This window comes from Sphingobacterium sp. 40-24, assembly GCF_001899705.1.
Taxonomy (GTDB): domain Bacteria; phylum Bacteroidota; class Bacteroidia; order Sphingobacteriales; family Sphingobacteriaceae; genus Sphingobacterium; species Sphingobacterium multivorum.
In genome coordinates this window covers 115,343-173,013 of sequence record NZ_MKWH01000037.1, presented here as the reverse complement: position 1 = coordinate 173,013, position 57,671 = coordinate 115,343, and the positions used below count along the sequence as shown (strand labels likewise).

The window sequence follows — 57,671 nt, the reverse complement described above, 5'->3', positions numbered from 1 at the left end:
CTCGCTGTAAGTACTTCAGCATTAAAAAGAAGATGAACCATGCAAGTCCAGCTAAGATCCAAATTAGTGTTTCATAGTGGAAAATGATTTTATGTAAGTATCCCAAAATACCCAATAGACCTAATATCAGTAGATTAGTTATTGCTTTTGAATTGGATTGACTAGCCTTCGAAAACGGATAGCTTTTGACAATAAAAAGCATAATCAGAATACTTTCGATACCGCCAATAGCGGAAGATAATAGCAGATCATTAATAGAACTGAGACCAAATAGTGGTACACAGATAGAAAGAAACAGAATGTTGAACGGTAAAACATATTTGATAAGACATGCTTTAAGAACTCCAGTCATCAGTTGTCCTGGTTTTTGTATGGGAGTCACATGGTAGACCCAGGCCGCTTTATATTTATTACTTTGCGTAATAAGCTGGAAAACGGTTAGTATGGTTAATAACGAAAGATAAAACATAATTATATACAAGCCTGAATCACGAAGCTTCGCTATTTTGCCAGCTATTGGGAGATCGTCTCCTGTACGTAGAAATAAAAAAACGAAATAAATAGGTAGATAAGCCAACGAAGGATATAGCTGTTGCTTAAATTCTCTCGTTTTAGAACTTATCAGCCATACAATGCTAAATCCTGCCTCTTCAACGGGGGATGAGCAAACCTTCGAGGAAATTCTTTTATATAAAGGTAATTGGGATGGATTATTTCGAGTTAATTGTGAAGCTTCACCAGGAAGGCTATCGGCGGTTGCAAGTGCAGCTATTTTCGCATTAAATCCACGTGAAAATAGCTTAGTACAAGCGTAAATACCAGCAAGAGGAGTTAGTATTCCTAATGTTGATAAGACGACCATATGTACACTGTGGCTGCCAAAGAGTAATGGTTGAAATGATGCAATCCAGGTACTTGGGAATATCCAAAGAAATCTGAGTTGTTCCATCGTTAAATGAGATTCTACAATAGATTGAATCAAATTAGGGCCAACATAATAGGATAGGAAAAGAACCAGTGAGAGACCGATCTGTATATAAGTAATTACATCTTTAAACTTTTGTATGGGGAGATATTTGATGCTAATCAGATAAAATCCGTTGACAAATATCAGCGCGATCAATGTGCTTAGTATAAGCTGCAGACATAAAAGAAGGACGGAGACGATATCCCAATTGAAAGATACATAAATAAGCACAGGTAAGGTTAACGCAATTACTTGATTAAAAAGCTTGATTGAAATAAAAGTTATTCGGGAAATAGCTAAAGTCTTATCATTAACTGGTCTGGGCATAATGATATACTGATCCCGAGTATCTAATAGTATAGGCGAAAAATCGGACACCAGTGTAATACTTAACATGCTAATGAAACTGAGTAGCATGATCGAAATGGCTAAGTACCTATCTGGAATCGACAAAATAATGACCATGAATATCAGGCCAAAGATGAGATACAATAAGAATTGTAAAATCGATGACGACGAAGATGATTTTCCCGAGCTACGTTTGCGAAAGCTAATAGGCTTTCGATTATCTAGGATTATTTTGGTTTGTAAGATGATCTTAAACTGTTCATAATTGATGCCTAAGCCTTTCCAAACCCCACGAAAAAGAAGGATAAATTTTAAGATAAATTTTTCCATGTTATTGAATTGCTGTAATGATATTGGAAGCGTCCAATGCGCTGCTGCCCGTATTGGTTAATTTAGCAAATATATGCTCCAATGATTCGTTAGGATCTGTTTTTAGTTCCTCAATCGTACCATCCGCAATGATGCTCCCCTGGTTTATCAGTAAGATTCGATCAGATACTTTTTCAACAACGTCCATCATATGTGAACAATAGAAAATTGTTTTCCCTTCTTTTGCAAGTAATGAGATAAGTTCTTTAACAAAGATAACAGCATTAGCATCGAGTCCAGATAATGGTTCATCCAGCACGATAATTTGTGGGTTATGAATAATTCCTGAAATTAAAAGTACTTTTTGACGCATTCCTTTGGAGAAGGTATCCATCCTATTATTTACATTAGATTCAAGGCCAAACGCCGCTAACAGTTTTAAGGAACGTTCCTGAATGACTTTATCTTCCATTCCATAGAGTTTACCTACAAAATCCAGGTATTCCATGGGAGTCAGTACATCATATAATTCTGCGTTTTCGGGAACATATCCCAATAATGCTTTTACTGCAAGTGGATCTTTTTGAATATTGATGCCATTTATTTCTACAGTGCCTGTGAAGTCCTCGATAAGTCCTGTTAATATTTTAACAGTAGTGGATTTGCCGGCACCATTTGGGCCAATATATCCGATAACTTGACCTGGGAATATGTCGAGGTTGATTCCTTTCAATATTTCTTTTTCTCCGTATGATTTTTTTAGGTCAACAATCCGGATGAGAGGTAATATACTTTCCATATCATTATAATCTTCAAAGTAAACTTACATAAAAAATTGGAGTTATAGTTTCCAATTGAAAAGTATATGATTCCTAATTTTGAGAAGAAAGTCTTTATTTTAATCCATGGAAAAGGGACCTTCCGGTCCCTTCAAAAACTATGTTATTTTCGGAAAAACTATCTATCGTTTTTAGGATATCCCTCTTCATCGAGATCATCTCTCAAATCTTCTTCGTTCTCGGCTAATTTCTTGTCCAAAGGAGATAAACGTTCATGATCAAAAGTCTCGATTCGCATGTTAGCATTATCTAGATCTTCCTCTTTGAGTTCATCTTGTGTTGCATACTCATCTCCGACAAAAGGATTAGAGTCATCGTATGTTGAATCATCATCAATTGCACCTTCAGCTACTGTATCGTAGTCAGCCGGGTGATCGTAGTCTGGATCGTTGTCATCGACATCCATTTCATAACTGTCAAGTTCTTCATTAAAAGCAAGGTCCTGCTCTTTATCTGGATAGTCTTCTTCGACTTTCCCATTTTTACTTTCTTTTTTCGACATAATCCTGCTAATTTTTATTTATCTGTAAAACAGTTCCCGTAAAAAAAAGTTTTTGATTTATCTGTGAAAGCGAATGTTCCAGTGCCACTAGGAGGTCAGGAATGTGAAGATTCTTTTGGAAAGATAAAATCCAAAAAATGGTTAAAGCAGTAAAACAATATAATTATATGTTTGTTTTATTTTAAAATAGGAATTATGATCTTCAAGCGTTTAAATTATCAGACTTTACAGAGTTTACGCCTACAAGGCTACAATATTTTATTGACCATTGGTCGGGCTGAAGATGAGAACCCAATTTACTTCCCAATGAAATTGGAATCTTTTAATTCCAGTAGCTCAAATTTTGACAGTCATGATGCAGCGACCTTTCAAGGAAAGAAGATTCTTATTTTGGATGAAGCCATTCAACGCTCTTTAAATCACGATCTTAATGGTGTAATCCAACTCGACAATTAAGCACTATTTTTAGCTCTTTTATAAGAGCTGGGTGTAATATTTCTTTTCTTCTTATAGAAATTGGTTAGGTGACTTTCATCATTAAATCCGAGTTCTTCTACAATTTGTTTCATCGTGTATCTATTGGATGCTAGTCGCTCCTCAATTAGTTTAATACGAATATCGTCTATATACACTTTGTAGCTTTTTGAATATCTTTTTTTAAAAAAGGCCCCAAAATAATTTGCTGAAATTTGGAACTGATCTGCAATCGACTTGATTTGTAATTTATCCGGGAAATAGATATTTTGCTGTATGTATTGCTCGATCTCTTGAGACAATTCATAAGACTCGTTAATAGGTAGCTCCAGATCTGTCAATATATTTTCTACTAAAGCGAAAAGGGACATTGTCTGGTGGAATATAAAAATTGATGCCGCTTCATCTTCACTCTCATATTGTTGAATTAGCGAAATTACCCGCTCGATCAGTTTTTTATTTTCCTTTTTAAGGGATAGGCTCTTATTTAACAATGTCTTCGAGTTAAAGATATCAACCGGGTTGTGAGTAAGTCTAAAATTTTGTTGTATAAAGTGCAGATCTTTAAAGTAGGAGTTGGAGAAATAGAGTACAAATGCAGTTGTATCTTTTTTTGTCTCAAGTGTTTCGAAATCTTTATTCAAAAAAAGTAAATTCTCTTTGGAAAATTTTAAATTATTCCCTTTCGATACGAGTGTGCCTTCGGCTATATAAACTAACGCAAAATCAAAACCCGTTTTATTGAGTTCTAATTTTTCTTTATGCTTGATTTTTTGAGATTCGAAAGATAAATTCATCATATGTACAGAGTCTATTGGAATAATCGCTACAAACCTAAGAAAAATGGATTAAAGACCTTGCTATTTCCTCTTTTAAACCGGCATGTAATACAGTTGCGTATTCACCATAAAATAAATCATTCGTTATTTTAAACGATTATCAGGTGCTTTTTGCATTTCTGGTCATCTGTTCAATAGCATCCCATTGATCTTCAGGAATAATATCCAATCCATTGAACTCACCTGCTCCCTTAAGCCACTCGCCGCCATCTATCGTGATAACATCACCGTTGATATAACTGGCGTAATCGGATACCAGATAGGCCGCGAGGTTGGCCAATTCCTCCAGTTTGCCCAAGCGGCCCAAGGGGATACGTTTGGTAGGCGAGAGAAGTTCGCCTAATTCACCTGGAAGTAGCCGTTCCATGGCACCTGAAGTTTGGAATGGACCCGGAGCTATAGCATTGAGTCTTATCCCTTTTTTTCCCCATTCAACGGCTAACGATCGAGTTAATGCAAGAACTCCGGCTTTAGCTGTTGCAGAAGGAACAACGTAGCCAGAACCCGTCCAAGCATAGGTTGTGACGATACTTAGTATAGCTTTATTATGTTCGTTGGCCTCAATCCAACGCTTGCCCAGTGCTAGGGTATAGTTTATACTACCTTGGAGAACGATACCAATAACAGATTCGAAGGCGCGGTGGCTTAAACGTTCGGTAGGGGAGATAAAATTTCCGGCAGCATTGTTTATGAGGATATCTATCCCGCCAAAATGTTCATATCCAAAGGAAACGACGCGCTCGACATCCTCATAATTTCGGACATCTCCAGCTACTGCAAGACATTTCGCCTGATATTTTTCCGACAATTCGTTCGCTGTATGCTGTATAACATCATCTTTACGGCTCGTGATCAGGCAAGAGGCGCCAAGCTCGAGAAAGTAATCTGTCATGGCTTTTCCGAGGCCTGTACCACCACCCGTAATCAAAATTCGTTTTCCTTTTAACGCGTTTTCCTTTAACATACCCATATGCTGTCCAGTTTTTATGTATCCTTAAGTTACACAAATTTGGGATAAAATAAAAGCCAAGGCCAGCGGTGAAAAATAGTTCGGGAATAAATGAAAGAAGAGATATAAACAAAAACAGGAGCCATTCGAAGAATAGCTCCTGTTTTAAAAATTTCCAATTCTGGTAATAGAATGAATTATGCTTATGCGCCCAATTGTACGCGTTTGAAAGCAGTTACAGTTAATCCTTTGGAAACTGAATCTAAGAATTGAGCGATGTTTTTAGAAGAATCTTTTACGAATTCTTGGTTTAACAAAGTTGTGTCTTTGAAGAATTTATTCAATTTACCTTGAGCGATTTTCTCAGCCATTTCAGCAGGTTTACCTTCAGCAATGATTTGCTCTTTAGCAATAGCGATTTCACGCTCGATTGTGTTTTGATCAACACCATCTTTGTCAATTGCGATAGGGTTCATTGCGGCAATTTGCATTGCTACATCTTTACCTGCTTCTTCAGCACCAGCAGCATCAGCAGAAAGACCTACTAATACACCTAAACGGTAGTTACCGTGAATATAAGCGATAACCTTTTCAGCAGTGATAGTTTCGTATTTAGAAACGTCAATTTTCTCGCCAATTACACCAGTTTGCTCGATTAATAAATCAGCGATGTTTTTGCCATCAAGTTCCAAACCTTTTAATTCTTCCAAAGAAGCAGGTTTACTGTTTAATGCAACGTCTGCAATTTTTTCAGCGAAAGCAACGAAGTCTGCGTTTTTAGCTACGAAGTCAGTTTCACAATTAACTTCAACTACGATACCTGATTTACCATCAGCAGTAGCTTTAGCGATGATAACACCTTCGTTAGAGTCGCGATCTTGACGGCTAGCAGCTACTTTAGCGCCTTTTTTACGCAAGTAATCTACAGCAGCTTCAAAGTCACCATTAGACTCAACTAAAGCTTTTTTACAATCCATCATACCAGCGCCAGTTTGTTGACGCAATTTGTTCACATCTGATGCAGAAATTTGTACTGACATGTTTATTTCTTTTTATTATTATTTACGACTGAAATTTGTACAATATTAACTTAAAACATGTTAAGCTAATATGAAGTTTAACATTTCTTGATAAACGAGTATTGTTAAACCAAAAAACCGGACAGAGAGGCTAGTTCAAGAAAAGTAAACTTTTCCAGAAACTAACGCTACGCCATCCGGTTTGGAATAAAAATATTATTCTCCGTCTTTCGCTTTGCGAGGACGTTTAGCTTCTGAAGCATCACTATTATCAACTTTTGCTTTAGCAGCAGCAGCATCTTTTTCAGCTTCTTCTTCTTTGTCGCGTTTGCGCTCGTCCAAACCTTCTTGGATTGCTTGACCAATGATACCGGCGATTAAACTAATAGATTTACTAGCGTCATCATTTGCTGGGATTGGGAAATCAATGTTTGAAGGATCAGAGTTTGTATCTACCATTGCAAAAGTAGGGATGTTCAATTTCATTGCTTCAGAAACAGCGATGTGTTCTTTTTTCACATCGATGATGAATAAAGCAGCTGGTAAACGGTTCAAATCAGCGATACCTCCTAAAAGGTTTTCTAATTTGATACGCTCACGTTGAATCATCAACTTCTCTTTTTTAGACAATACATCATATGTACCATCTTTTTGCATTTTGTCAATGTTAGACATTTTTTTGATAGACTTACGAACTGTAGCGAAGTTTGTAAGCATACCACCTAACCAACGCTCAGTTACAAAAGGCATATTAACCTCTTTTGCTTGTTGTGCGATGATCTCTTTTGCTTGTTTTTTCGTAGCGACGAATAAAACTTTGCGACCTGATTTTACGATTTGTTTGATAGCTGAAGCAGCTTCTTCTAATTTCGTAAGAGTTTTGTTCAAGTCAATGATGTGGATACCGTTGCGTTCCATGAAAATGTACTTAGCCATTTTCGGATCCCATTTACGTGTAAGGTGACCAAAGTGCACACCTGCATCCAATAAATCTTGATAAGTAGTTCTTGCCATTTTTTGATCCTCCTTTGATTAACGTTTACTGAATTGGAATCTTCTACGAGCTTTACGACGTCCTGGTTTCTTACGTTCAACCATGCGGTCATCACGTGTTACTAAACCTTTAGCGCGTAATGCAGGTTTAACTTCTGGGTTAAGCTCAACCAAAGCTTTTGCGATCGCTAAGCGAACAGCTTCTGCTTGACCTTTAACACCACCTCCGTTAACGTTTACTTTTACATCAAAGTTTGCTAATTCACCAGCTACGTTCAATGACTGTGTAGCGATGTATTGCAAAGGTAATGTTGGGAAATACTCTTTGTAGTCTTTACCGTTTATGATAATGTTTCCGCTACCAGCAGTTAAGTAAATGCGGGCAACAGCAGTTTTTCTTCTTCCTGAAGTGTTAGTTGTTGACATGACGATTCTCCTTAAAATTTAACTGGTTTTGGATTTTGTGCTTCATGCTTGTGCTCAGTACCAGCATAAACGTAAAGGTTTTTAAACAATTGACGACCTAAACGGTTTTTAGGAAGCATACCACGAACAGCTTTTTCAATAATGCGTTCAGGAAATTTAGCCATTAACTCTTTAGGAGAAACGAAACGTTGACCACCTGGGTATCCAGTGTAGCGTACGTAAACTTTGTCGCCTAATTTGTTTCCTGTCAATTTAATTTTGTCTGCATTGATAACAATCACGTTATCTCCACAGTCTACGTGTGGGGTGAATGTAGGCTTATGCTTACCACGAATTACTTTCGCGATGTTGCTCGCCAAACGCCCCAAAATCTCTCCTTCAGCGTCAACAACGATCCACTCTTTGTTAACGGTGTTCTTGTTGGCAGAGACAGTTTTGTAACTTAACGTATTCACTTGCTTTTGTTTAAATAATTTATTAAAAAATTTTTCTTCCCCTTATCTCAAGGGTCTGCAAAGGTACATCTATTATTCTATATTTTAAAATCTATTTTGCTTATTTTGTTGAAAACGAGTTGAATTTCAAGCGAGCCCCACTAATCTCAATATTTTTACAACTTCCTCGAATGAATATTGTTACATTAGTTAGTATATTGCAGGAAGAATTTTTAAATTATTATAGCGGAAGTAGATGAGATTGAATTTTTTAGATAAACGATTTTTTTTAAGTTTTATTGGTTTACTCCTAGTAGCACTGGGCTCATTAAAGGCGCAATCTTCGGATAATAAGCCTAAACCTTACGATGCACGACTCAAAAACGTACAGGAAATATTGAAGCAAGGAAAAATTGGCCCCGGGATGGATTCTTTGGATGCTATAATCGCAGATTACCCACAAGCCGATGACATCTATTTTACAAAGGCAATTCTTCTTGCGCAGATGAGAAATCAAGATGGAGCGATCGAAGCTATAAAAGAAGCGCTGAATATTCAGTCGAAGCCGGAATATCTAAGTTTTGCTGTAGATGCATTTAAAAGTAAAAACGACGCGGATAGTGCTTTAATCTATCTCGATAAGTTGATAGATCGAGATGACAATAATACTGCCTCACTAAAACGGGAGCGTATCATGCTCCTTTTCAATGGTGGGTACAAGGATGTGGCTTTGGAGTATTTCTATAAAACCAAAGAGATCGCTGTCGCTTCTGATACATTGGACATGGTTGGCAGTGTGTTGTTAAATGATGCCGGTAATTATAAAGCTGTCATTGATCTTTTGAAGCCCTGGGCAGACAAAGGGACTTCGCTGGCTCAAGTGTATGGACAATTAGCGCAAGCCTATAATCTTTCCAAAAACTCGAAGCTTGCATTGGACTACATTAATAAAGGAATTCAGACGACAAAAGAGGATTTTCTTTATTTCGATTTGGCTGATCTCTATCGATTTGATAAAAAGCTGAAATTATCTTTTGATGCACTTAAGCAAGGATTTCAATCTAAGAAAGTTGATTTTGCAGATAAGAATCGGATTATAATGACCTTGTTGAATCCGAAAGGTCCCTATACAAAAGACCAACTTTTGGAATTGGTGAATATCTTGGTTGAAGTTCATCCACGTATTGCCGAAAGCCATATGGCAAAGGGACAAGTGTTATGGTTGAGAGACGATAAGTCCGCTGCTCAAAGTTCACTAGCGGTAGCCGTGAGTATGAACCCCTACCAGATTGATGCTTGGCGGATGCTGATGAGTTTGGATATGGACAAAGGTGAATTTGATCAAGCCATTGCACATGGTGGGGAAGCGTTACACTATGTGGCCAATAATGCGACCATACTCTATTTTACGAGTATGGCCTATTTGATGAAAAAAGACATGGAAAATAGCCGAAAGTTTATGGAGGCTGCACTTAATAATGCACAGGATGAATCGCCTTTTCTACAAGCAAATATTTATGGGGGATTAGGTGATATTTATAATTCACTTCAGATGTATAAAGCCTCTGACGCGGCTTACATCGAAGCTATTCGATTGGATAGTACAAATGTGACGGCGATGAACAATTTAGCATACTATTTGTCGTTAAGAAAAGAACGACTTGATGAAGCTACAAAGTATGCCGCAATGGCGACGAAATTGCAGCCCAATAATGGAACTTTTGAAGATACCTATGCTTGGGTACTTTTTGCAAATGGAAAATATGATGACGCACTAGTATGGATTCAAAAAGCGTTAAAAAATACAAATCCGCAAACGGCGGTATTACTGGAACACTATGGCGACATTTTGATTAAGTTAGGGAAAACAACGGATGCCGTTAAGCAGTGGAACCTCGCTTTAGAAAAGGGAGCTGATACGGAGGAGGGTAAGCTGAAATTGAAAAAGAAGATTGAGACTAAAAGCTATGTGGAATAAAATTGTTTGGGTTAGTGCTGTTGTGTTGCTGCTTTCTTCTTGTAGTTCTAAGAAGAAACTACTAAAAGGTGCTGACCTTAAAGCTGAAAACGAGTTGACCATAAAAGATAATACAAGGGAGGCGAAAAAGAATAGCTTACGTGATCTTTTTTTGACCAATTTGAATTATTCTACTTTTTCTGGAAAAGCGAAGATGCGTCTCGATCTTGGGAAGGACAATTATGATGTCACTTCTACTATTCGAATAGAGAAAGATAAAAGGATCTGGATTTCCATTTCTGCTACACTGGGTATAGAGGTTGCCCGGGTATTGATCACTCCAGACAGTGTACAAATCTTAAATAAGTTTCAGAGCGAATATATGGTTAAGCCATTTGACTACCTATATCGTTTTGCCAGTCCGGATTTAACTTTCGGAAATCTACAGGATTTGTTGCTAGCCAATCTTTCGGTGAATCTATTGTCCGATATTGATCAGGTTAATTTTAAACAGGACTCGATGTCTGTCCAGTTGGATGGCAAACTGAATGAACTAGATTTTTTATATAAGTTAAATAATAACAATAGGCCTTATCAGTTTAGATTAGCGCAACTTTCAAAAAAACAATTGCTGGAGGCCAATTACGGTGAATATGCCATGGCCTCTGGACAAGAATTTCCGATGCTTTTAAAAATGATCATTTCTGATGGTCGTCAAGAGATAAAAACAGAGATAAATTTTAACAAAGTGACTTTTAATGAACCAGTCGAAATGCCTTTTTCAGTATCGTCACGTTACAAAGTAATCCGATGAGAAGCTGTCTATTTCCTTTAGATTTATTACTTTCGCAATTAGTTTGCTAAAGTATGGGGTGAATTAATAGGATAGAAAGATGGCAAACACAAAAAAATAGTACTGTAAATGAACTTTAAAAAGACAATACTTGGTATAGCTGCTTTCCTATTCATGATTGGGATTTCATCGGCGCAGACTAGGGCTGAACTTGAAAAACAGCGTGAGAAACTCAATCGTGAAATTGCTGAATTACAGAATACGGTCAAAGAGATTGCAAAGGAAAAATCACTTACTCAACAACAAGTGACAGCATTGAGTAAGCAGATTAATTTGCGCGAGCAGAAGATAAATACCATTACTTCGGAAGTAGCTGTAATTAACAAACATATCAATGCCAATACCGCTGCCGTAAATAAGTTAAAGGCCGAATTGGAGAAGATGAAACGTGACTATGAGAAGATGGTGATGTTTGCGTTCAGAAACCGGAATGCCTATAATAAATTGATGTTTATTTTTGCATCCAAGGATTTTAATCAGGGGTTCCGACGGGTTAAGTACTTACAACAGTTTAACGATTCTAGAAAGCTGAAAGCTGCCGATATCGAAAATACAAAGAAACAGATTGAACAAAAAATTGCTCAATTGCAGGCGGACCGAAACAAACAGGTTGCCTTGATGAAAGAGCAGGAAAATGAGAAAAAAACCATATCTCAACAGCGATCTGTTTATTCTGGACAATTGAGTGAATTGATTGTTACAGAGCGCGGCGTGAAGAAAGATATTACCCAAAAGCAAAAAGAGGAGCGTCGTATTAATGCGGCCATCAAGGAGATCATTAGAAGAGAAATTGAGGCTGAACGTCGACGAGCTGAGGCGGCGCGTCGTGCTGCGGAAGCTGCTGCTGAACGGAATCGCAAAGCGAATGAGTCCACATCAACTACAAAGGGTAAGAACAATACAAAAACGAGTACTTCGAAGATGTCAGAATCTGAGGTGCTCCGTAGTACACCAGAAGCAGTTAAACTTTCAAATGACTTCAGATCTAACCGCGGTAGTTTACCTTGGCCTGTTTCCAATGCGAAGATCATGCAAGATTTTGGAGGGGAAAGTGTCGGAAGAAATGTCAATGTGGAACATATATCCGTGAAAATACAAACTTCTAGTGGTGCGGCTGTGAAAGCTGTTTTCGCAGGAGAGGTAAGTAGTGTTTTAACAATGTATGGTCAACGTATCATAATGATTAAACATGGTGAGTACTATACTGTCTACAATAATATGGGAAGTGTAAGTGTTTCTAAAGGGCAAAAAGTAAGCACGGGTCAAACTATAGGAACGGCGGATGTGGACTCCGATACAGGTGTGCCAATGGTTGACTTCTCAGTTTATCAAGGGTCAACACCACTGAATCCGATGTCATGGTTGGCGAGATAAGAAATAATTACTATATTTAATAATTATCATTACATTTGTAAATAGAGAGAGAAGTTTTAGTTTAAAAGAATTGAAAAACAAGAAATTATAGTTATGTCAACATCATTATTAATCATGGGAATCGGGGGGCAAGAGTTAATTGTCATTGTAGTAATATTGTTACTATTATTTGGTGGCAAGAAGATTCCTGAATTGATGCGCGGATTGGGTAAAGGAGTAAAGGAATTTAAAGAAGGCCAAAAAGATGAGTCTTCACCTGAAAAAAAATCTGAAGTAGAAGATAACAAATAAGGGAGGTTTTGATCCCATATAGCATGGATACGATTTTGTGAAGAACAAAATCGTATTTTGTTTTATACGCGACCTATAGCGAAATAGGACGAAAACCATTTTATACTAAAATCCATTTCTAATCGTTTAGATTATTGTTGATTTTTCAGCAGATGAATCAAACTCGGATTTAACAGTAAATTTATGATCGGAAAACAGACGTTAATTTCAATACTAGGAGGGGTATGCTATGTACTACCACTCATGGCCCAAGAAAGCGCTGTAGAAGGTATGAAAGAAGCTGCCCATACCTTCTTTCAAAAAAGCATCGAAAAAGAAAAACAAGAGATTTACCAGTACCTGGACAGTATAAAATCTTCCGGAAGTAACCGACAGCATGATGCTGAAATTACAGATGAAGATATACAGCTTGTACGGAAATTAAAGGCAATAGAACGTGAGGTTCCATTGGACTACTCACCACGAGTGAAAGATCTGATTGCCAAATACACGTCGGATAATTATAATCCCTATATGTGTAGGATGATGGGACTAGGACAATACTATTTCCCATTGTTTGATAAAATCATGGATGAAGTAGGAGTGCCGCGGGAACTCAAATATCTAAGTGTAGTCGAATCATCATTAAATCCACGTGATATCTCTAGTGCCGGAGCAACAGGATTATGGCAATTGATGTATTATGAAGCCAAAACTTATCATCTTACGGTGGACAGTTATACCGACCAACGTATGGATCCGATCGCTTCGAGCTATGCTATTGCAAAAATCCTAAAAGAAGCTTATGATGAATATGGCGATTGGTTGTTAGCGATAGCATCCTATAATGGCGGTAAAGGAGCGGTTAGCCGTGCGATCCAACGTTCGGGAAAGGAGAATGCTACTTTTTGGGATATCGCTCCATATCTAACGCAACAGACCCAAAACTATATCCCTAAGTTCATCGCAATGACCTATGCGATGAAATACGCAGACGAAAATGATATCAATGCTGCGGATACCGAACTTTCACTGAGAACTCAAGCATTGGATATCAATAAGCGTGTTTCATTGAACCAAATAGCGGATGCTTTACAGGTGTCAAAAGAGACATTACGTGCATTGAATCCTAGTTTTAAAAGAAACGTGTTAAATGGCACTGAAGAGTCCCCATTGCGATTAGTTTTACCTGTATTGGATAAAAAGATTGCCGCAGAGGAATTGTATGCAGCGCTCAATACGCCAATATCTTCGGCAAATCCTAGTCAGACAGAAAATCCAAGCGAGCCTTTACAGAATGGGAAATATAAAGTGAAAGTTGGTGAGACATTCGCTTCCATTGCTGACAAGTTTGAAGTAACCGTACAGGATATAAAATCTTGGAATAACCTGCGTGGAAATCAGATTGTCCCTGGACAAAACTTACTGATAAAAAAGGAGGATGATTTCGTCAATGCGAAATTAGCTCGTAACACAGAAAGGTCTTCAAAGAAAAACCAACAACGTGCCGCTAGCGCCACGCGTACAGCTTACTATGTCGTTAAGAAAGGTGATACATTATCTGAGATCGCAGATAAAAATGGCACATCAGTCGGTCGACTTAAAAGTGAAAATGATTTAAATGGAAGCCGGATAAAACCGGGGATGAAATTGAAAGTCTCAAAAAAATAACAGCATGGTTTAAATTAACCATGCTGCATCTTCTTCTTTGTCAAATTCTTCAAGAGTAACGGTAACATGTTCTCTTAATATCGTTGAAAGCTTCGTACCATAGTAGTCACTAAATATAGGGAACTTATGGTGGCTTCTATCAATTAATACAGCCGTTCTCATTTTCTTCAATGGAACGTTTAAGAATACACCTAGTCCATAGGCTAAGGCTCTACCACTATTCAGTACATCATCGACTAAGATGATGGTCTTATCTTTTGCAATATCAACAGGTATGTCTGTGCTTGCACTCAACGATCTACTCGTTTTCTTCATAGTAACTTTAATCAGCAGGATTTCCTTCGTTGAAATCTCCTGTAAAATCGCCTGAAGGCGTTGTGCAAATACATAACCCCGGTCAGCAATTCCTACCAATACAAGTGTTTCATCTTCAAAATTGTCTTCCAAAATTTGATAGGCAATCCGAATAGATTTTTGTTTTATTTGTTCTTTATTTAAGATGAGCGTTTTCTTTGAAGACATAATAGTATTCCAATGATTATGGGGTAAAAATAGGATATTATATTGTATAAAAAAAGTCCAAAACGAGTTAAACGCTTTGGACTTTTCGAGACTGAATCAATCTTATTAATTCAATTTATTATCTTTTTCCGCTTTTAATATTTCTGCTGTAAGCGATCTATTATCTTCTGGTAAACGACCACCATTGTAATAATAACGTCGCCAGTATGGCTCATCTAAATTGCTAATCATAACTCCTTTACTGGACGAGGCATGTGCAAACTTATTATCGCCGATATAAACACCTACATGGGTAATACTTTTACTTCTAATTTTGAAGAATACCAAATCACCTGCTTTTAGCTCATTTTTTTCGACAGTTTTGACTTGAGAATATTGATTTCTGCTATTATATCCTAACGAAGTGTTAAATACTTTGTCGTATAATTCATAAGAAAATTTAGAACAATCAATGCCTCTTTTTGAATCTCCTCCTAAGCGGTATGGAGTTCCCAACCATTCGTAAACAAATTGATAAAGTTTGGTATTTGTTGTTGCTGAGACTGCAACTCCCATGATTTGTGAAAAGTATTCTTTCGCTAGATTATCAGGATCTGATTCTGGTTTGGAGTTTCTGTTGGTTTGTGCCTGCGACACTAGACATAAGCCGATAAATAGCATTGACGCTATAAATTTCTTTGTTTTCATTAAATCGCTTTTTTGTACAACATTTAACTTTTAAAAATTTAACACTGTCATCTATTTTGGACAGCACTGTTGCGAATATAATACAATATCAGTTTAGGGTCAAATTTATTTTAAGGTATTTAACGAAATTTTAACAATTTTAACATCTTCATAACGCCCATTTGGGCATATTGTACTTTAATAATTCTGTCAACGATCAACTACAGTGCCTCGACCACCTGTTCGAGTAAAAAACGGTCCCCTAATATCAGAATGCCACTTGATTATATGTCTCATTGTGAATCTTAAAAAAAATATTAATTTTCTTTGGTAAAGTGATAATATTTGTTCTATATTTACAAAACATAAGCAAAAGCAATGAACACAAATACAATTATTACATCGATTATTATTACCACCGGGATAAAACTCAGGAGGAAGTAGTTTCGTTGTATATAATTGTAGACACAATATTTAGAAGCGCTTTCCTCGACAAAGGAAAGCGCTTCTTTTTTTAGCATAAAAATCATCAATCTAAACAAACAGTATAAAACAGTATGAAAGTTTTAAAATTTGGAGGCACATCGGTCGGGACGGTAGAAAGTCTAAAGGCGGTCTTAAGCATTGTAAAAAAATCTTACGATGCAAAGGAAAAACCATTGGTTGTGTTGTCAGCTATGTCAGGTGTAACAAACTTACTTACCCAACTGGCGGAGGACGCTGCCGAAGGAAAGTCCTTTTCGGATGGTCTAAAGTCCTTGGAAGATAAGCATTTTACGGTTGTCAAAGAGCTCTTGGCTGTGAAATATCAAAATCCTGTATTTACAAAGCTAAAGTTGTTTTTTAATGAGATAGAAGATCTCCTGCAAGGAATTTCTGCACTAAAGGAGCTGAGTAATCAAAGTAAAGATTTGATCCTTAGCTACGGTGAACGTTGCTCAAATTATATGGTATCTAAGGTGATGGAACAATATATTCCCGAGTCTCTATTTGTAGATGCATCCCATTATGTGAAAACTGATTCAAATTTTGGTAATGCACATTTAAATGAAATGCTAACGGAGCAATTGGTGAAATCATTGTATATCACGCATGGTGATAAACTACTGTTTGTCACCGGTTTTATCGGAAGTAATGAAAATGGACGTATTACCACCTTGGGAAGAGGTGGATCAGATTATACCGCAGCGATCTTCGGGTCGATACTGGACGCAACAGCCATTGAAATTTGGACAGATGTGAATGGGATGTTAACTGCCGATCCACGTATTGTGAAGAAAGCGTTTTCCTTGCCTGTATTATCATACACAGAGGCAATGGAGTTATCTTACTTCGGTGCTAAGGTGATTTATCCTCCAACGATGATTCCGGCTTTCTTAAAGAAAATACCGATAGTTATTCGAAATACTTTTGAGCCTGATTTTTCAGGGACAGTGATTCAGTTTGATAGTGGAAAAACTGCGCTGCCAATCAAGGGGATTTCTTCGATCTCGGATATTTCTGTCATCAACCTGAGTGGATCAGGGATGATCGGTAAATCGGGTTTTAGCGGGCGGCTTTTTACGCTATTGGCTCGAGAGCAGATCAATGTTGTGCTAATCACGCAATCATCTTCCGAACACAGCATCACATTTGCTGTCAATCCATCGGATGCCAAACGCGCTATACAATTGATCGAAGTGGAGTTTGAGCTTGAAATCCAGGCAAATAAACTGGTCGTTCCTGCGATCGAAGAAAACCTGTCGGTCTTAGCTATCGTTGGTGAAAATATGAAAAAAACTCCCGGCATGGCTGGTCGGTTATTTGCAGCATTAGGACGCAACGGTATCAACGTCCGTGCTATTGCACAGGGATCATCCGAATACAATATATCTGTAATTATTGGTAAAGAAGATTTAGCGAAGGCACTTAATGCCGTACATGATGCGTTTTTTGCAGAGCTAAAGAAAACGCTGCATGTATTTAATATCGGTACCGGTAACATTGGTGCAACTTTATTTAAACAATTGGAAAATCAGCATGACTTCCTATTGGATAAAAATGATATTGAAATTAAAGTTGTTGGAATTTCCAATAGCCGTAAAATGCTTTTCAATACCGAAGGTGTTGATTTAAATAATTGGTCGGATGAACTTGCTAAAAATGGAACTGAATCAGACCTGGCATTGTTTATAGATCGAATGAAAGCGCTGAATTTGCCGAACTGTGTATTTATCGATAATACTGCAAGCAAATTACCTGCAACCTACTACGAAGATATCTTTAAATCCAATATTTCAATCGTCACCTGCAATAAAATTGCGAATTCAGGTAAATTCGAGCAATATAAAACATTACGCGATACTGCTCATCGACACGGTGTAGATTTCTTTTATGAAACAAATGTAGGTGCAGGATTGCCTATCGTCAGGGTGCTCAAAGACTTGATGCTGAGCGGTGACCGTATTCTGAAGATAGAGGCTATTCTTTCAGGGACAATCTCGTATATTTTCAACAATTTTAAAGCAGATGCTTCTTTTTATGATATCGTCAAACAGGCTCAGGAGCTGGGATACACTGAGCCAGATCCACGGGATGATTTAGGTGGTGTAGATTTTATGCGTAAAATGCTCATCCTGGCGAGAGATGCGGGGTATGCTGTTGAGGCCGAAGATGTAGACCTCGGTGCAATATTACCTCCAGCATGTTTGAAAGCAGATACAGTAGATTCTTTTTATACAGAATTGCAACAGGAAAATGAATATTTCGAAGCAATGAAGAAGAAAGCAGCCAATGAAAATAAAGTAATCCGCTACATCGGGAAATTGGAAAATGGAAAGGTATCCATTGCGATTCAGTTTGTTGATGAAAATCATCCTTTTTATGCTTTATCAGGCAGCGATAACATTATATCGTTTACAACAGAGCGTTATAAAGAACGTCCCCTTGTCGTAAAAGGTCCCGGTGCGGGAGCTGAGGTGACAGCTGCCGGTGTATTTGCAGATTTGGTAAATGTCGGAGCATAAAAACTATTCAAGGAAAATAAAAATTACGTGATGGCCAATAATTTAAATGTGGAGTATCTGAAAGATAAGGTGATAAATTTAGACAGCATGCTGTCGGAAGTTCGTGTTTTTGCACCTGCAACTGTCGCAAATATGATCTGCGGTTTTGATATATTGGGTTTTGCTGTTGAGCAACCCGGTGATGAGGTGGTGATGCGACGTACGCAACAACCTGGAGTAACGATTCGGGAAATAACTGGTGACGATGGAAGACTACCACTCGACCCTGGCAAGAATACCGTATCTGCCTGTGTGCAATATCTATTACAAGCCCTGAATATCTCATCAAAGGTAGGCGTCGAAATCGAATTGCATAAACATATGCCAATTGGATCTGGACTAGGTTCCAGTGCAGCAAGCACCGTAGCTGGGCTTTTTGCCATCAATACCATGCTCGGAAACCCTTTGACAAAAGAAGAATTATTACCATTTTGTGTTGAAGGTGAGCGTTTGGCTTGCGGTACAGGCCACGCTGATAATGTTGCCCCAGCGCTTTATGGAGGCATCACATTAATCCGGGGAAATGAACCTTTGGATGTTATTTCCATCCCTTCGCCAAAAGAACTCGTAGCAGCAGTGGTTTTTCCACAGGTCGATGTTCCCACACGTGACGCAAGACAACTCATAAAGGATAAAGTGCTGTTGAAAGACGCCGTGACACAATGGGGAAATATCGCGGGATTGGTCGCTGCATTGTTCAAAGAAGATTACGATCTCATTGCACGAAGCATGAAAGATATCCTCATTGAACCAACACGTGCAATTTTAATTCCCCAGTTTTATGAAATGAAGGAGATTGCTTTGAAAAATGGTGCCTTGAGTTTTGGTATTTCTGGCTCAGGCCCCTCTGTCGTTGCAATAACACGGGACGAAAAAATAGCAAAGGATATCGCCGACAAAATTCAAACTCATCTCAAAGAAAATGAAATTGAAAGTTTTGGCTATGTTTCCCGTGTCAATGTCGAAGGACCCAGGGTATTAGATTAAAAATTATTTACGGACAGAAACGAGGTTTATAAATCTCAGGTCAATTGATAATTGGCTCAGAAAAGATAATAAAATGAAATATCCGCATTCTAAGGTGAATACGAATCAAAATAACAGGATATTTTATATGGCCTTGACAAAATTATTTACATATGAAATTTTATAGTACAAATAATAAAACATTAGAAGTCTCCTTTAAAGATGCGGTCTTCAATTCTCTCCCTGCAGACAAAGGATTGTATATGCCTGAAGAGATTCCGCAATTGGACCCGCTATTCATTAAGAATATCCAACAGCATTCCTTGCAGGAGATTGCTTTCGAAGTAGCTTCTACACTATTGGGAAAAGATATTCCCAAAGACGATTTAAAACAGATTGTGAACGATGCCATCAATTTTGATGCTCCTGTAAGATTCTTGACCGACAGCACGGCTGTGCTCGAACTATTTCATGGGCCGTCTTATGCTTTTAAAGATTTCGGAGCTCGGTTTATGAGCAGGGTTATGGGCTATTTTTCAAAGACTGACGATAAATTACTGGACGTGCTTGTTGCGACGTCAGGCGATACAGGAGGAGCTGTTGCATTGGGCTTTTTGGGCGTAGAAGGAACACGTGTGACGATCTTATATCCTAAAGGTAAAGTCTCGGAAGTTCAGGAACTACAATTGACCACCAATGGACAAAATATTCGTGCTATTGAAGTTGAAGGAACTTTTGACGATTGTCAGGCATTAGTAAAGCAAGCTTTTAGTGATGCAGAACTCAATGCTGTATTGCGTTTGACCTCCGCTAATTCAATCAATATAGCACGGCTGATCCCACAGACATTTTATTATTTTTATGCGTATGCACAATTGAAGTCACAAGGAATCAATGAGGCCGTGTTTACAGTGCCGAGTGGTAATTTTGGTAATATCGGGGCTGGTTTATTGGCCTATAAAATGGGACTTCCAGTGAAGCATTTTGTAGCTGCAACAAACGTCAATGATACCGTTCCTCGATTCCTTTCTTCCGGCAAATATGAACCACTGCCTTCTGTTCAAACTTTAAGCAACGCCATGGATGTTGGGAATCCCAGCAACTGGGTGCGTATACAGGATCTTTTTGGCGGAAATGTGGAGGAATTAAAAAATATGCTCTCTTCTTATACATTTACGGATGAAGAAACAAAAGAAGGAATGCAAAAATTATATGAAGAATCGAACTATATCGCCTGTCCGCATACAGCAATCGCCTGGCTTGGCGCTCGTGCTTATGCAAAGGAGCATCCAGGTCATTACGCTTCGGTTTTCTTATCGACAGCACATCCCTGCAAATTCCCTGACGCAATAGCAGCAGATGTATTTGGAAAAATAGTGTTGCCTGCCGGTGCAGAAAGATTGCAAGGAAAAGAAAAATTAGCGGAACCTTTAAAAGTTGATTTTGAAGCCTTCAAAAAATATTTAATCAACCATAACTAAACACCGAGGGCTCCTTTAGGAGCCCTTTTTTATACCAAGATAGGCATCGATATAGTTCTTTAATTCAAGTTTTTTATCCTTATCTAAGATTAAGTCATAGATGGGGATAGGTTGCTCTCGCCCAAATCTTATGAAATCTCCATTTTCTTCCGTCAATGAACTTAACCATGCACTGACATCAATGGTATTTTTTATCGGGTGCATATCAAATAATCGGAGATTGGCACCTGAAACAAACGCTACAATTTTCCAATCTTTTATGACTTTGTCATCAAGCACAGTTTTTTTATCCAGGTATTTTATAAGATTTACGGACGCCCCTTTGGTGCAGCTCAAAATGAGATGTGTGCCATACTTTTTTACAATAAGTTCTGAACTGTTGTTCTGAACAAAATTAATGAAGTCTTGATTTTGAAATTTCGGATCTTTTACTGCAAAGAAAAGCATGCTGTATTGAAATCCTTCAGAATAATAGTTGGTTAGTTGCATTTTCTGGTCCGAGGGAATGCGTGCCAATGCATCTGTTTCCGTTGTAACGAGTTGCTCCCCGTAATGATCAAATTGTATTCTCAGACTTCTCAATAGTCCCTCCTTATTAATATCTTCGCTAAATGCACCACCACTTGAAAAGCCCGTTGTTCTAGAAATATAGGAAGATTCCTTTAATTTTTCGGTATCAATGATTTTTGCACGTAGCCCCTTATTGACAAAAAGTAGGTTTTCTTTTGCATCATATCCATAGCCTACCATAAAATATGGCTCAGCTTTAATTGCTTGGCTGACTTTCATTTCTGTTTTTTCAAATCTAGACAACTCGACAAGCTCAAGATCTTCCTCATTTTTAATTGTGAGTTCAGAATCTGATTTTTTACACGAAAAAAGCGAACAAATAAATGTTGTGGTTAATAATAAGTGTTTTAAATTCATTTTGTAAATATACAAGAATAATTGTTTCATTTATTTTTTGACAAATAAAGAAGCAGGGTTTTACAATTAATACGTTAATTTTGCAACAATGAAATCAGTTTATTTGAATAAGGGTAAGGATAAAGCTGCCTGGCAATTGCATCCTTGGGTATTTTCTGGAGCAATTAAATCATTGTCCGATAAGATTGAAGATGGCGAAGTTGTTGGCGTTTACAATGCTGAACGTGAATTTATTGCCTATGGTCTATTTCACAATAGCTCGCGTGTAGCCATTCGTTTATTGGAATGGAACCCTCAAGCACAGATTGATGCAGATTGGTGGCGTGCACGCGTTCAGAAGGCTGTAGCAGCAAGACAGCATCTGTTGCAAGAAGGTGTCACCAATACGGTTCGTTTAATCTTTGCTGAAGCAGATTTTCTTCCTGGACTTATTGCAGACAAATACGCGGATTTTATATCCATTCAGGTTCATTCAGTTGGGGTGGAAAAAGTCAAATCAGTTATTATCGATGAATTGAATGCTTTGCTGCAACCCAAAGGAATTTATGAGCGTAGTGATCTGAAATCTCGCGAACATGAAGGTTTACCTGATACCAATGGGCTTTTGTTTGGAGAACTTCCATCTGAATTTGTCGACGTTATCGAAAATGGCATTCATTATAAGGTGAACATTATTGATGGACAAAAATCGGGATTTTATTGCGACCAACGTGAAAATCGCCAGCTGACGGCCAATTACGTTTCAAATAAACGCGTCCTAGATTGTTTTTGCTATTCCGGTGGTTTTACGTTAAATAGCTTGAAAAGTGGGGCGGCAGAAGTCATATCTGTAGATAGTTCTGCACTTGCTATTGAAACCCTGGAAAAGAATATCATTGAAAATGGTTTTGAACCTAGTCGACATAGCGCAATATTGTCTGATGTAAACAAGCAATTGCGTAAATTCATTGATGAAGGGGAAAAATTTGATCTTATTGTCTTGGATCCGCCGAAATATGCACCCTCTCGATCTGCATTGGAAAGAGCGTCAAGGGCGTATAAAGACCTCAATCGCCGCGGATTGATGTTGTTAAATAGTGGTGGTTTATTAGCGACATTTTCTTGCTCAGGTGCGATGGACATGGATACGTTCAAACAAGTGCTCGCTTGGGCTGCACTGGATGCCGGTAAGGAAATTCAGTTTATCAGACAATTTCATCAGCCTGAAGATCATCCTGTCCGGGCATCGTTCCCAGAAGGCGAGTATCTGAAAGGATTGTTGGTGCGCGTATTGTAATTATTATATGAAGATAGTTTAGGTTGATTTTAACAAATCAACCTTTTTAATTTTTGAACAACGTCATGATACAAGAGAAGACGAGTAGACCTATTTTTTCTATTTTGTTTGCCGTGAGCATGGTGCATCTTTTGAACGATATGATTCAGGGAGTGATACCGGCAACCTATCCCTTGCTCAAAGAAGAGCATCATCTAAGCTTTTCTCAGGTTGGGATGATTACAATGGTTTATCAGATAGCAGCTTCAATATTCCAGCCCGTTGTAGGCTCATTTACGGACAAACATCCTGTACCATACTCTCAGATCATTGGGATGTCTTTTTCCCTTCTCGGTATGCTTTTGTTTTCGAAAGCACATAGTTATGAATGGATCTTATTTTCTGTTTTTCTGGTCGGGATTGGTTCTTCAATCTTTCACCCTGAATCTTCTCGTGTAGCTTATATGGCATCGGGAGGGAGAAGAAGTATGGCACAATCTATTTTTCAGATTGGAGGAAATGCAGGGACCGCAATGGCCCCAATCATTGTCGCTTTTTTGGTATTACCGAGAGGGCAGCAGGCGATCGCCTGGATGTGCTTATTTACGATTCTTGGCCAATTTATATCTTATTATATTGGTAGTTGGTATAAAAAGAGACTTCAAAGCTTTGCCAAATCAACGAAGAAAACAATACGCGTGCCTGATCTACCCAATAGCCGAATCGTCGTGACCGTTGTTATACTCCTCTTACTGATTGTTTCAAAATACTTCTATATAGCAAGTATTACAAACTATTTCCAGTTTTATACCATCAAGAAATTTGGGATTAATGAAGTGGAAGCACAAGTCTATCTATTTTATTTTCTGATAGCTGTTGCGGTGGGAACATTACTGGGCGGAGTATTCGGGGACCGATTTGGTCGCAAATATGTCATTTGGTTCTCCGTCTTGGGCGTTGCACCATTTGCATTAGCATTACCCTATGTCGGACTTACGATGACGGGAATACTAATCGTGATTATTGGATTGATTTTATCATCAGCTTTTCCAGCAATTATTGTTTATGCACAAGAACTATTGCCTAAGAAGTTGGGCATGGTTTCAGGTTTATTTTACGGCTTTGCATTTGGAATGGGAGGGATTGGATCCGCTGTACTTGGCTGGCAGGCAGATCATACGTCCATCGAGTTTATTTATCACCTATGTTCCTACCTGCCATTGATGGGTATTGTGGCTTATTTTCTTCCCAATCTACAAAAAACACCTTACAAAGAAATCTAGATTTGGCATATAGGCGCATGTTAAACAAGAAAGAGCGGATTTCAATAAAATATCCGCTCTTTTTTGTTATTATTTGATGCAGTCCATCCAGGCTGAGGCCATCATCTGTGCGCCGGCAAGGGTAGGGTGTACACCATCTGCTGCCCAGTAGGCACCAGGAGCATTCTTTTGGGCATTGTCGAATATTTTTTGATAGGGAATTAGAATTGCGCCAAATTCTTTGGCGACCTCACGAGCGGATTCTTGGTAGGCCAAAAATTTTGGATACCACGCTTCAGTAATGTGACCTACGCCCTTTACTGCAAAAGGTTCTCCAATGATCAATTTGACGTTTGGAAGCTTTTGTAATGTCTCCTGTAGTAACTGTTGGTATTGGGATTTATACTCCTCAACCGTTGTCTGTGCTCCGCGGTCGATTGTTCGCCAGAAATCGTTCACACCGATCAAAATACTCAATACAGTGGGTTTAATTGCCAGTGTATCCTCCTGCCAGCGCTTTTGAAGATCGGGCACACGATTTCCACTAATACCTGTATTATATACCTTTAGTTTTTTTGCCGAATATTTATTTAAGAGCTGGCTGGCAGCCAATAGAGCATAACCATGTCCAAGTGCTGCGGTATCATTGGCATTTCTATTGTTTCTATCTCGGCCCACATCCGTAATGGAATCGCCCTGAAATAAAATGATGTCGTCGTTATTTAAACTGATTTTTGAGGAACTGGCGGTGGATTCGTGAGCGAATACATCGTTTCCCAGTATATTGGCACCAGTCAATAGACCGGAACCAATAATGCTTTTTTTGATAAATGATCTGCGGTTTGTGTTCATTATTAGGTTTTTGTTATGTTTAAAGTTACATACTTTAAGCATACTTTTCCAAACCTTTTATAATGATGTTACACGCTTTTTCAATTTCCAGATCTGTAATAGTCAATGGAGGAGCGACACGCAGTGCTGTTTCACAATGCAGATACCAATCGATCATAACCCCGTTTTCAGCACAATACTTACTCACGTTGTAAACCTGATCAAAGGAATCCAATTGCAGACACATCATAAGACCTAATCCTCGAATTTCTTTAATTGCAGGGTGTCGGAGTTTTTCTTTAAATAAAAGCGATTTTCGCTCGACCTGTTCTACCAATTTTTCTTCCTTGATAACAGCCAGTGAAGCCCGTGCTGCGGCACAACTTACGGGGTGGCCCCCAAAAGTCGTGATATGCCCAAGCATGGGATTATCCTTAATAACATCCATCACTTCTTTGGCTGCAACAAATGCGCCTAGGGGCATGCCACCACCGATTCCTTTGGCAAGCATCAGGATATCTGGGACGATAGCAAAATGCTCAAAAGCAAAGAGACGGCCTGTGCGGCCAAAACCAGTTTGGATTTCATCAAAGATCAGTAGGGTACCTGTTTCATTACAGCGTTTTCTGACGGCTTGCATGTAAGCGATATCCGGGACTCGGACACCCGCTTCCCCCTGAATAGCTTCGAGGATGACAGCAGCAGTTTGTTCCGTAATCTTTGTTAGATCGTCCAGATCATTAAACTCGATAAAATCTATTTCGGGAAGGAGGGGGGCATACGCTTTACGGTACGCATCGTTTCCGATAAGACTGAGCGCGCCTTGTGTACTGCCGTGGTACGCCTTTTTTGCAGCGATAATCTGCCTGCGACCGGTATATTTCTTTGCTATTTTCATTGATCCCTCTACGGCTTCCGTTCCACTGTTGGTGAGGTAAACCGATTGAAAATTAGGAGGAAGTTCTGCTAATAATTCTGTAGCAAATTGCACCTGTGGGGCCTGCACAAATTCACCATAAACGGTGACATGTAGGTACTGGTCCAATTGTGATTTTATAGCTTCCAAAACCTTCGGGTGACGATGGCCTATATTGCTGACATTGAAGCCAGAGACCAAATCCATGTATTCTTCTCCATTTGGGCCATAAAGGTAGACACCTTCAGCCTTAACTACTTCAACCAATCTAGGTGAGCTAGATGTTTGAGCGGTATTCATTAAAAATAATTCTCTGTTGCTTAACATGATCTTACAAATGTCCGAAAATAAAAAAGAAGTCTTCAAGACTTCTTTTTTATTTTCGAGATTATTTTCTTCTATTCTGCAGGGATTTGTATAGATGTTCCCTGAATTCCTGTTCTACTTCAAAAAATTGCGATGCTCGCGCATTGCCAATAACTTTGGCAAATTTGGCCCGATATTCTTTTTTGATCTCCACTTCTTTAGCATCATACTGTAAGACGTCTCTGGAGCCACCTCTAAAACTATTTTTTGGAGCACCATTCAATTTTTCTTTCCTGATATCCCAAAGCGTTTGGCTGTACTCATTATAGAGCGGGAAGAATTGCTGAGCCTCTCTCGGAGTTAAATCCAGTTCTTTAGTAATGTAAGCTATTTTTTCATTTTCTATAGCTTGAAATCGATTTTTGTCTTGCGCAAAGCCCAAGGCAATAGAAAATATACTAAAGAACAATGTTATCCATATGTATTTTTTATTGAACATCATTATAAGGTATAATTTAGATAATCTTCTATTTCTTGTTTAGATATATTACTTCCAAATCCCTTAGTAGGGAGATTTGCTTCGTCAGTATACTGGGCCATATAGATCATATCGTCACCAGAAGCCGACTCCGCAAGGTAATTAATGATTTCCTGCTTAGGAATTTCTGACAAATGCTGGCTTAACTGCTCTTCTGCAACAGCTTCTACAGGAGTCGTATTTTGCTGTTGATATTGATAACCCCAATATCCGCCTATACTCAACATAGCCGCAAAGGATGCCGCAACCGCATAACGAGCGTACCATTTTTTAGGTTTCCCAATCTGACGGATCGGTGTATTATCCTTTTCAAGCATTTGAACACGATCAATGATGCTGTCCGAAAGAATCTCAAAATAATGTTGTGGTACATCAAAACCTGCAGTCACAATCGTTTCTTTTAGTTTTTCTTCAGCAATACGAGCAAAAATTGTCGATTCAACTATTTCTTCGTAGCCAACAGGAGCTGTAAAACCATCTGTCGGAACTGTTTCCTTCAATTTCTCCGCCGCTAAACGGGCGAAGATGGAGTCTTCAAGGGTTTGATTATAAGCAGAAGGCATGGTAAAGCCATCCGATGCAATCGTTTCTTTTAATTTGTCTTCTAAAATTCGGTTGAAGATAGTTGAAGATAGTTCAGAAGCATAATTTTCAGGAATTTCAAAGCCGTCTGTAGTAACCTGATTTTTTAAACTATCTTCCGCAACCTTACACATTATGGCGTCAGATAAGCTATTAAAATATCCTTCTGGAACCTCAAAGATGGATTCTTCCTTGCATTCAACCAATTTGACTTGCGTAATTATTTTTGATTCTAAATCACTGAAATAATTTTCAGGTAAGCCAAATGGATTTTCACGCAACGATGCTGGAAGATTTGTAGGCTCCAGCCCATCATGATATGTGCCATTTTCCTTCATAGTATCTGTTAGAACCTAATTTCGCTAAAAGGTTTAATCGTTGTTGTTAAAAAATGCCTCTATTTTTTTGACAGCTAAATGATAAGAGGCTTTAAGCGCTCCGACACTTGTTCCGAGTACTTCTGAAATTTCTTCGTATTTCATATCTTCAAAATATTTCATATTGAAGACCAATTTTTGCTTTTCTGGCAAAGTCAACAAAGCCTGTTGTAATTTCATTTGAGCTTTATCACCGTTAAAATAATTGCCATCAGCAAGCGTTTCTGCCAAATAAGCAGTCGTGTCGTCATCCAACGACACGTTCTGCTTTTGCTTTTTCTTATTTAAGAAGGTAATACATTCATTTGTTGCGATACGATAAAGCCAAGTGTATAATTGTGAGTCTTCACGGAAATTCCCAAGGTTTTTCCATACTTTGACAAAGATATCTTGAACAACATCGTCCGCATCGTCATGATCGATGACCATTCTTCGCACATGCCAATAAATCTTCTGTTGATATTTCTTCAACAATAAACGGAAAGCTTCTTCTCGCGTACTCTCTTCGGCGAATTTTGCTATAATTAAAGCGTCATCCATATATTGACTTGCGTAGTTTTGTTATTTTCTTTTGATTACTTTTTGAACCGCAGCCACAATAGCCGCAGCATTCAAACCGTATTTTTCCATCAATTGAGCAGGAGTACCTGATTCTCCAAAACTATCATTTACGGCAACGTACTCTTGTGGAGTAGGTAACTCTCTTGTTAACACTTGAGCAACGCTATCACCCAAACCGCCAAGACGATTATGCTCTTCTGCCGTTACGACACATTTGGTTTTCGCAACAGATTTTAAAATAGCTTCTTCATCCAAAGGTTTGATGGTATGGATATTGATAATCTCAGCGTTGATACCCAACTCAGCTAATTTCTCGCCAGCTTGGATAGCTTCCCATACTAAATGACCTGTAGCAATGATCGTAACATCCGTTCCTTCATTTAATAATACCGCCTTACCAATCACAAATTCTTGATCAGCAGGAGTGAAGTTAGGAACTACGGGACGGCCAAAACGCAAATAAACTGGTCCCTCATATTTTGCTGCTGCAATCGTAGCGGCTTTTGTTTGATTGAAATCACAAGGATTGATCACTGTCATTCCTGGCAACATTTTCATCAAGCCGATATCTTCTAAGATTTGGTGAGTTGCACCATCTTCACCTAAGGTTAGGCCGGCATGCGACGCTGCAATTTTTACATTTTTGTCCGAGTATGCAATCGATTGGCGAATCTGATCATAAACACGTCCTGTTGAGAAATTTGCGAATGTACCAGTGAATGGTATTTTACCACCGATCGTAAGTCCGGCAGCAATTCCCATCATATTAGCTTCCGCGATACCGATTTGGAAAAAACGTTCTGGAAATTCTTTGATAAAATCGTTCATTTTTAACGAACCAATTAAATCAGCACATAATGCAACTACATTCTCATCTTGCTTTCCTGCTTCTAGTAATCCCGCACCAAATCCTGAACGTGTATCTTTTGACTCTGTATAAGTATATTTTTTCATTCTAGTAATCTCCTAAAGTTTCTGTAAGCTGATTCAATGCCGACGCCAATTGTTCGTCATTTGGAGCAACACCATGCCATTTATGAGAACCCATCATAAAATCAACACCGTTACCCATTTCAGTATGCATCAGAATAATGACTGGTTTACCTTTTCCTGTGCGTGACTTAGCTTCTGCTAAACCTGCAACAACAGCATTCATATCATTGCCTTTAGCAATTTCCATCACATCCCAGCCAAATGCTTCCCATTTTGCACGAAGATCCCCAAGAGATAATACTTGATCTGTAGATCCGTCAATTTGTGCTTTGTTATAGTCAACAGTAGCAATTAAATTGTCAATCTTGTTGTGTGGCGCGTACATTGCAGCTTCCCAAACTTGGCCCTCCTGCAATTCTCCATCACCCATTAATACATAAACTAGATTATTGTCTTTATTCAATTTTTTTGCCTGTGCGGCTCCAATTGCAACAGATAATCCTTGTCCCAATGATCCCGAAGCAATACGAATACCTGGAAGGCCCTCGTGTGTTGTTGGGTGACCTTGAAGTCTGGAATTGATTTTTCTGAACGTTGCTAATTCGCTCACTTCAAAATATCCCGCATGCGCCAATGTACTGTAAAATACAGGAGAGATATGTCCGTTTGACAGGAAGAATAAATCTTCTCCTTTTCCATCCATGTCAAAGGAAGGGTTGCGTTTCATTGCATTGAAATAAAGCGCCACAAAGTAATCTGTACAACCTAACGAACCACCTGGGTGTCCTGATTGACAAGCGTGTACCATACGTACGATATCACGTCTTACCTGTGATGCAATTTGTTCTAGTTTGTTAATATCTGCACTCATTTTTTTTGTTGGTTTCACAATTGGTCGTAAAGTTAACTATTTTTAAGCTAGATGCTTGTTAAAAAATGAATTTATATTGACTTATTCCAGACTGACAATGCATTTGGCCTGCAGATTTTTATTTTTTTTGTACCTTGCTTCACTTTATAAAACCAACAATTTTCAGCATAATGCTTAATCAACTCAAAAGCTGCCTTATTATTTCAGCGCTCTCAGCCCTTTATTTGCATTGTTCTGCCCAGCACATCAACATTTACCATAAGGGTTGGATCGATTTTAACAAAAATGGGAAAAAGGATATTTATGAAGACCCCAAACAGAAAATAGCCAGTCGCGTGGAGGATCTGTTGGCTCAAATGACTGTTCAAGAAAAGGCCAATCAGACGGTTACACTCTACGGTTATGGGCGGGTTTTGAAAGATGAGCAGCCCACTGCCGCTTGGGACAAAGAGATTTGGAAACACGGCCTGGCCAATATCGACGAAATGTTGAATAGCCTGGCTTATAATAAGTCGGCAAAAAGTTCATTTTCGTATCCCTTCAGCCGCCATGCGCAAGCCTTAAATAATGTTCAAAAATGGTTTGTGGAAAACACACGACTTGGTATTCCCGTTGATTTACCAATGAGGGGATTCATGGACTCAATCATGATCGCGCTACCTCCCTGCCGGCGCCAATCAATATTGGAAGTACATGGAATACTTCACTGGTACGTAAAGCTGGCGATATAATTGGTAGGGAAGCCAAATATCTGGGCTATACCAATGTCTATACGCCTATTCTTGATGTTTCTAGAGATCCGCGCTGGGGAAGAGTGGTTGAAACCTATGGCGAAGATCCGTTTCATATTGCCGAAATGGGGAAACAAGTTGTTTTAGGAATTCAACAAAATGGCGTCGCCTCCACATTGAAACATTATGCGGTCTATTCTGTGCCCAAAGGGGGAAGAGATGGCAATGCACGTACGGATCCTCATGTTGGCTTTCGTGAGATGCATTCGCTTCACCTCTATCCATTTAAAAGGGTCATAAAGGAAGCAAAACCTTTGGGAGTCATGAGTAGTTATAATGATTATGATGGCGTGCCTGTATCTGCCAGTAGCTATTTTTTACAGGACTTACTCCGAAAAGATTATGGTTTTGAAGGATATGTGGTGTCCGACAGTGAGGCGCTAGAGTTTATATACAACAAATACCATGTTGCTGCAAACTATAAAGATGCTATTAAACAGGCATTAGAGGCGGGTTTGAATGTGCGGACAAATTTTGATCCACCGAGCACATATCTAACGCCACTAATGGAACTAATAGAAGAAGGAGGGCTGGATATTAAAATATTGGATCAGCGGGTTCGCGAAGTCCTGACCGTGAAATTTAAACTGGGTTTATTTGATCATCCATTGAGAGAAGATACAGCGATAGCCGATAAAAAGGTGCATACCCCCGCAGATGAAGAAGTATCACTTCAAATAAATAGGGAGTCAATTGTACTTTTGAAAAATGAACAGAATCTTCTTCCAATAGACGTGAATAAATACAAACGAATTTTGGTTACGGGACCAATGGCAGAGGCAACAAATTATACGACAAGTCGCTATGGACCTTCCAATAATCCGATCACAACCATCAAAGATGGGATCATAAACTATGCAAAAACAAAGGCACTTCGGGTTGATTATGCCAAAGGGGTAGATGTCGTGGATAAAAACTGGCCTGAGAGTGAGATTATTCCAACAGACTTGTCAAGCGAGGAGCTGGAAAAGATGGCCGACGGTGTTCGTCTCGGTAAAGAATCTGACCTAATCATAGCCGTAATGGGCGAGTCGGAACGGGAAGTCGGTGAAAGTCGGTCGCGGTCAGATCTAAATTTGCCCGGCAAGCAACGCGACTATTTAATGAAATTGAAGGAAACAGGTAAACCTATTGTGCTGGTACTTGTCAATGGCCGTCCGCTTACTGTTAATTGGGAAAATAAGTATCTACCTGCAATCGTAGAGAGTTGGTTTCTTAGCAATCAGTCGGGAAATGTTCTTGCCGAAATGCTGTTTGGAGCATATAGTCCTAGTGGAAAATTGCCTATTTCATTTCCAAAGTCCGTCGGACAGGTTGAAATGAATTTTCCGACCAAGCCCGCTGCACAGGCGGGGCAGCCTGGAGTCGGGCCCAATGGCTGGGGAAACAGCCGGGTTGTTGGCTTTTTATACCCTTTTGGATATGGATTAAGCTACACCGATTTTAGTTTTTCAAATTTACAGCTCACCAAGAAACAGATCAGACCAACAGATTCTCTAACAGTTACGGTTGATGTTGAGAACATAGGAAAGAGGAAAGGTGCCGAAGTCGTTCAGCTTTATATCAAAGATTTACTGTCTTCGGTAACGACTTATGAGATGGATTTGCGTGGATTCGAAAAAGTTGAACTTAATCCAGGGGAGAAGAAGACCTTACAGTTTACTGTCTTACCTGCCCATCTTGAACTTTTGGATCGCAATAATAACTGGACAGTTGAACCCGGCAAATTTGAACTATTTATCGGTAATTCTTCTGTTAATCTCCCGCTTAAAGATTCATTTGAAGTAGTCAATTAGGTTAAAAAATTGCTGTACCAAGCAGATATCGTATAGCGATTATTTCTTCTTAAGACTAGTGAATAAAAAAGGATTCAGCAAAATTAATTACTGAATCCTTTTTTTATTGTATCGAATAGCTATGATTACATGGCCTCAGCGACAACTTCAGTCACTTCTGGAACCATGCGTTTCAACAAGCCCTCAATTCCTGCTTTTAATGTAATTGTCGAAGATGGACAGCCACTGCAAGAACCTTTTAGTTCAACTGTCACAATACCTTCGTTGAAGGATTTATAATGGATTGCTCCACCATCTTGTTCAACAGCAGGTCTTACATAATCATGTAATACTTGTTGTATCTTCACTTCAGTTTCGGTGCCTTCAAAATTAACCTCGGCATCGTGGTGTACCGTTTTTACAGCAAGTTCAGACTCTACAGCACCTTTTACAAAGTCTTTTAGCAAGGCTTCAATGTCTTCCCATTCCGCATCATCAGTTTTGGTAATGGTCACAAAATTACTCGCAAAAAATACCCCATTTACAAAGTTAAATTTGAATAATTCAAGTGCAAACGGTGAATCTTGTGCTGCTTCTTTATTTGGAAAATCCACACTACCGTTGATCAACAATTTATTGACCAAGAACTTCATTGTAGAAGGGTTGGGTGTAGACTCTGTATATACGTTAATCGTAGCCATGTAGTATCTATTTTTATTCCAAGCAAATATAGTTCAAATGAAGCTTTGTTAAGGTCATCTATAAGTAAAAGCTTATAAAGTGACACCTGTGTAGTTAGAAGGACTAATCGCTTTCAGTTCCTCTTTAACTTCGGCTGATACATTGAGATTATCAACAAATGTTGCAATCGTTTCTTTTGTAACATGTGTGTTGGTACGTGTTAAGTCCTTTAAAGCTTCATACGGCTTTGGATAGCCTTCCCTTCTTAATATAGTTTGTAGTGCCTCCGCAACAACAGCCCAATTATTTTCAAGATCATTAGCCAATGCCTGTTCGTTTAAAATCAATTTGCGTAACCCTCTCAAAGTCGATTTAATAGCAATTAGGGTATGTGCAAACGGAACACCAATATTACGTAATACCGTAGAATCTGTTAAATCCCGTTGAAGACGGGAAACAGGTAATTTAGCCGCAAGGTGTTCAAAAATTGCATTTGCAATACCTAAATTTCCTTCTGCATTTTCAAAGTCAATTGGGTTGACTTTATGTGGCATCGCCGAAGAACCGATTTGGCCCGCAGTGATTTTTTGTTTAAAATATTCCATCGAAATATATGTCCAAATGTCACGGCATAAATCGATGACAATATTGTTTATCCGTTTTAAGGCATCACAGCTTGCAGCAAAGTTATCGTAATGCTCAATCTGTGTGGTCGTTTGTGAACGGTCTAAGCCCAAGATATTGTTTACAAAATTATTACCAAAATTGATCCAATTTGTCGCTGGATATGCAACGTGATGTGCATTAAAATTACCAGTTGCACCACCAAATTTAGCTGAATACGGTACTTGATGTAATAGTTGCAATTGACGTTCTATGCGCTCGATAAAAACATAAAACTCTTTACCCAAGCGAGTTGGAGATGCTGGCTGTCCATGGGTACGTGCCAACATCGGGATCTCTGACCACGAAGTTGCCAAAGATTTCAATTCATGAAGCAATTCTTCGATTGCAGGTGTATAGCTCTCTTTAATTGCTTCTTTCCAGGAAAGTGGAATGGCTGTGTTATTGATATCTTGTGAAGTCAAACCAAAATGAATAAATTCAAGGTAGTCCTGTAATCCTAATTTTTCAAATTGATCTTTTAGAAAATACTCAACAGCTTTAACATCATGGTTCGTAACTTTCTCCGTGTTTTTGATCCAAATGGCATCTTCTTCAGAAAAATTCCTATAGATATCCCTTAATTTTTCATTTAGTGTTTTGTCAAACTGTTGCAATTGAGCGATACCAGACTCGCTTAATGCAATAAAATATTCGACTTCTACGCGTACACGATATTTTATTAAGGCAAATTCGGAAAAAAATGCTGAAAGTTCATTAGTATTATTGTAATAGCGTCCGTCAATAGGCGTAACTGCTGTTAAAGATGATAAAGCCATAGATTGAATGATTTTTGGCAAAGGTAAAAAAATGCTTGGAGCTTAGCAATTTAATTGGTGTAGATATAAAAAAAGCCTCCTTGCTGAAGGAAGCTTTCTATACGGTGTAAATTCTTTTCAGAGAATTAGTGAGCAGCTTTAGTTGAATCAACTTTAGCAGCAGCTGAATCTACAGCAGTTTTTGCTGAATCTACAGCAGTTTTTGCTGAATCCAATTGAGTGTTAGCTGAATCTAAAGCAACGTTAGCTGAATCAGTAGCAGCGTCAGTTTTTTTAGCAGTTTCACCACATGATGCGAAAGCCAATGTTAAAGCTAAACCTAAGAAACCGAATTTGAATGCGTTTTTCATTTTATTAAAATTAAAATATTTTTAAATCTTGTTATTTAGGAGTTAATACCATTAAACAAAAAAGGTAACCCCTGTATTTCTTTTTTTGAAAAAAAAAGAAAGGCCTTTCGTAAAAAAGGCCTTCCAAAAGCTCTATTCAGTCCTAAATTATTTTTTAGTAGCAGCTGAATCAACTTTAGCAGCAGCTGAATCAACTTTAGCAGCAGCTGAATCAACTTTAGTAGCAGCTGAATCTAATGTGTTAGCAGCTGAATCAACTAAAGCAGAAGCTGAATCTGCAGCACCTTCAGCTTTTTTCTCTGAATTGTTACAAGATGCGAAAGCTACAGTTAAAGCTAAACCTAAGAAACCGAATTTTAATGCGTTTTTCATTTTCTAATTTTCTAATTTAAATTGAAATAATTTTCTTTTTCATCTCTTAATACACGTAACCAAAAAAGGTAACCCAAAAAATAATATTTTTTTGAAAATATTATTAACAAGCTGTTTTTAAGTGTTTTATAGTTATGTGTTTTATTCGAAACGTTCCTGATTCCAATATTTTATTGATAAGATATCGTGCGATAAAAGTTAAGTTGCTGTCCATTCGTTTGTTTACCGGATAATTCCATAGTGTCAATTTGTATCATGCCGTTTCCAAACAATTTTCGATTATTTTTCTTATTTTAAAAAGGAAACACTTAAAAAGTAATTGCAATTATGTTTGATAAAGTAAAGAATATAATGGATTTGGCAAAATCAATAGACTTTGCCAAATTGGAAGAAATATCGAAGAAAGTGGATTTGGGAGCAGTAATGGATGCCGTATCAAAAATGGATGATAAGCAGCTTCATGGTTTAATGAAAATGCTGAGTGCAGGAAAAGAAAAAAAGGAATTACCTCCTATTAATGGTGATTTCTATGCTATGGATAGCAAATTAAACGATTCAGATCGTGCATTGCAATTGAAGGTGCGGGAATTTATGGAGAATGAAGTCAAGCCAATTGTCAATAAATATTGGTTAAGAGATGAATTTCCTTTCGAAATTATACCGAAACTAGCCGCTTTAAATATTTGTGGCTATACCTACGATGGGTATGGCTGTATGGGGGGCAGTTCTTTAATGGAGGGGATCATCGCAGCGGAGATAGCGCGTGTTGATGCTTCTGTAGCGACTTTTTTTGGCGTACAGAGTGGTTTGGCTATGGGATCAATCTATATATGCGGATCCGAAGAACAAAAACAGGAGTGGTTGCCCAACATGCAGAAAATGCAAGTGATTGGTGCTTTTGGTCTAACCGAGCCCGAAGTAGGGTCGGGAGCAGCGGGCGGATTGACAACAACCTGTAAGAAGACCGCCGAAGGCTGGGTGTTAAATGGTCAGAAAAAATGGATCGGGAACTCCACTTTTTCGGATATAACCATTGTTTGGGCTAGGGATCTTGATGATGGCGAAGTTAAGGGGTTTATTGTACGAAAGGATAATCCAGGTTTTTCCGTTGAGAAAATTAAAGATAAAATGGCTTTGCGTATCGTACAGAATGGTCTTATTACTTTAGCGAATTGCATCGTTCCAGAAAGTGATCGCCTGCAACATGCAAATTCTTTTAAAGATACAGGAAAGGTTCTTCAGATGACGCGAGCAGGTGTCGCTTGGATGGCCGTAGGATGTGCGCGAGGCGCCTATGAAAATGCCTTGGATTATACACGTAAAAGAAAGCAATTTGGTAAACCAATCGCCTCTTTTCAGCTTATTCAAAATCACCTGGTTGAAATGTTGTCCAATTTAACGGCTATGCAAACGCTTGTCTTCAGATTATCTGAATTACAGGATAAGGGTGAGCTAAGAGATGAACATGCCTCGCTGGCCAAAGTCTTCTGTTCTTTACGTACCAGGGATATTGTTTCCAAGGCTCGAGAGGTCATGGGCGGAAACGGTATTCTGTTGGAATATAATGTCGCACGGTTTTTGGCCGATGCTGAAGCCATTTATTCCTATGAGGGGACAAAAGAAATCAATTCACTCATTGTTGGCAGAAGTATAACTGGATTTAGCGCCTTTGTTTAGGGTATCTGGCTAGTCTTTGGCATCCTGTTGCAAAATATCGCTTAATACATAAAAAGGGCATTGTTTCGTAACAACGCCTTTTTTACTTCATTTGGAGCAAAAATCTAATTTTCTATTTCCGTTTGAATCGCATAATAGCAATGTCACCCATGATAAATGTCAACGTATTCTCGCTTATACTAAAGGTATTTACCTTTTCTAAGGTCGAAAAGAAGGTTGCTTCGCCATTACCTTCGCAGGCCATCTTTGTCGACATAATGGGGCCAAAATTAATGGTGTTTCCATTCGTTTTAAAAGTCATATTGTAATTATTACAGCTGCTATTTCCGTTTACTTTACCACTGGAAACATCAAATATCATGGTTGGTTTACGATTGGGATATAGGCCATCGAAAGCAATCCGTGGGCCGGATATATAATCAAGTTCCCAAGTTCCACTAAGTTGTTGCTTATTGTCCTGAATCAACTTAAATTTTGCCAGGGGAGCCATTTTCGCTTTGTTCAAGCTAAGAATATCATCCTTAACCGTATAGTTATCTGCAGCAATCAGGTTTTTGGATAAGGCTTGTTCAATAGACATATCCGGACAGGCCATCATCGTAGACATACCCTGAGCAAATTTAACCTTTCCATTCTTTGATAAAGTCAATTCTCCACCGATGCCATTACATCCCCCACTTGCACTGTAACTTTTTTCGTCCAGCTGGAGGTAAGGCATTTTACCGTTGATCTGAGCCGCTACTGGCTGTCCATTGATTTCAATCAATTGCCATTTTTTTCCAATTACTGACGACAGGCTACTTTCTGTGTTCTGCTCATTCGCGTTTTTCTTCATCACAGAGCAACTTCCAAGACTAACGATTAAGATGGCCAGTATGGCGATGTTTTTAAAGTTCATATTTTAAATTTTAACCTATTAACACCCTTTTTAACGTTTGGTTTGACAAAATGCTACAAAAGTTCACAAACAAAAAAGGCTTCCAGTTTGGAAGCCTTCTTTATCAGTAGGATAAATCTTACGATTTGTTTTTATTTTGTTGTGCTTGTTGTTGTGCACGCATCATTTCTTCCATTTTCGTTTGGAAGCTCGATTTTTTATCTGCTTTTGGATTCTTTTTATTTTCCTCCAATTTAGCTAAGATTTTCTCATCATTCACCATAGTGCGAATAACCAACTGCGTTAAGAACGTAAATAATGCACTTAAGAAATAGTAGTAATTCAAACCTGCTGGGAAGCTATTCAAAACAAAGAAGAAAATCAACGGCATGATATAGCCCATGTATTTCATTTGTCCTGTAGCACCAGATGTAGCGTTGTTATACCAGGTCGTTAACAGTGTTGTCAATGTCATCAAGATACACATCAACGAGATGTGGTTGAATGATCCAAAAATAGGTGCAAATGTGAATAGCGTATCATAAGTTGACATGTCCTTCATAAACAAGAAGCTTTGCCCTCTCAATTCAAATAAATTTGGAAAGAAGTAGAAGAACGCAATGGTAAATGGCATTTGTAAGACGAGAGGAAGACATCCGCCAAGTGGATTCACACCGACCTGTTTGTACAGTTTCATTTGCTCCTGCTGCATCAACATTTGATTGTCTTCACCCACTTTTGCTTTGATCTCATCCAGCTGCGGTTTTAAAACACGCATTTTGGCCATAGAGACATAAGACTTGTAGGTCATTGGGGAAAGAATCAACTTCAACATCAATGTCAATAAAAGGATAACGATACCATAGCTCATATGGAAACCATCCAGGAAGTTGAATACAGGTACTGTAATCCATTGGTTGATCCAACGCATAGGCCCCCAACCCATATTGATAATCGATTGATAATCATTTCCTTCAGCCTTCAATACATTGTATTGATTTGGCCCAAAGAAGAAGTTTAGGGAATAATTATTGTCCTTTTGGTTATCAAATGCTAATTCCGCGTTTGTGTTGTAGAATTTAACGATATCGGTTTCTGACGCATGTTTTACATCCACTTTTGCATTGACAAAGCCATCTTTAGTGCTGAGGATACTAGAGAAGTAATGCTGCTTGAATGCAATCCATTGTACTTTTTTCTCCAATGCTTCATCAGCATCTTTTGATTCGGAAAGGTGATCTACTTTATTATCTTCTTTATAATACAGGGTAGATTTCTGTCTTTCCGATTCTATGTTTTGCTCTTTCTGTCTCAACGTGGTGTTCCAGTTCAGGGTCAACGTTTTTTGACTCTGCGGAATTAAATTCTGTATCCCTTTTGTGTTAATGTCCAGTCCTACATTATAACCTTTGCCAGCAATCGAGTATACATATTCAATATATTGATCGGCACTGTAATTTAGTCGGAATTTTACAGATTGTTTACCTTCAGCAGAAACTTGGATATCCGAAGATTCTGTATTGAAGTATAAATCATTTGTTGATACATTTTGACCAGCTGCATTAAACTGAAAACCAAACTTGTTGTCGTCGCCATCAAAAAGCATCAACGGTTTTCCATTGAAATTCTTTTCGCCTTTTAGTTCTACGGATTTAACCTTACCACCTTTTGTACTGATTTTGGCAATGATTTTCTCGTTTTCAATCGTAATGACTTTCTCCGTTCCAAATTTTGTCGCGCCAAAAGGTTTTTTCAATTCCGCCGAATCAGCAATCACTGCTGTTTGTGCTGCTTTGGCTTTAGCGGTAGAGTCACTTTCGGCAGGCAGTCCTTTTTCGGTACGCGCTTTAGCCTCTTGTCTCGCTTGTTCTTGTTTGATTTCCGATTCTGAAGGCTTCATCAGGTAAAATGAACCAGTGATGATAGCAAACATCAGGACCAAACCAATTAGGGTATTTCTATCCATTTTTAATAATTAAACTTAATTAATTGTATCCTTCTATTACTACTTTGATTTTTTGTTGGCCAAAGCAGCGGCTACAAAGCTAACAAAAAGTGGGTGAGGATTTGCAACAGTTGACTTTAATTCTGGATGAAATTGTCCGGCAACGAAAAATGGATGGTTTTTCAATTCGACAATTTCAACTAATCCAGTCTCCGGATTGAATCCTGAAGCAATCATTCCAGCAGCTTCATATTGTTTTAAATAGTCATTGTTAAATTCATAACGGTGACGGTGTCTTTCAGAAATTTTTGTTTTACCATAAATGGCAAAGGCCTTAGTTCCTTTTTTAATTTCACAGTCGTAAGCACCTAAACGCATTGTACCGCCCATATTGGTGATATTTTTTTGCTCTTCCATCAAATTGATGACCGGATTGCTCGTGGTGGCATCCATCTCGAAACTATTAGCGTCTTTCAGACCCAATACGTTTCTTCCGAACTCGATAACCGAACATTGCATACCTAAACAGATACCGAAGAACGGAATATTATTTTCACGAACATATTGAATAGCATTTAACTTACCGTCCAAACCGCGTTCGCCGAAACCCGGAGCAACCAAGACTCCATCCATACCTTTCAGCTTTTCAGCAACATTTTCTTTTGTAACACTTTCAGCTGCAATATAACTTACTTTTACTTTACATTCGTTTGTTGCACCTGCATGGATAAATCCTTCAATAATGGATTTGTAAGCATCTGGTAGTTCAACATATTTTCCGACTAAGGCAATATTCACTTCACTAGTTGGGTTTTTGAGCTTGCCAAGGAAGTTCTTCCAATTTTCTAAATCTGGCTCATTTTTGTTGGAAAGTTTTAGCTTTGTTAATGCTGTTTTATCAAGATTCTCCTTCAACATCAGTAATGGAACGTCATAAATCGTCGACGCATCGATAGATTCTACGACGGCGTTGATGTTGACATTACAGAATTGCGCTAATTTTTTACGGATTTCCTGTGATAATTTATGTTCAGTACGACACACTAGAATATCTGGTTGTACACCATATTCCAATAATGTTTTTACTGAATGTTGCGTAGGTTTAGTTTTAAGCTCGCCAGCAGCGGCTAGGTAAGGGACTAAAGTCAAATGGATAACCAGCGAATTATTGGCTCCTAATTCCCAGCGAAGTTGTCTTACAGCTTCCACAAATGGTAAGGACTCAATATCGCCCACTGTTCCGCCCAATTCAGTGATGATAATATCATATTCACCAGACTCACCCAACAGTTGCATTCTGCGTTTTATCTCATCGGTGATATGGGGAATGACTTGAACGGTTTTTCCTAAATAGGCACCTTCACGTTCTTGTTGGATAACGTGTTGATAGATGCGGCCTGTCGTGACGTTATTTGCTTGTGAAGTAGGGACGTTCAGGAAGCGTTCGTAATGACCTAAATCAAGGTCTGTTTCAGCACCATCTTCCGTAACATAACATTCTCCATGCTCATATGGATTTAATGTTCCTGGGTCGATGTTAATGTAAGGGTCGAATTTTTGAATGGTAACTTTATAGCCACGCGCTTGGAGAAGTTTAGCAAGGGAGGCAGCAATAATACCTTTCCCCAACGACGAAGTAACGCCGCCCGTAACAAAAATATATTTAGTCATAACAATTAAAGGATTTTCAATTTTATGTGGTCAAAATGACCAATAATAGTTGCTTTATGTACGGGATACAAAGATAGCAATTTTTATTCAAAATCAGAATTGAAGATCGCTCGAATAATTAAATTAAAAATAGATGTTACCTTGGCTATCGATTGTTGTCTTTAGTGTAGGCTGTGCTTTTGACTTAATTTCAATACGATAGAAATTAGTGCTATTTGAAAATACAATCTCATAATTTTTGTGCTCATTTATAATTTCAGGATATAATTTGCTTAACTCCTGAATTGACGTTGCATAGCGTTTTTTATCGTTTCGATAGATCTGTTGCAGGTAAAAGATATTCCAGGTAACTTTTTCGAGCGCGAGGAATTGCTCATTGATAGGTTGATGGTTTGTGTCGTTAACAAATTTTATATGTCCCCATCGCTCAGGGTAATGCATATTAACGAGGCCGATTGGAGACCATACCCAGTTCTCTTCAGCGAGCGTCTTACCCGTGTTGTCTTTTCTCTTGCTATAGATAGTTTCGGTATTGTCATAATGCCACTGAACGCGTGAGAAGTTTATCTTCCAGGTTTCATTTGCTTTGATCTGATTTCCTTCGCCAAAGTATTTTAGACTTTTTACAGGTATTTTCATTTCCACAGTCCAAAATTCATCCTTGTCTTGTGGATTGTTGATGGACCCGGCATGATAGACTGCAGTTTCAATATCTTTTGTGTCCCAATTTAGATTAGCCCTACCGCCAAAGCGATAAGGTTTAGTCATCAAAAGATCCATAACTGTATTTAATGCATTTATTTCAATCTCTATATATTCCGGAGAGAATAGATTTGGCTTGAGAAAGATCTCAAAATCATTGTCATGATAGATGATTGTATCTTTCTGTCTTAAATATCCTTTGATATGAGGTTCTTGAAGCTTGGCAAAAAGATAAAGGTTTTCTTTATCCCAAAGCATCTTGACTTGCGTCTTAAAAGTAGGGACAGGCTTATTTAATCCCTCAATATCCTTAAAAGAGTCTGTCCATGGCGCTTTTGACCAGGAAGCCTCATCGTCCTTTCCGTCAATCGTGATTGCATCTGTTGCTGGGTGTACATAATAGGTTTCAGGGCGCGACTGTAACTGAAGAAATTCATTCAGATTCCGTTGTGCAAAAGTAAAGGTCGGATAGCTTATAAAAGCAAAGATAAAAGCTATAATTCTCATCAAGATACAGTTTGATTTTTAACGGCAGCAAAGTGAAGATGGAACAAAATTAGGATGTTTTTAACTATTGTGATCATCTACGATTCTACCTTTCAGATACGAAGCTAAAAGTAAGTAAAATGTTTTAGCGCGGCAAAGAGGAGGGTGTGATTTTAGGAAACAATATATAATTGTCCTAAATTTATTACAGAAGCAGTGGTTTGTATGACCTGCGTTTTGGAAGCTACGGGTGGTAGGGCATAAAAAAAGGCTTTGAATGATTTCAAAGCCTTTTTTTATGCCGTGGTAGTCGTAATTAGATTCTTTTCGATTTAATACGAGCAGCTTTACCAGTAAGGCCGCGTAAATAGAATAATTTCGCGCGACGAACTTTACCGTAGCTGTTTACTTCAATTTTTTGAATGTTTGGTGAGTTTACAGGGAAAATACGTTCAACACCTACACCGTTTGAGATTTTACGAACGGTAAAAGTAGCGTTAGCACCTTCGCTGTTTAATTGAATTACTACACCTTGGTACACCTGTACACGCTCCTTATTTCCTTCGCGAATTTTATAATGAACGCTGATGGTATCTCCAGCTTTGAAAGCGGGAATTTCATTCTTTACTACCGCTTGTTCTTCTACAAATTTTACTAAATCCATGATTTCGAGTAATTATTAACGATTTATATCCTGTAAAAATCGGAATGCAATATTACGACTTATTTTCTGAATATAAAAATACTTTTTTAAAAAAACTATTGACTGATATTCAAATCGGATGCAAAGATATGAAAATGAAATGGATAATCTAAAGATATTTTGAATATTCCTTTGTAGACTATATGGAGCGGGTTTTTGATTGCTAAATTCAATAGAATATATTGTTTTGATAAAAATATTATGCAATCAATCAGTTGTTTAGTGATTAATTTTCTATAGGGTGTTGACAAAGTCAAAAAATGATTCGATATTTGTGCCACACAAAACAAAGGTGATACCTTTTCGGGGTGTAGCGTAGCCCGGTATCGCGCCACATTTGGGATGTGGAGGTCGTAGGTTCGAATCCTGCCACCCCGACTTAAAAGCTCTAACGAAAGTTAGAGCTTTTTTTGTTTCCTATTTTTATTCGTCCCGTAAGCTATTTACAGGATTAGCTATGGCTGTTCGGATAGCCTGCCAACTTACTGTAATTAATGCGATACCTATTGTTACTAGTCCCGCCAGCACAAACATCCACCATTGGATTTCGATGCGGTAAGCAAAGTCTTCCAGCCATTTGTTCATGGTTAGCCATGCGATCGGCGAGGCAATTATCAAGGCAATTAATACGGGTTTTATAAAATCTCTGGACAATAATGTAGTGACACCCGATACCGAAGCGCCAAGCACCTTGCGAATTCCGATCTCTTTGTTTCGTTTGGCAGCCGTAAATGAGGCTAAACCATAGAGGCCTAGGCACGCGATAAATATGGCCAATCCAGAAAAAAGACTGAGTATACGTTGTTGCCTAAGATCAGTTTTGTACAGCATATCGAATTTCTGGTCCAAAAAACTGTATTCAAACGGATATAATGGGGCTACTTTCCCAAATGCGGTTCTGATAGTTTTTAGAGCTTCAGGGAAATCTTTTGTGTTTAAGCGGATAAGGGCTACCCTTAGATCATCAGAAGGGGCAACAACTAATGCATCCATGTTTTCTTTTAGGGATAGGAAGTTAAAATCATCAATTACACCAATGATTGTCCGGGGGGATTGATCGCGGATCGTATTTTTTATCCATTTGCCAATGGCCTGTTCGGGAGTAAATCCAAGCATTGATGCTGCAGTACGATTGACTAATACAGCCCTAGTGGAGTCGGTCGAGTGTTGTATTGAAAAGTTTCGGCCTGCTATTATTTTGAGTTTCAAGGTACTTACATAGTCAAAATCAGTGAACTCTGTCCTTGACTTCCACTTCTCACCGTTTTTTCCTTCGACCTCGAATGTGTGGTTATCGAAGAAGCCGCCCGGTTCACCGGACATAAAGGAGACCGATGTAATGTCGCTGCTCGCAGATAATTCGTTCTTGAATGTACGCAGGTTGTTATACAGTTCTTCATTGTCTATTGGAATAACCACTGTCTGTTGGTCGTCATAGCCAAGTCCCAGTTCTTTTACATATTTCATCTGCTTAGAGATAATCAATGTACCGGTGATCAGTAAAATAGATATGCTGAATTGGAACACCACTAATGTATGGCGGAACAGTGTGCCGCCCTTGCCTAAGCGCAATTTACCTTTTAATGCCTGTATAGGGGAGAAGGTCGAAAGGTATAATGCGGGGTAACTTCCCGCTAATAGACCTACTATAATGATAACTGCAATCAAAAAAATATAGATCGGCCATGAATTCCATGGGACTGTTAGGCTGTATCCCAATAGTTGATTGTATACAGGCATAAGTAGTTGCAGTAGACACATGGCGAGCGCGCAGGATATGCTGGTTAATAAAATGGATTCTCCGATAAACTGTCCCATTAATTGAAGACGTTGTGCGCCAAGCACCTTTCTTAAACCAACTTCTTTCGATCGGTCAACTGCACGTATTGTTGAGAGATTCATGAAATTGATGCAGGCGATAATCAATATAAGTATGGCGATGGAAAGAAAAATGTAAATAACCTTTTTTTCGCCATGTTTTGCGCTGTCAAATGCGCTGTGGGATTCAAGATAGACGTCTCGTAGCGGTGTAAGCGCAAGATCAAAATGAATGCCCATATTGGTAGAAACTGCTTTCATATGCCTATTCATGAAATCAGGAAACTGCTTTTCCAATTGCCTAGCATCCTTATGTTCGTCAAGTAAGATGTAAGTGAATAAATTGTTGTTTTGCCAGGCTTTAAAGGGTTCGGTATTGAGATAATTGGATAAGGGGATAATGAGATCAAAATCCAGATGTGAATTGACCGGAAGATCTTTAGCGATCCCAGTAACGGTTAATTGTTTATTTTTATCAAGCTGCAGTATTTTACCGATAGGATTTTCATTTCCAAAATATTTCTTCGCAGTTGTTTCCGTGAGCACAACACTTGTTGGATTTTTTAAAACAGTCGTTGGATTCCCTTTGATTAGCGGAAAACTAAATAGTTCAAAGAAATCGTCATCTGCAATAAAGAGTTTCTTTTCATTGAATGCAATGTTGCCAACAGAGAATAACCCATTGGCAGGCATTACCCGTACAGCTTTTTTGATATCATCGGGATAATCGGTTAATAAGGCCGTGGCATAGGGTGCGGATAAATAAGGTGCACGGTCCTTGGTGTTGTCAAAACCACGCATGACCCGATAGATGCGACCGCCTTGGCTGTGAAACTTATCAAAGCTAAACTGATTGGCGATAAATAGAAATATCATTGCGCAGACGGTGATGCCTATTGTTAAGCCAAGAATATTGATAAAGGAAAAAACCTTGTTCTTTATCAGGTTTCTCCAGGCAATTTGGAAATAGTTCTTTATCATACTTTTCGTTATAAGTGTTCATTTTGAACTTATGGTAATCAATCCCGTTGAAGGATAGCGTAATTCTATTTTTTTTAAAATGTTCATTGGATCAATTTCAAAAAAACGGCCAAAGGGTTAAGTTGTTTACAATCAATTTGTTGTGTATTATCTTTATGTGATCTAAGTGTTTGTATTCGAACACTTCATGTTCATCTCCGAACATGTTGCGGTTGAGAGGTCAAAAGATTTTAATTGACAGGTGAGTGTTTTATCGAAATAATAAATAGCGGGAACAGCATTGGCTTTGATTGTATAGAGGAGAGCGATGTGCCGTCTGGCGAAGAGTATGTCGCAATGTAACAACTTGTTAGTTTTATTTTGTGTTTTTCATTTGCAAATAATTTGTAAGAACCGTATATTTGTGCCACACAAAACAAAGGTGATACCTTTTTCGGGGTGTAGCGTAGCCCGGTATCGCGCCACATTTGGGATGTGGAGGTCGTAGGTTCGAATCCTGCCACCCCGACTAGAAAAGCTCTAACGAAAGTTGGGGCTTTTTATGTTTCAGAGCAGGGTGTGCACCTGCGAGCTTTAAGATACTAAAAGGTTCGATCCGTAAGAGCTTTTTTTTTTTGGGGGGCTATTTAGCGCTAAACCGAAATTGTTCTAAAGCTTCACTAGGTGTAATAGAAGGGATTTTTCATTTTTTGCTTTATAAAATGAGCTGCTTTTTAATCTTATTTGTAAATTATTTTGCAATAAGTCAATCTGTTAGGTGGTTTGTGAAGAATATTTTTGAAAAAAACATATTTTTAGTTTACTTTTGTGCCACACAAAACAAAGGTGATACCTTTTCGGGGTGTAGCGTAGCCCGGTATCGCGCCACATTTGGGATGTGGAGGTCGTAGGTTCGAATCCTGCCACCCCGACTATAAAAGCTCTAACGAAAGTTAGGGCTTTTTTTTGTTTTAGGGCAGGGTGCGAACCTGCGACCTTTAAGATACTAAGAGGTTCGATCCGTAGGAGGCTCAGGGTTGTGTTTGGGAAATGTGGGGCTGAGTCAATCCTGCCACCCCGACTATAAAAGCTCTAACGAAAGTTAGGGCTTTTTTTTGTTTCTGGCTTTCTTTATGTTTTTTAACATTATATCCTTGTAAACCCGCTGTTAAACAGTTAAATTGCTTGAAATTTATTGTCAACTAGAATATAAACATAAATAATATGAACAGAAAAGCGGCATTTCTTTTAGGAATTTTGGCCTCTTGTGCATTACCGCAAGTTACCTTTGCTAACCATTCCATTGGAGAATCTATTCATTATCAACAGGACGTAGAAGGCAAAGAGCTGATTGGTCGATGGGATATCGAAGTGGATATTAATGGTACTCCTGCGCCATCTTGGCTGGAAGTTAAATTGTCGGGCTATAGAACTTTAGTAGGTCATTATGTGAGTACTTCCGGAAGTGCCCGGCCAGTTTCTCAGGTGTTTTATGAGAAAGGGAAGTTCAAATTTGCCATCCCGCCACAATGGGAGGGTGGAAAGATGAACCTAAGCGTGGAAGGCGAGATTGTTAATGGTGTATTGCAAGGGACGATAATAGAACCTGATGGAAAAACATATCGCTTTAAAGGTGTTCGTGCTCCAGAGCTGAAGCGAACAGCTGCAGTAAAATGGGGTAAGCCTATTCAGCTGTTCAACGGCAAGGATCTGACCGGATGGAAAGCTACTGGTAAAACGAATCAATGGGTGGTGAAAAATGGTATCCTGACCAGTCCGCAATCTGGTTCTAATTTGGTTTCTGAACAAAAATTTGAAGATTTTAAATTACATGTTGAATTTAAAATTCCAGCGGGAAGTAACAGTGGTGTCTACTTGAGAGGCCGATATGAGGTTCAGATAGAAGATAGTCCTAAAGACGCACATCCTAATGCCGTACTTTTTGCAGGGGTATACGGTTTCTTGGCTGCAAATGAAATGGTCAACAAAGGAGCTGGAGAATGGCAAACCTATGATATCACATTGGTGGGCCGTCTTGTAACAGTTGTGGCAAACGGTAAGACGGTGATCAGTAATCAGGAAATTCCGGGTATTACCGGTGGTGCATTGGATAGCAAAGAGGCAGAGCCAGGACCAATCTATTTCCAGGGGGATCACGGTCCAGTGGAATTCCGAAAAGTGATTATTACACCAGCTATTAAATAGCATAACATCATGCAAAGGCTATCTGCAAAAAGGTAGCCTTTTTTAAATCCCTATCACAACGACTACAATGTCTTCATTCTGGTAAGAAGTATAATATCGTTCAATAGCACCCTGAGCCTTGTACTCTTGCAACTCTTCAAAAACCAATTTTTTTAACATTCCTTTTCCCCTGCCATGAATAAACTTTATTTCGTTCATCTCCCAATAAATAGCTGCATCTAGATTAGAACGCATAAAATCCATGGATTCTTGTAGGAGCTCCTCTGGCGAATAATCTTCCCAATCTTCAAGAAAGGTGTCGGTGTGTAAGTCAACGATAGCTGGTGGTTTGCGCATTTTTCCATATTTTACAATGCTGCAAAAGTAGAATAAAAGTGCGACTTAATAGATTAAGTCGCCAACGAAATAAATCGCTTGGGCAAATTTTTCATGCCATTTTTTGATAATAGCTGCAATTTCATATTCTTCCTCATCGGCATGATTGAGCATAAGTAACTCGATCGATTGGAGGAGCTGTTTGAGATCTAGAAAATAACCGTCAAAATCCCGGAACGCAGACACAGTGTCCCGAATAAGCAGCATGGCATCATGTCGAAGTGTAATCATATCATGACGTGAAGATATTCGGTCCAGCAACCATTCCTTCTGGAAATTGGAATCAATATGTCTGTTGCAAGCCTGATTAAAAAGCAATTCAAATTCTACAATTTGATGTTTCAGATCATATATAGTTTTTTGGAGCTCTTCAAAAGTACTGATGATCTTTTCTTGGGTCTCCATGTTTTTTGATATAATTGCCATGATATTTTACTTAAAAATGTATGAACTTGGTTTTTAGTTATTTAAATAAAAGCATGTAAGGTATATACAAATAGATAAGCCGAATGTTTTACCTGTCTAAAATTCGGTTATGACTTTTGAATACAAAAGAAAAGATGGAAACTAAAATGGACCTGAGTTTTTTCTATTTTTGGTTCAGGTTCAAATGGTCGATTTTTTTTTGAAACCTAATTTAATTAATATTATTTCATTTTAAGTATATTTAATATGCTGTATTGGAGTCAATACAGTGTGAATGTATTAACTATGGTAGCATCTGGTTTTGTTGATTTCTTTAAGAAGAAGGGATTTTATATGCTTCTTTTACTGCTAATAACCAGCTTACCCATGTGCCATGGCCAATACAGGCTTAAAGATTCTACAAAATTTATAAACGATCAGTTGCCCAGGTATCTCGGAAGAATGGGGAAGATTAAGTCTAGAAATTATCCCCTCGGTGGTCGTGAAGCAATCTTGCGGATATTACTGAAAGACTTTTACGTGTATAGATTGGTTTCAGGAGAAGATAGTTTGAATAGGGAACATTATTATGCTTTATGGAATCCACTTTCGGTAAAGACATTTAAATCGCTAAATACACGTGATATGTTTAGTTACTGTATGCTTGTCCGTGAGTTTGAGATGCAAAATTGTGGTTCCTTGGGGCGGTTGAAAGGCCAACACATATTCGGAGTCTTTTATCGAAGGAACATACCGCTGGAATATTGGAGCGATAGACAATTGGTTGCTTTGCATGTAAATAGAGATTCCGTTGTACAATATGTGAAGCAGATGTGGCCTACACTCGATTTCATTGGTGAGAACACTAAAGATTTAGTGGTTGAATTGATGACGTGGGAGTTGATACCAAAGGTGTTGGATAAGTTGGTTTTGACACCAGCGGACAATGATCTGTATTCTCTATTGGTGCAAATAATGATGCGCCTGAAATTCAAACCTTTTGAAGATTCGGCTATTTATGAGCAATTGTACGGTCCGGCGTCTTATATAGGAAGTCAAATTGAAAGCAATACAGAAAATCGGAATGACATCGTGAAACTTGCGCGGGAATGTTTTGAAACGCTAAATGCATCGCCTGGCTTCCAATTACCAGCTTATATCAAACGAGAGCGTTTCTTAGATCCACCTTCTTCAAAGGATCTGCAAGATCAGACGAGCACTCCGAAAGGACCGGATTGGAAGTGGAAAAAAGTGGATGTACCGCGTTATAAGCTAAAGCTGTAGATCTTCGTCTGCGAGCAAAATTTCCAACGCTGGTAAAATATCTTTTACCTATAGTATTTTCTAACGCTTGTACTGTTTTGACCGGAGGGAGGGCAGTAGGTTATTTGCTTTTTTTTTACGTTATTCGCGTAAACGAAAAATAGCTTAAAATATACTAGAATGAAGGAAAAGGCAATTGGAAATTACCAATTAGAAATCTGTTCAAATTCCGTAGCATCAGCAATTGAAGCCGAACAAGGTGGAGCGACCCGAGTCGAGTTTTGTCAAAATTTGGAAAATGGCGGGACTACACCGTCGTTTGGTCAGTTGAAGTTGGTGCGAGGATTGGTGAATATTGGTATTCATGTGCTTATCAGGCCACGTGGAGGTGATTTTCTTTATACAGAGACCGAGATCTTGGAAATGATAGCTGATATTCAGTTGTGCAAGGAATTGGGGATAGATGGTGTTGTGATAGGTATACTGAAGGCGGACGGTACAGTGGATAAAGAAAATACTTTGCGATTGGTGGAAGCTGCGCGTCCCATGCATGTTACCTTTCATCGTGCTTTTGATCGCGTGGAAGATCCTTTTCAGGCCTTGGAAGATGTTATTGAATTGGGGATAGATCGTATTTTGACATCTGGTCTGCAAAACTCTGCTTTAGCTGGAGCTCCATTGCTCAGAAAATTGGTACAGCAAGCAAATGGCCGTATTGCGATTATGCCTGGTGCAGGTGTAGATGCAGCTAATATAGTTCACATTTTAGAGCAAACTGGCGCAGTTGCCATACACAGCTCGGCGAAAGAGCAGCATGTTTCGAAGATGGAGTTTAACCAGATTCAGGTTAATGGAATGGATGAGGCACAGTGGATGAGCTCAAAAGAAAAAGTCCACCAAATGGTGGACCTATTAAAAAGCCTTTAAAGTAGTACTTTAAAGGCTATTAAATTCTTCTTACTATTTAGCTTCTGAAGCTAATTGATTTAAGATAGCATCGTTTTTAACGATTTGGTTGCTAGCTTTCATTTTTGATCTAGAACCTAACTCTACATTAGATCCTAATTTCAAGAACTGAACTTCAACACGTGAAACAGTTTTATTTCTTCTATCTTTTCTTTTTAAACGTGTAACTCCCATTTTGATAATATTTTTATTGTTTAAAATAAAACGAGGTCGGAAGCGGATTCGAACCGCTGTAGGAGGTTTTGCAGACCTCAGCCTAGCCACTCGGCCATCCGACCCTATTTTTTTCCTTTTGAAGGTCTGCAAAAATAAAACTTATAATTGGAATTAAAAAATCTTTATGATAAAACTTTTATGTTTTTGGGCATTAATCTGAAAACCAAGCAAGTATTTTCATTGCGGGACAGATAGCGAATTGTCATTGATAATAATCCTTGCTGTTTTCCTCCAAAGATAGCCTAGAGATTTTTGATGGCTACCCGCGATTAACAATAGGCTATTCACATCGTATTGAACCGTGTTGTTAAGTGTGCAAAGTTGAAAAGTATTCAGTTGACTGTATCTTTTAAAGGACAATGAAAAGCCCCGTTTTAGGGCTTTTCCCTAATGTTTCACTATGTAAATTAACGGCTTATGTATTTTGGAATAGATATTGCAAATGGGATTGTAATAAATCTCGTACAGGAAATTATGAGATTATTTGAGGAAAGAAGAAAGTAAATTAAATTAGGAAACATGAAAAAACTATTATTATCTGCAGCAATTTTATTTGGTTCATTGGGAGCCTTTGCACAAGGTGGATTGGGATATGGATTACGTGCTGGTGTAAACATTCCTAAATATTCGACAAGTTTGGGAGATACTAAATCAAATACAGGTTTCTTTGTAACAGGGTATTTGGATGCTCCTATTTCACCATTCTTCTCGGTACAGCCTGGATTGTCTTTACAGAATAAAGGTGCAAAATGGGTTGAAACGAGTAACCACGAGCTAAAAGAAAGTGTAATGTCTTTGGATATTCCGGTTAACCTAGTAGCAAAATTGCCTACAGGTGGATCTGGTAATTTCTTTGTTGGTGCAGGTCCTTACGTGGGATTTGGTTTGAGTGGCAAACGCAAAGGTGAAGAAGTTGTTGGTGGTGATGCTTATACCACAGTTGATAGAGATCTAAAATTTGGTAGTGGTACAGGTAAAGATTTAAAAACCACTGATTTCGGTGTAAACTTCCTAGCAGGCTATCAATTAACTAATGGTTTTCAAATCAATGCAGGTTATGGATTAGGTTTGACAAATCTAGCTCCAAATGGTGGTTCAATAAAAAACCGTGTTTGGTCTATCGGTATCGGCTTCGGACTATAAGAAATATAAGTACTTAAACTTATTATGAGGAAAGAGTCCCTGCATTTGTGGGGACTTTTTTATTGCATTAAACTTAAGTCGTCCGAAATTGTTATTTTTATTCAAAAGATTGCTGCATGAAAAGATTTCTCCCTTTACCCTTTTATGTTAAGTTGGCCTGTGTACTCATCAGTATCATTCTACTGGGGTATTTAGCAAAAATTGGAGATACGATAGTGATTCCGATGATTTTGGGCTTACTGTTCTCGCTACTATTGATTCCGCTGAGCAGTTTTATGGAACGGAAACTCCATTTTCCTAGAACATTGGCTGGTATATTAAGTGTTATTTTATTTTTCGGCGTTCTTGGTTATGGGCTTTTTCTGTTAGCATCTCAACTCACACTGCTTAAAGAGGATTTTCCGGCTTTTAAACAACAGATCATGGATGGGGTGAGCAATTTGCAGACTTGGGTGAGCCACCAATTTGGAATCCAACATAAAGATCAAATTGATTTTATCAATAAAACAGCATCTAAGTCTGTGGATTCGGGAACTTTATTCTTGGGAACAGCCTTGGTTTCCCTTTCATCGATGTTTATTTTATTTGTCTTTACCTTTCTTTACACATTTTTCTTGCTTATATATAGAGGACATATCGTTAAATTTCTGTTATTTGTCAACCGTGTTGAGGACAGGCCAATTGTTGTAGATGTAATAAAACAGGTTCAGTATGTCGTCAAGAAGTATCTGATTGGCTTATTGATCCAAATGAGTTTGGTGTCCTTATTAGTCTTTATTGTCCTGTCATTAATAGGGGTAAAATATAGTTTGCTTTTGGCCTTGATAACAGGAGTGTTTAATGTATTGCCTTATGTCGGTATTTTCTCCTCGATGCTTATCATTGCCATTCTGACGTTTGCGACATCCTCTTTTACCCATGTTGTTCTCGTTATCATAGCAATAATTATTATACACATGATTGACAGTAATTTCATCGTGCCGAAGATTGTGGGTTCTAAGGTGAAAGTCAATTCCCTGTTTGCTATGCTCTCCATTATTATTGGTGAGATGATTTGGGGTATATCAGGTATGTTTTTGGCTATTCCAATTCTGGCTATCGTTAAGATTGTGATGGATCGTATTAAAGAGCTTAAGCCTTGGGGGTTCCTGCTGGGAGAAGAGGATAGTAAAGATGAGGTGTATAAGGATTTATTCGATACGTTAAATCCAGTTGAAAAGAAGATTATAGAAGAAAACGAGCTGAAGTCATAACTTTCGTAGAATCGAAGGTGTAATAAGAAAAATATTAATAGATTAAAATTTTATCGTATTTTAGTCTTATATATAATTTATTATTAATGAAAAGAAAGTTACTCTCAATCGCTGCTGTACTATGTTTTATTGCTGGAGCAAAAGCACAGATTTCCTATGGTTTTAAGGCTGGTGCAACTTTTCCTAAAATGACGGCGTCACTAGGAAGTGTATCTGTTTCGACAGAATCATCTACATCGTTTTATTTGACGGGATACTTAGATGCTCCTTTAGCAAATAATTTTTCTATCCAACCTGGTTTATCGTTACAAGGGAAAGGGGGGAAAGGATTGACACTTATTGACTTTGAAGAATTGGGGAATAAGGTGAAATTAGACTTAATGTATCTAGAGTTACCTGTAAATTTTGTATACAGTATTCCTACTGGAAATTCCGGAAGCGTTTTCTTAGGAGCTGGACCATATGCTGGATTGGGGCTGTCCGCAAAAGCCAAAGCAGAAAATGTAAAAATCGACGTCGGTTTCGGAGATAATAAATTGAAACGTTTTGATGCCGGAATTAACTTTTTAGCGGGGTATCGTCTATCAAATGGCTTTTTGATTAATGGTGGATACGGCTTGGGACTAGTTGATATGGCTGGGGCTGAAGGAGGTTCTTTAAAGAATCGTGTATTTTCAATTGGTATAGGTTATCAGCTATAATCTTGGCTGGGTGAAAAATACTCCCATCGCCATGTTTTGGATTTTATTGGTTTCTCTGGTAATATTTGCACAAACATAAAAAAGGGCTTTTCTTGCGAAAGGCCCCTTCTTTTTTTCAGTGATTGAAATCTATCACACTTTGATTTCTACTTCAACACCTGAAGGTAATTCAAGTTTCATCAATGCGTCAACAGTTTTAGCGTTTGAAGAATAGATATCCAACAATCTTTTGTAAGCACATAATTGGAATTGCTCACGTGCTTTTTTGTTAACGTGTGGTGAACGTAATACCGTGTAGATTTTTTTCTCAGTAGGCAATGGAATAGGACCACTAACAACTGCACCTGTAGGTTTTACTGTTTTTACGATTTTTTCAGCTGATTTGTCAACCAAATTGTAATCGTAAGATTTCAATTTAATTCTGATTCTTTGGCTCATAGTATATGATATTATTTAAAAATGACCGCTGATTAGAGCTATTAACAACCAGCGGTCGGTTTATTTTTGAGTTCTATATTATTCTACAGAACCTTTGATTTTACCTTTTGATTTTGCAATCACCTCATCAGCAACGTTACGAGGAGCTTCTTCGAAGTGATCAAATTCCATGGTAGATGTTGCACGACCTGAAGTGATTGTACGTAATTGCGTTACGTAACCGAACATCTCAGAAAGTGGAACCAATGCTTTGATTACCTGTACACCGTTACGCGAATCCAAACCTTGCATTTGACCACGACGACGGTTTAAGTCACCCATTACATCACCCATGTTTTCTTCTGGTGTTAAAACCTCTATTTTCATAATTGGTTCCATTAACACTGGAGAACATTTAGGCAAGCCTTCACGGTATGCTTGACGAGCAGCTAATTCGAAAGACAATGAATCTGAATCGACAGCGTGGAATGAACCATCAATCAAACGAACTTTCATTCCTGATAATGGGAATCCTGCTAATACACCATTTTTCATTGAAGTTTCAAATCCTTTTTGAACCGAAGGGATAAATTCTTTAGGGATTTTACCACCAACAATTTCATTAACGAATTGAAGCGGTGATTTTGTTAAATCGAAATCTTCGTCCGCTGGAGAAATAACAACTTTGATATCCGCGAATTTACCACGACCACCTGATTGTTTTTTGAATACCTCACGATGCTCAGTAGTACCGTTGATAGACTCTTTGTATGATACTTGAGGAGCACCTTGGTTAACCTCTACTTTAAATTCACGTTTCAAACGGTCGATCAAGATCTCTAAGTGAAGCTCACCCATACCAGAGATAACTGTTTGACCAGTTTCTTCGTCAGTTTTTACAACGAATGTAGGATCCTCTTCAGCCAATTTACCAAGACCAATACCTAATCTATCAACGTCAGCTTGAGTTTTAGGCTCGATCGCCAAACCAATTACTGGCTCAGGGAAAGTCATAGATTCAAGAACGATAGGTGCTTTTTCGTCACAAAGAGTGTCTCCAGTTTTGATGTCTTTGAAACCTACAACAGCACCGATATCACCAGCCTCGATGAAAGGGATCGGGTTTTGTTTGTTTGCGTGCATTTGGAAGATACGAGAGATACGCTCTTTGTTTCCTGAACGTGTGTTCAATACATAAGAACCTGCATCTAACTTACCAGAGTAAGCACGGATAAAACATAAACGACCTACAAATGGGTCAGTCGCAATTTTGAAACCTAAAGCTGCGAAAGGTTCGTTTACAGATGGTTTACGGAAAATCTCTTCACCTGTATCCGGGTTAGTACCTTTTACAGCTTCTACATCAAGCGGTGAAGGCAATAATTCCATGACCAAATCCAACATAGTTTGAACACCTTTGTTTTTGAAAGATGAACCACAAACCATAGGAACGATAGAGTTATCCAATACAGCTGCGCGTAATGCATTTAAGATCTCGCGCTCAGTCAATGAATCTGGATCTTCGAAGAATTTCTCCATCAAAGTCTCATCATAACCAGCTACTGCTTCCAATAATTTCTCACGGTATTCAGCAACTTCGTCCAACATATCATCAGGAATAGGAACTTCAGTGAAAGTCATTCCTTTGTCGTGTTCGTTCCAAACGATACCACGGTTGTTGATCAAGTCAACTACACCTTTAAAACTATCTTCAGCACCGATAGGCAATTGCAAAGCAACTGCATCAGAACCTAACATATCTTTAACTTGTTTTACAACTTTCAAGAAGTCAGCTCCTGAACGGTCCATTTTGTTAACGAAACCGATACGAGGTACTTTATACCCATCAGCTAAACGCCAGTTTGTTTCAGATTGAGGCTCAACACCATCAACAGCTGAGAACAAGAATACTAATCCGTCTAGTACACGTAATGAACGGTTTACCTCAACCGTGAAATCCACGTGTCCAGGAGTATCGATTACGTTTACTTGGTATTTGTTGTTACGGTAGTTCCAGAATACTGTTGTAGCAGCAGAAGTAATCGTGATACCACGCTCAGCTTCTTGCTCCATCCAGTCCATTGTAGAAGCACCTTCGTGAACTTCACCAATTTTGTGGTTTACACCTGAGTAGTAAAGGATACGCTCAGTTGTTGTAGTTTTACCAGCATCAATGTGGGCAGCGATACCGATATTTCTAGTGAATTTTAAATCT

54 protein-coding genes and 4 tRNA genes (2 of these 58 running past the window's edge) are annotated in these 57,671 nt (G+C 38.5%); 23 read left to right on the top strand and 35 right to left on the bottom strand.

Features of this window, described 5'->3' with window-relative positions; all coding sequences use genetic code 11:
• The 3 genes from BGP15_RS15525 to BGP15_RS15515 all read right to left on the bottom strand — a co-directional run.
• Positions 1–1,645 carry the 5' portion of a hypothetical protein gene (locus BGP15_RS15525; protein ID WP_070563111.1) on the bottom strand. It extends 35 nt beyond the left edge of the window, so 1,645 of the gene's 1,680 nt are visible here — the first part of the coding sequence; it begins with the start codon at positions 1,643–1,645; the stop codon falls past the left edge of the window.
• Position 1,646: 1 nt separating this feature from the next.
• Complete coding sequence (locus BGP15_RS15520) at positions 1,647–2,423, bottom strand: ABC transporter ATP-binding protein (protein WP_070563110.1); 777 nt, start codon at positions 2,421–2,423, stop codon at positions 1,647–1,649.
• A gap of 158 nt (positions 2,424–2,581) precedes the next feature.
• Positions 2,582–2,965, bottom strand: coding sequence for a hypothetical protein (locus BGP15_RS15515; protein WP_070563107.1), 384 nt, complete (start codon positions 2,963–2,965; stop codon positions 2,582–2,584).
• A 195-nt stretch (positions 2,966–3,160) separates the two neighbouring features.
• Here BGP15_RS15515 and BGP15_RS15510 point away from each other — a divergent pair, with 195 nt between their 5' ends.
• The gene (locus BGP15_RS15510; protein WP_070563105.1) at positions 3,161–3,421 is read left to right on the top strand and encodes a hypothetical protein; all 261 of its coding nucleotides are present in this window, start codon (positions 3,161–3,163) and stop codon (positions 3,419–3,421) included.
• Here BGP15_RS15510 and BGP15_RS15505 read toward each other — a convergent pair.
• The 6 genes from BGP15_RS15505 to rplM all read right to left on the bottom strand — a co-directional run bounded on the left by BGP15_RS15505 (position 3,418) and on the right by rplM (position 8,120).
• Positions 3,418–4,239 carry a helix-turn-helix domain-containing protein gene (locus tag BGP15_RS15505; RefSeq protein ID WP_083295829.1) on the bottom strand — a complete coding sequence of 274 codons (822 nt, stop codon included), beginning with the start codon at positions 4,237–4,239 and terminating at the stop codon, positions 3,418–3,420. The genes BGP15_RS15510 and BGP15_RS15505 overlap by 4 nt on opposite strands.
• A 139-nt stretch (positions 4,240–4,378) precedes the next feature.
• Positions 4,379–5,242 (bottom strand): SDR family oxidoreductase, encoded by an 864-nt coding sequence (locus BGP15_RS15500; protein WP_115049397.1) that lies wholly within the window; start codon positions 5,240–5,242, stop codon positions 4,379–4,381.
• Positions 5,243–5,430: 188 nt separating this feature from the next.
• Positions 5,431–6,267 carry a translation elongation factor Ts gene (tsf, locus tag BGP15_RS15495; RefSeq protein ID WP_070563096.1) on the bottom strand — a complete coding sequence of 279 codons (837 nt, stop codon included), beginning with the start codon at positions 6,265–6,267 and terminating at the stop codon, positions 5,431–5,433.
• A gap of 195 nt (positions 6,268–6,462) precedes the next feature.
• Positions 6,463–7,260, bottom strand: coding sequence for a 30S ribosomal protein S2 (gene rpsB, locus BGP15_RS15490; protein ID WP_070563093.1), 798 nt, complete (start codon positions 7,258–7,260; stop codon positions 6,463–6,465).
• An 18-nt stretch (positions 7,261–7,278) separates the two neighbouring features.
• Positions 7,279–7,665, bottom strand: a complete 387-nt coding sequence (gene rpsI / locus BGP15_RS15485) for a 30S ribosomal protein S9 (protein WP_070563091.1) — start codon at positions 7,663–7,665, stop codon at positions 7,279–7,281.
• Between the two features lie 11 nt (positions 7,666–7,676).
• Positions 7,677–8,120: a 50S ribosomal protein L13 gene (gene rplM / locus BGP15_RS15480; protein ID WP_046671993.1), complete on the bottom strand. Its 444-nt coding sequence runs from the start codon at positions 8,118–8,120 to the stop codon at positions 7,677–7,679.
• 235 nt (positions 8,121–8,355) lie between these two features.
• Between rplM and BGP15_RS15475 the strand changes: the two genes are divergently transcribed.
• The 5 genes from BGP15_RS15475 to BGP15_RS15455 all read left to right on the top strand — a co-directional run bounded on the left by BGP15_RS15475 (position 8,356) and on the right by BGP15_RS15455 (position 14,224).
• Positions 8,356–10,077: a tetratricopeptide repeat protein gene (locus BGP15_RS15475; protein WP_286753107.1), complete on the top strand. Its 1,722-nt coding sequence runs from the start codon at positions 8,356–8,358 to the stop codon at positions 10,075–10,077.
• On the top strand, positions 10,067–10,870 hold the full coding sequence (lolB1, locus tag BGP15_RS15470) for a lipoprotein insertase outer membrane protein LolB1 (protein ID WP_070563085.1): 804 nt from the start codon (positions 10,067–10,069) through the stop codon (positions 10,868–10,870). Before BGP15_RS15475 ends, lolB1 begins: the two co-directional genes overlap by 11 nt.
• A gap of 108 nt (positions 10,871–10,978) precedes the next feature.
• Positions 10,979–12,283 carry a murein hydrolase activator EnvC family protein gene (locus BGP15_RS15465; protein ID WP_286770024.1) on the top strand — a complete coding sequence of 435 codons (1,305 nt, stop codon included), beginning with the start codon at positions 10,979–10,981 and terminating at the stop codon, positions 12,281–12,283.
• A gap of 93 nt (positions 12,284–12,376) precedes the next feature.
• On the top strand, positions 12,377–12,574 hold the full coding sequence (tatA, locus tag BGP15_RS15460; RefSeq protein WP_046671996.1) for a twin-arginine translocase TatA/TatE family subunit: 198 nt from the start codon (positions 12,377–12,379) through the stop codon (positions 12,572–12,574).
• A gap of 183 nt (positions 12,575–12,757) precedes the next feature.
• Positions 12,758–14,224 carry a LysM peptidoglycan-binding domain-containing protein gene (locus BGP15_RS15455; protein ID WP_286770023.1) on the top strand — a complete coding sequence of 489 codons (1,467 nt, stop codon included), beginning with the start codon at positions 12,758–12,760 and terminating at the stop codon, positions 14,222–14,224.
• Between the two features lie 9 nt (positions 14,225–14,233).
• Here BGP15_RS15455 and BGP15_RS15450 read toward each other — a convergent pair whose 3' ends face one another.
• Together BGP15_RS15450 and BGP15_RS15445 are read right to left on the bottom strand one after the other, a co-directional pair.
• On the bottom strand, positions 14,234–14,746 hold the full coding sequence (locus BGP15_RS15450) for a phosphoribosyltransferase family protein (RefSeq protein WP_070563077.1): 513 nt from the start codon (positions 14,744–14,746) through the stop codon (positions 14,234–14,236).
• A 105-nt stretch (positions 14,747–14,851) separates the two neighbouring features.
• The gene (locus BGP15_RS15445) at positions 14,852–15,433 is read right to left on the bottom strand and encodes a C40 family peptidase (RefSeq protein WP_046671999.1); all 582 of its coding nucleotides are present in this window, start codon (positions 15,431–15,433) and stop codon (positions 14,852–14,854) included.
• 536 nt (positions 15,434–15,969) lie between these two features.
• Between BGP15_RS15445 and thrA the strand changes: the two genes are divergently transcribed.
• The 3 genes from thrA to thrC all read left to right on the top strand — a co-directional run bounded on the left by thrA (position 15,970) and on the right by thrC (position 20,903).
• Positions 15,970–18,417 carry a bifunctional aspartate kinase/homoserine dehydrogenase I gene (thrA, locus tag BGP15_RS15440; protein ID WP_070563074.1) on the top strand — a complete coding sequence of 816 codons (2,448 nt, stop codon included), beginning with the start codon at positions 15,970–15,972 and terminating at the stop codon, positions 18,415–18,417.
• Positions 18,418–18,504: 87 nt separating this feature from the next.
• On the top strand, positions 18,505–19,443 hold the full coding sequence (locus BGP15_RS15435; protein WP_286770041.1) for a homoserine kinase: 939 nt from the start codon (positions 18,505–18,507) through the stop codon (positions 19,441–19,443).
• Positions 19,444–19,595: 152 nt separating this feature from the next.
• The gene (gene thrC / locus BGP15_RS15430; protein ID WP_286770022.1) at positions 19,596–20,903 is read left to right on the top strand and encodes a threonine synthase; all 1,308 of its coding nucleotides are present in this window, start codon (positions 19,596–19,598) and stop codon (positions 20,901–20,903) included.
• 15 nt (positions 20,904–20,918) lie between these two features.
• Here the strand turns inward: thrC and BGP15_RS15425 are convergent, their stop codons facing one another.
• On the bottom strand, positions 20,919–21,692 hold the full coding sequence (locus BGP15_RS15425) for a hypothetical protein (RefSeq protein WP_286770021.1): 774 nt from the start codon (positions 21,690–21,692) through the stop codon (positions 20,919–20,921).
• A 226-nt stretch (positions 21,693–21,918) separates the two neighbouring features.
• Between BGP15_RS15425 and BGP15_RS15420 the strand changes: the two genes are divergently transcribed.
• Positions 21,919–23,106, top strand: a complete 1,188-nt coding sequence (locus BGP15_RS15420; protein WP_286770020.1) for a class I SAM-dependent rRNA methyltransferase — start codon at positions 21,919–21,921, stop codon at positions 23,104–23,106.
• A gap of 65 nt (positions 23,107–23,171) precedes the next feature.
• Positions 23,172–24,368: an MFS transporter gene (locus tag BGP15_RS15415; protein ID WP_286753110.1), complete on the top strand. Its 1,197-nt coding sequence runs from the start codon at positions 23,172–23,174 to the stop codon at positions 24,366–24,368.
• Between the two features lie 69 nt (positions 24,369–24,437).
• Here BGP15_RS15415 and BGP15_RS15410 read toward each other — a convergent pair whose 3' ends face one another.
• From BGP15_RS15410 to BGP15_RS15380, 7 genes are all read right to left on the bottom strand, one after another.
• On the bottom strand, positions 24,438–25,199 hold the full coding sequence (locus tag BGP15_RS15410) for an SGNH/GDSL hydrolase family protein (RefSeq protein ID WP_115046669.1): 762 nt from the start codon (positions 25,197–25,199) through the stop codon (positions 24,438–24,440).
• A gap of 34 nt (positions 25,200–25,233) precedes the next feature.
• Positions 25,234–26,421, bottom strand: coding sequence for an aspartate aminotransferase family protein (locus BGP15_RS15405; RefSeq protein ID WP_112375506.1), 1,188 nt, complete (start codon positions 26,419–26,421; stop codon positions 25,234–25,236).
• Between the two features lie 61 nt (positions 26,422–26,482).
• Positions 26,483–26,902, bottom strand: coding sequence for a hypothetical protein (locus BGP15_RS15400; RefSeq protein WP_231585177.1), 420 nt, complete (start codon positions 26,900–26,902; stop codon positions 26,483–26,485).
• Entirely contained in the window at positions 26,902–27,858 is a 957-nt protein-coding gene (locus BGP15_RS15395; RefSeq protein WP_070563055.1) for a hypothetical protein, read from the bottom strand. Before BGP15_RS15395 ends, BGP15_RS15400 begins: the two co-directional genes overlap by 1 nt.
• 33 nt (positions 27,859–27,891) lie before the next feature.
• A complete protein-coding gene (locus tag BGP15_RS15390; protein WP_046671841.1) occupies positions 27,892–28,437 on the bottom strand; it encodes an RNA polymerase sigma factor in 546 nt (181 codons plus the stop codon).
• 21 nt (positions 28,438–28,458) lie between these two features.
• Positions 28,459–29,412 carry a transketolase family protein gene (locus BGP15_RS15385; protein WP_046671842.1) on the bottom strand — a complete coding sequence of 318 codons (954 nt, stop codon included), beginning with the start codon at positions 29,410–29,412 and terminating at the stop codon, positions 28,459–28,461.
• Between the two features lies 1 nt (position 29,413).
• Positions 29,414–30,262, bottom strand: a complete 849-nt coding sequence (locus BGP15_RS15380) for a transketolase (protein ID WP_046671843.1) — start codon at positions 30,260–30,262, stop codon at positions 29,414–29,416.
• A 170-nt stretch (positions 30,263–30,432) separates the two neighbouring features.
• On the opposite strand from BGP15_RS15380, the gene BGP15_RS15375 reads away from it, so the two are divergent.
• Both BGP15_RS15375 and BGP15_RS15370 read left to right on the top strand, forming a co-directional pair.
• Complete coding sequence (locus BGP15_RS15375; RefSeq protein ID WP_286770019.1) at positions 30,433–30,993, top strand: hypothetical protein; 561 nt, start codon at positions 30,433–30,435, stop codon at positions 30,991–30,993.
• The gene (locus BGP15_RS15370; RefSeq protein ID WP_353681990.1) at positions 30,894–32,849 is read left to right on the top strand and encodes a glycoside hydrolase family 3 N-terminal domain-containing protein; all 1,956 of its coding nucleotides are present in this window, start codon (positions 30,894–30,896) and stop codon (positions 32,847–32,849) included. The genes BGP15_RS15375 and BGP15_RS15370 overlap by 100 nt, the downstream gene beginning before the upstream one ends.
• A 125-nt stretch (positions 32,850–32,974) precedes the next feature.
• Here BGP15_RS15370 and BGP15_RS15365 read toward each other — a convergent pair whose 3' ends face one another.
• The 4 genes from BGP15_RS15365 to BGP15_RS15350 all read right to left on the bottom strand — a co-directional run bounded on the left by BGP15_RS15365 (position 32,975) and on the right by BGP15_RS15350 (position 35,673).
• A complete protein-coding gene (locus tag BGP15_RS15365; protein WP_286770018.1) occupies positions 32,975–33,529 on the bottom strand; it encodes a NifU family protein in 555 nt (184 codons plus the stop codon).
• 72 nt (positions 33,530–33,601) lie between these two features.
• Entirely contained in the window at positions 33,602–34,951 is a 1,350-nt protein-coding gene (purB, locus tag BGP15_RS15360) for an adenylosuccinate lyase (RefSeq protein ID WP_286770016.1), read from the bottom strand.
• 125 nt (positions 34,952–35,076) lie between these two features.
• Positions 35,077–35,301 carry a hypothetical protein gene (locus BGP15_RS15355; RefSeq protein ID WP_286753113.1) on the bottom strand — a complete coding sequence of 75 codons (225 nt, stop codon included), beginning with the start codon at positions 35,299–35,301 and terminating at the stop codon, positions 35,077–35,079.
• 147 nt (positions 35,302–35,448) lie between these two features.
• The gene (locus BGP15_RS15350; protein ID WP_046671848.1) at positions 35,449–35,673 is read right to left on the bottom strand and encodes a PG1828 family lipoprotein; all 225 of its coding nucleotides are present in this window, start codon (positions 35,671–35,673) and stop codon (positions 35,449–35,451) included.
• 327 nt (positions 35,674–36,000) lie between these two features.
• On the opposite strand from BGP15_RS15350, the gene BGP15_RS15345 reads away from it, so the two are divergent.
• Positions 36,001–37,350: an acyl-CoA dehydrogenase family protein gene (locus BGP15_RS15345; protein WP_286770015.1), complete on the top strand. Its 1,350-nt coding sequence runs from the start codon at positions 36,001–36,003 to the stop codon at positions 37,348–37,350.
• 112 nt (positions 37,351–37,462) lie between these two features.
• Here BGP15_RS15345 and BGP15_RS15340 read toward each other — a convergent pair whose 3' ends face one another.
• From BGP15_RS15340 to rplS, 5 genes are all read right to left on the bottom strand, one after another.
• The gene (locus BGP15_RS15340; protein ID WP_286753115.1) at positions 37,463–38,248 is read right to left on the bottom strand and encodes an META domain-containing protein; all 786 of its coding nucleotides are present in this window, start codon (positions 38,246–38,248) and stop codon (positions 37,463–37,465) included.
• 118 nt (positions 38,249–38,366) lie between these two features.
• Positions 38,367–40,193, bottom strand: a complete 1,827-nt coding sequence (yidC, locus tag BGP15_RS15335) for a membrane protein insertase YidC (RefSeq protein ID WP_286770014.1) — start codon at positions 40,191–40,193, stop codon at positions 38,367–38,369.
• Between the two features lie 39 nt (positions 40,194–40,232).
• The gene (gene pyrG / locus BGP15_RS15330) at positions 40,233–41,843 is read right to left on the bottom strand and encodes a CTP synthase (protein ID WP_046671852.1); all 1,611 of its coding nucleotides are present in this window, start codon (positions 41,841–41,843) and stop codon (positions 40,233–40,235) included.
• 123 nt (positions 41,844–41,966) lie between these two features.
• Positions 41,967–43,052, bottom strand: coding sequence for a carbohydrate-binding family 9-like protein (locus tag BGP15_RS15325; RefSeq protein ID WP_286770013.1), 1,086 nt, complete (start codon positions 43,050–43,052; stop codon positions 41,967–41,969).
• Positions 43,053–43,347: 295 nt separating this feature from the next.
• Positions 43,348–43,695, bottom strand: a complete 348-nt coding sequence (rplS, locus tag BGP15_RS15320) for a 50S ribosomal protein L19 (protein WP_286770012.1) — start codon at positions 43,693–43,695, stop codon at positions 43,348–43,350.
• A gap of 343 nt (positions 43,696–44,038) precedes the next feature.
• Between rplS and BGP15_RS15315 the strand changes: the two genes are divergently transcribed.
• A tRNA-Pro gene (locus BGP15_RS15315) sits at positions 44,039–44,112 on the top strand.
• Between the two features lie 45 nt (positions 44,113–44,157).
• On the opposite strand, the gene BGP15_RS15310 is transcribed toward BGP15_RS15315, so the two are convergent.
• On the bottom strand, positions 44,158–46,533 hold the full coding sequence (locus BGP15_RS15310; protein WP_286770011.1) for an ABC transporter permease: 2,376 nt from the start codon (positions 46,531–46,533) through the stop codon (positions 44,158–44,160).
• A 434-nt stretch (positions 46,534–46,967) separates the two neighbouring features.
• On the opposite strand from BGP15_RS15310, the gene BGP15_RS15305 reads away from it, so the two are divergent.
• The 3 genes from BGP15_RS15305 to BGP15_RS15295 all read left to right on the top strand — a co-directional run bounded on the left by BGP15_RS15305 (position 46,968) and on the right by BGP15_RS15295 (position 48,717).
• Positions 46,968–47,041: transfer RNA gene (locus tag BGP15_RS15305), tRNA-Pro, on the top strand.
• Positions 47,042–47,370: 329 nt separating this feature from the next.
• Positions 47,371–47,444: transfer RNA gene (locus BGP15_RS15300), tRNA-Pro, on the top strand.
• A 292-nt stretch (positions 47,445–47,736) separates the two neighbouring features.
• Positions 47,737–48,717 (top strand): 3-keto-disaccharide hydrolase, encoded by a 981-nt coding sequence (locus BGP15_RS15295; protein WP_286770010.1) that lies wholly within the window; start codon positions 47,737–47,739, stop codon positions 48,715–48,717.
• A 42-nt stretch (positions 48,718–48,759) separates the two neighbouring features.
• On the opposite strand, the gene BGP15_RS15290 is transcribed toward BGP15_RS15295, so the two are convergent.
• Positions 48,760–49,053, bottom strand: coding sequence for a Smr/MutS family protein (locus BGP15_RS15290; protein ID WP_286753121.1), 294 nt, complete (start codon positions 49,051–49,053; stop codon positions 48,760–48,762).
• A gap of 45 nt (positions 49,054–49,098) precedes the next feature.
• Positions 49,099–49,518 (bottom strand): hypothetical protein, encoded by a 420-nt coding sequence (locus tag BGP15_RS15285; protein ID WP_286753122.1) that lies wholly within the window; start codon positions 49,516–49,518, stop codon positions 49,099–49,101.
• A gap of 246 nt (positions 49,519–49,764) precedes the next feature.
• Here BGP15_RS15285 and BGP15_RS15280 point away from each other — a divergent pair, with 246 nt between their 5' ends.
• A complete protein-coding gene (locus BGP15_RS15280; protein ID WP_286770009.1) occupies positions 49,765–50,781 on the top strand; it encodes a hypothetical protein in 1,017 nt (338 codons plus the stop codon).
• A gap of 159 nt (positions 50,782–50,940) precedes the next feature.
• Positions 50,941–51,687, top strand: a complete 747-nt coding sequence (locus tag BGP15_RS15275; RefSeq protein ID WP_286770008.1) for a copper homeostasis protein CutC — start codon at positions 50,941–50,943, stop codon at positions 51,685–51,687.
• 33 nt (positions 51,688–51,720) lie between these two features.
• Here BGP15_RS15275 and BGP15_RS15270 read toward each other — a convergent pair whose 3' ends face one another.
• Both BGP15_RS15270 and BGP15_RS15265 read right to left on the bottom strand, forming a co-directional pair.
• Entirely contained in the window at positions 51,721–51,900 is a 180-nt protein-coding gene (locus BGP15_RS15270) for a spore protein (protein ID WP_286753125.1), read from the bottom strand.
• Between the two features lie 33 nt (positions 51,901–51,933).
• A tRNA-Cys gene (locus BGP15_RS15265) sits at positions 51,934–52,004 on the bottom strand.
• A 457-nt stretch (positions 52,005–52,461) separates the two neighbouring features.
• On the opposite strand from BGP15_RS15265, the gene BGP15_RS15260 reads away from it, so the two are divergent.
• The 3 genes from BGP15_RS15260 (at position 52,462) to BGP15_RS15250 (ending at position 55,039) form a co-directional block, all read left to right on the top strand.
• Positions 52,462–53,085 carry a porin family protein gene (locus BGP15_RS15260; RefSeq protein ID WP_286770007.1) on the top strand — a complete coding sequence of 208 codons (624 nt, stop codon included), beginning with the start codon at positions 52,462–52,464 and terminating at the stop codon, positions 53,083–53,085.
• 116 nt (positions 53,086–53,201) lie between these two features.
• Positions 53,202–54,338 carry an AI-2E family transporter gene (locus BGP15_RS15255; RefSeq protein ID WP_286753127.1) on the top strand — a complete coding sequence of 379 codons (1,137 nt, stop codon included), beginning with the start codon at positions 53,202–53,204 and terminating at the stop codon, positions 54,336–54,338.
• 86 nt (positions 54,339–54,424) lie between these two features.
• A complete protein-coding gene (locus tag BGP15_RS15250; RefSeq protein ID WP_286753128.1) occupies positions 54,425–55,039 on the top strand; it encodes a porin family protein in 615 nt (204 codons plus the stop codon).
• A 132-nt stretch (positions 55,040–55,171) separates the two neighbouring features.
• On the opposite strand, the gene rpsJ is transcribed toward BGP15_RS15250, so the two are convergent.
• Together rpsJ and fusA are read right to left on the bottom strand one after the other, a co-directional pair.
• Positions 55,172–55,477 (bottom strand): 30S ribosomal protein S10, encoded by a 306-nt coding sequence (rpsJ, locus tag BGP15_RS15245; RefSeq protein ID WP_028070501.1) that lies wholly within the window; start codon positions 55,475–55,477, stop codon positions 55,172–55,174.
• Between the two features lie 78 nt (positions 55,478–55,555).
• Positions 55,556–57,671, bottom strand: partial view of an elongation factor G gene (fusA, locus tag BGP15_RS15240; RefSeq protein ID WP_046671862.1) — the 3' portion only. 8 nt of this gene lie beyond the right edge of the window; the window shows 2,116 of its 2,124 coding nt (coding positions 9–2,124); the start codon falls outside the window, past its right edge; its stop codon occupies positions 55,556–55,558.

What these genes read in the sequence shown, in the direction of transcription:
- BGP15_RS15520 (WP_070563110.1), bottom strand. Translation starts at nt 2,423, where the DNA reads ATGGAAAGTATATTACCTCTCATCCGGATTGTTGACCTAAAAAAATCA.
- BGP15_RS15515 (WP_070563107.1), bottom strand. Translation starts at nt 2,965, where the DNA reads ATGTCGAAAAAAGAAAGTAAAAATGGGAAAGTCGAAGAAGACTATCCA.
- BGP15_RS15510 (WP_070563105.1), top strand. Translation starts at nt 3,161, where the DNA reads ATGATCTTCAAGCGTTTAAATTATCAGACTTTACAGAGTTTACGCCTA.
- BGP15_RS15505 (WP_083295829.1), bottom strand. Translation starts at nt 4,239, where the DNA reads ATGATGAATTTATCTTTCGAATCTCAAAAAATCAAGCATAAAGAAAAA.
- BGP15_RS15500 (WP_115049397.1), bottom strand. Translation starts at nt 5,242, where the DNA reads ATGTTAAAGGAAAACGCGTTAAAAGGAAAACGAATTTTGATTACGGGT.
- tsf (WP_070563096.1), bottom strand. Translation starts at nt 6,267, where the DNA reads ATGTCAGTACAAATTTCTGCATCAGATGTGAACAAATTGCGTCAACAA.
- rpsB (WP_070563093.1), bottom strand. Translation starts at nt 7,260, where the DNA reads ATGGCAAGAACTACTTATCAAGATTTATTGGATGCAGGTGTGCACTTT.
- rpsI (WP_070563091.1), bottom strand. Translation starts at nt 7,665, where the DNA reads ATGTCAACAACTAACACTTCAGGAAGAAGAAAAACTGCTGTTGCCCGC.
- BGP15_RS15475 (WP_286753107.1), top strand. Translation starts at nt 8,356, where the DNA reads ATGAGATTGAATTTTTTAGATAAACGATTTTTTTTAAGTTTTATTGGT.
- lolB1 (WP_070563085.1), top strand. Translation starts at nt 10,067, where the DNA reads ATGTGGAATAAAATTGTTTGGGTTAGTGCTGTTGTGTTGCTGCTTTCT.
- BGP15_RS15465 (WP_286770024.1), top strand. Translation starts at nt 10,979, where the DNA reads ATGAACTTTAAAAAGACAATACTTGGTATAGCTGCTTTCCTATTCATG.
- tatA (WP_046671996.1), top strand. Translation starts at nt 12,377, where the DNA reads ATGTCAACATCATTATTAATCATGGGAATCGGGGGGCAAGAGTTAATT.
- BGP15_RS15455 (WP_286770023.1), top strand. Translation starts at nt 12,758, where the DNA reads ATGATCGGAAAACAGACGTTAATTTCAATACTAGGAGGGGTATGCTAT.
- BGP15_RS15450 (WP_070563077.1), bottom strand. Translation starts at nt 14,746, where the DNA reads ATGTCTTCAAAGAAAACGCTCATCTTAAATAAAGAACAAATAAAACAA.
- BGP15_RS15445 (WP_046671999.1), bottom strand. Translation starts at nt 15,433, where the DNA reads ATGAAAACAAAGAAATTTATAGCGTCAATGCTATTTATCGGCTTATGT.
- thrA (WP_070563074.1), top strand. Translation starts at nt 15,970, where the DNA reads ATGAAAGTTTTAAAATTTGGAGGCACATCGGTCGGGACGGTAGAAAGT.
- BGP15_RS15435 (WP_286770041.1), top strand. Translation starts at nt 18,505, where the DNA reads ATGCTGTCGGAAGTTCGTGTTTTTGCACCTGCAACTGTCGCAAATATG.
- thrC (WP_286770022.1), top strand. Translation starts at nt 19,596, where the DNA reads ATGAAATTTTATAGTACAAATAATAAAACATTAGAAGTCTCCTTTAAA.
- BGP15_RS15425 (WP_286770021.1), bottom strand. Translation starts at nt 21,692, where the DNA reads ATGAAAGTCAGCCAAGCAATTAAAGCTGAGCCATATTTTATGGTAGGC.
- BGP15_RS15420 (WP_286770020.1), top strand. Translation starts at nt 21,919, where the DNA reads ATGAAATCAGTTTATTTGAATAAGGGTAAGGATAAAGCTGCCTGGCAA.
- BGP15_RS15415 (WP_286753110.1), top strand. Translation starts at nt 23,172, where the DNA reads ATGATACAAGAGAAGACGAGTAGACCTATTTTTTCTATTTTGTTTGCC.
- BGP15_RS15410 (WP_115046669.1), bottom strand. Translation starts at nt 25,199, where the DNA reads ATGAACACAAACCGCAGATCATTTATCAAAAAAAGCATTATTGGTTCC.
- BGP15_RS15405 (WP_112375506.1), bottom strand. Translation starts at nt 26,421, where the DNA reads ATGTTAAGCAACAGAGAATTATTTTTAATGAATACCGCTCAAACATCT.
- BGP15_RS15400 (WP_231585177.1), bottom strand. Translation starts at nt 26,902, where the DNA reads ATGATGTTCAATAAAAAATACATATGGATAACATTGTTCTTTAGTATA.
- BGP15_RS15395 (WP_070563055.1), bottom strand. Translation starts at nt 27,858, where the DNA reads ATGAAGGAAAATGGCACATATCATGATGGGCTGGAGCCTACAAATCTT.
- BGP15_RS15390 (WP_046671841.1), bottom strand. Translation starts at nt 28,437, where the DNA reads ATGGATGACGCTTTAATTATAGCAAAATTCGCCGAAGAGAGTACGCGA.
- BGP15_RS15385 (WP_046671842.1), bottom strand. Translation starts at nt 29,412, where the DNA reads ATGAAAAAATATACTTATACAGAGTCAAAAGATACACGTTCAGGATTT.
- BGP15_RS15380 (WP_046671843.1), bottom strand. Translation starts at nt 30,262, where the DNA reads ATGAGTGCAGATATTAACAAACTAGAACAAATTGCATCACAGGTAAGA.
- BGP15_RS15375 (WP_286770019.1), top strand. Translation starts at nt 30,433, where the DNA reads ATGCTTAATCAACTCAAAAGCTGCCTTATTATTTCAGCGCTCTCAGCC.
- BGP15_RS15365 (WP_286770018.1), bottom strand. Translation starts at nt 33,529, where the DNA reads ATGGCTACGATTAACGTATATACAGAGTCTACACCCAACCCTTCTACA.
- purB (WP_286770016.1), bottom strand. Translation starts at nt 34,951, where the DNA reads ATGGCTTTATCATCTTTAACAGCAGTTACGCCTATTGACGGACGCTAT.
- BGP15_RS15355 (WP_286753113.1), bottom strand. Translation starts at nt 35,301, where the DNA reads ATGAAAAACGCATTCAAATTCGGTTTCTTAGGTTTAGCTTTAACATTG.
- BGP15_RS15350 (WP_046671848.1), bottom strand. Translation starts at nt 35,673, where the DNA reads ATGAAAAACGCATTAAAATTCGGTTTCTTAGGTTTAGCTTTAACTGTA.
- BGP15_RS15345 (WP_286770015.1), top strand. Translation starts at nt 36,001, where the DNA reads ATGTTTGATAAAGTAAAGAATATAATGGATTTGGCAAAATCAATAGAC.
- BGP15_RS15340 (WP_286753115.1), bottom strand. Translation starts at nt 38,248, where the DNA reads ATGAACTTTAAAAACATCGCCATACTGGCCATCTTAATCGTTAGTCTT.
- yidC (WP_286770014.1), bottom strand. Translation starts at nt 40,193, where the DNA reads ATGGATAGAAATACCCTAATTGGTTTGGTCCTGATGTTTGCTATCATC.
- pyrG (WP_046671852.1), bottom strand. Translation starts at nt 41,843, where the DNA reads ATGACTAAATATATTTTTGTTACGGGCGGCGTTACTTCGTCGTTGGGG.
- BGP15_RS15325 (WP_286770013.1), bottom strand. Translation starts at nt 43,052, where the DNA reads ATGAGAATTATAGCTTTTATCTTTGCTTTTATAAGCTATCCGACCTTT.
- rplS (WP_286770012.1), bottom strand. Translation starts at nt 43,695, where the DNA reads ATGGATTTAGTAAAATTTGTAGAAGAACAAGCGGTAGTAAAGAATGAA.
- BGP15_RS15310 (WP_286770011.1), bottom strand. Translation starts at nt 46,533, where the DNA reads ATGATAAAGAACTATTTCCAAATTGCCTGGAGAAACCTGATAAAGAAC.
- BGP15_RS15295 (WP_286770010.1), top strand. Translation starts at nt 47,737, where the DNA reads ATGAACAGAAAAGCGGCATTTCTTTTAGGAATTTTGGCCTCTTGTGCA.
- BGP15_RS15290 (WP_286753121.1), bottom strand. Translation starts at nt 49,053, where the DNA reads ATGCGCAAACCACCAGCTATCGTTGACTTACACACCGACACCTTTCTT.
- BGP15_RS15285 (WP_286753122.1), bottom strand. Translation starts at nt 49,518, where the DNA reads ATGGCAATTATATCAAAAAACATGGAGACCCAAGAAAAGATCATCAGT.
- BGP15_RS15280 (WP_286770009.1), top strand. Translation starts at nt 49,765, where the DNA reads ATGCTGTATTGGAGTCAATACAGTGTGAATGTATTAACTATGGTAGCA.
- BGP15_RS15275 (WP_286770008.1), top strand. Translation starts at nt 50,941, where the DNA reads ATGAAGGAAAAGGCAATTGGAAATTACCAATTAGAAATCTGTTCAAAT.
- BGP15_RS15270 (WP_286753125.1), bottom strand. Translation starts at nt 51,900, where the DNA reads ATGGGAGTTACACGTTTAAAAAGAAAAGATAGAAGAAATAAAACTGTT.
- BGP15_RS15260 (WP_286770007.1), top strand. Translation starts at nt 52,462, where the DNA reads ATGAAAAAACTATTATTATCTGCAGCAATTTTATTTGGTTCATTGGGA.
- BGP15_RS15255 (WP_286753127.1), top strand. Translation starts at nt 53,202, where the DNA reads ATGAAAAGATTTCTCCCTTTACCCTTTTATGTTAAGTTGGCCTGTGTA.
- BGP15_RS15250 (WP_286753128.1), top strand. Translation starts at nt 54,425, where the DNA reads ATGAAAAGAAAGTTACTCTCAATCGCTGCTGTACTATGTTTTATTGCT.
- rpsJ (WP_028070501.1), bottom strand. Translation starts at nt 55,477, where the DNA reads ATGAGCCAAAGAATCAGAATTAAATTGAAATCTTACGATTACAATTTG.